At 65.2% G+C, this 56,148-nt stretch carries 54 protein-coding genes, 2 tRNA genes, 1 pseudogene and 1 riboswitch (2 of these 58 cut by a window edge); of the genes and pseudogenes, 28 read left to right on the top strand and 29 right to left on the bottom strand.

All coding sequences use genetic code 11. From position 1 onward, the window contains the following. A protein-coding gene (locus tag AC1DZV_RS10905) for a phosphoenolpyruvate carboxykinase (GTP) (protein ID WP_476949818.1) crosses the window boundary here: on the bottom strand, window positions 1-749 show its beginning. The gene continues 1,087 nt to the left of window position 1, outside the view; only the first 749 of its 1,836 coding nucleotides appear in the window; it begins with the start codon at window positions 747-749; its stop codon lies off the left edge, out of view. Window positions 750-1,026: 277 nt separating this feature from the next. Here AC1DZV_RS10905 and AC1DZV_RS10900 point away from each other — a divergent pair. After that, a tRNA-Arg gene (locus tag AC1DZV_RS10900) sits at window positions 1,027-1,100 on the top strand. A 148-nt stretch (window positions 1,101-1,248) separates the two neighbouring features. On the opposite strand, the gene AC1DZV_RS10895 is transcribed toward AC1DZV_RS10900, so the two are convergent. Continuing rightward, entirely contained in the window at window positions 1,249-1,977 is a 729-nt protein-coding gene (locus AC1DZV_RS10895; RefSeq protein ID WP_028275178.1) for a FadR/GntR family transcriptional regulator, read from the bottom strand. A gap of 165 nt (window positions 1,978-2,142) precedes the next feature. On the opposite strand from AC1DZV_RS10895, the gene AC1DZV_RS10890 reads away from it, so the two are divergent. The 5 genes from AC1DZV_RS10890 (at window position 2,143) to AC1DZV_RS10870 (ending at window position 7,866) form a co-directional block, all read left to right on the top strand. Next, a complete protein-coding gene (locus AC1DZV_RS10890; RefSeq protein ID WP_476949819.1) occupies window positions 2,143-3,666 on the top strand; it encodes a dihydrolipoyl dehydrogenase family protein in 1,524 nt (507 codons plus the stop codon). An 87-nt stretch (window positions 3,667-3,753) separates the two neighbouring features. After that, window positions 3,754-4,512 (top strand): ABC transporter ATP-binding protein, encoded by a 759-nt coding sequence (locus tag AC1DZV_RS10885; RefSeq protein WP_476949820.1) that lies wholly within the window; start codon window positions 3,754-3,756, stop codon window positions 4,510-4,512. After that, window positions 4,509-6,545 carry a YhgE/Pip family protein gene (locus AC1DZV_RS10880; RefSeq protein WP_476949821.1) on the top strand — a complete coding sequence of 679 codons (2,037 nt, stop codon included), beginning with the start codon at window positions 4,509-4,511 and terminating at the stop codon, window positions 6,543-6,545. The genes AC1DZV_RS10885 and AC1DZV_RS10880 overlap by 4 nt, the downstream gene beginning before the upstream one ends. Further along, window positions 6,542-7,177, top strand: a complete 636-nt coding sequence (locus tag AC1DZV_RS10875; protein WP_476949822.1) for a TetR/AcrR family transcriptional regulator — start codon at window positions 6,542-6,544, stop codon at window positions 7,175-7,177. The genes AC1DZV_RS10880 and AC1DZV_RS10875 overlap by 4 nt, the downstream gene beginning before the upstream one ends. Before the next feature lie 8 nt (window positions 7,178-7,185). After that, on the top strand, window positions 7,186-7,866 hold the full coding sequence (locus AC1DZV_RS10870) for a hypothetical protein (RefSeq protein ID WP_476949823.1): 681 nt from the start codon (window positions 7,186-7,188) through the stop codon (window positions 7,864-7,866). 91 nt (window positions 7,867-7,957) lie between these two features. Here AC1DZV_RS10870 and AC1DZV_RS10865 read toward each other — a convergent pair whose 3' ends face one another. The 5 genes from AC1DZV_RS10865 to AC1DZV_RS10845 form a co-directional block, all read right to left on the bottom strand. Further along, a complete protein-coding gene (locus AC1DZV_RS10865; RefSeq protein WP_476949824.1) occupies window positions 7,958-8,557 on the bottom strand; it encodes a hypothetical protein in 600 nt (199 codons plus the stop codon). 137 nt (window positions 8,558-8,694) lie between these two features. After that, a complete protein-coding gene (locus tag AC1DZV_RS10860) occupies window positions 8,695-9,222 on the bottom strand; it encodes a SixA phosphatase family protein (protein ID WP_018774262.1) in 528 nt (175 codons plus the stop codon). A 55-nt stretch (window positions 9,223-9,277) separates the two neighbouring features. Then, window positions 9,278-9,481 (bottom strand): dodecin family protein, encoded by a 204-nt coding sequence (locus AC1DZV_RS10855; RefSeq protein WP_018774263.1) that lies wholly within the window; start codon window positions 9,479-9,481, stop codon window positions 9,278-9,280. 225 nt (window positions 9,482-9,706) lie between these two features. Continuing rightward, window positions 9,707-10,570 carry a winged helix-turn-helix domain-containing protein gene (locus AC1DZV_RS10850; RefSeq protein WP_243181814.1) on the bottom strand — a complete coding sequence of 288 codons (864 nt, stop codon included), beginning with the start codon at window positions 10,568-10,570 and terminating at the stop codon, window positions 9,707-9,709. Window positions 10,571-11,117: 547 nt separating this feature from the next. Continuing rightward, complete coding sequence (locus AC1DZV_RS10845) at window positions 11,118-12,089, bottom strand: hypothetical protein (RefSeq protein ID WP_476949825.1); 972 nt, start codon at window positions 12,087-12,089, stop codon at window positions 11,118-11,120. Between the two features lie 242 nt (window positions 12,090-12,331). On the opposite strand from AC1DZV_RS10845, the gene AC1DZV_RS10840 reads away from it, so the two are divergent. From AC1DZV_RS10840 to AC1DZV_RS10815, 6 genes are all read left to right on the top strand, one after another. Further along, window positions 12,332-13,072, top strand: coding sequence for a response regulator transcription factor (locus AC1DZV_RS10840; protein ID WP_476949826.1), 741 nt, complete (start codon window positions 12,332-12,334; stop codon window positions 13,070-13,072). A gap of 21 nt (window positions 13,073-13,093) precedes the next feature. Beyond that, window positions 13,094-14,704: a sensor histidine kinase gene (locus AC1DZV_RS10835; RefSeq protein WP_476949990.1), complete on the top strand. Its 1,611-nt coding sequence runs from the start codon at window positions 13,094-13,096 to the stop codon at window positions 14,702-14,704. Window positions 14,705-14,888: 184 nt separating this feature from the next. Further along, window positions 14,889-15,048: riboswitch (cyclic di-AMP (ydaO/yuaA leader) on the top strand. After that, complete coding sequence (locus tag AC1DZV_RS10830) at window positions 15,048-15,986, top strand: aggregation-promoting factor C-terminal-like domain-containing protein (RefSeq protein WP_476953700.1); 939 nt, start codon at window positions 15,048-15,050, stop codon at window positions 15,984-15,986. Its footprint overlaps the riboswitch before it by 1 nt. Further along, on the top strand, window positions 15,983-17,413 hold the full coding sequence (locus AC1DZV_RS10825) for a bifunctional glycosyltransferase family 2/GtrA family protein (RefSeq protein ID WP_476949828.1): 1,431 nt from the start codon (window positions 15,983-15,985) through the stop codon (window positions 17,411-17,413). Before AC1DZV_RS10830 ends, AC1DZV_RS10825 begins: the two co-directional genes overlap by 4 nt. Next, a complete protein-coding gene (locus AC1DZV_RS10820) occupies window positions 17,410-19,470 on the top strand; it encodes a glycosyltransferase family 39 protein (RefSeq protein WP_476949829.1) in 2,061 nt (686 codons plus the stop codon). The genes AC1DZV_RS10825 and AC1DZV_RS10820 overlap by 4 nt, the downstream gene beginning before the upstream one ends. A 6-nt stretch (window positions 19,471-19,476) precedes the next feature. Beyond that, complete coding sequence (locus tag AC1DZV_RS10815; RefSeq protein WP_476949830.1) at window positions 19,477-21,546, top strand: ArnT family glycosyltransferase; 2,070 nt, start codon at window positions 19,477-19,479, stop codon at window positions 21,544-21,546. Between the two features lie 54 nt (window positions 21,547-21,600). Here AC1DZV_RS10815 and AC1DZV_RS10810 read toward each other — a convergent pair whose 3' ends face one another. From AC1DZV_RS10810 to AC1DZV_RS10795, 4 genes are all read right to left on the bottom strand, one after another. Next, window positions 21,601-22,281, bottom strand: coding sequence for an HAD-IA family hydrolase (locus AC1DZV_RS10810; RefSeq protein ID WP_476949831.1), 681 nt, complete (start codon window positions 22,279-22,281; stop codon window positions 21,601-21,603). 55 nt (window positions 22,282-22,336) lie between these two features. Next, window positions 22,337-22,714: a glyoxalase superfamily protein gene (locus AC1DZV_RS10805; RefSeq protein ID WP_026266579.1), complete on the bottom strand. Its 378-nt coding sequence runs from the start codon at window positions 22,712-22,714 to the stop codon at window positions 22,337-22,339. Window positions 22,715-22,785: 71 nt separating this feature from the next. Continuing rightward, window positions 22,786-23,421, bottom strand: a complete 636-nt coding sequence (gene upp / locus AC1DZV_RS10800) for a uracil phosphoribosyltransferase (RefSeq protein WP_018774274.1) — start codon at window positions 23,419-23,421, stop codon at window positions 22,786-22,788. Between the two features lie 12 nt (window positions 23,422-23,433). Continuing rightward, complete coding sequence (locus AC1DZV_RS10795; RefSeq protein ID WP_476949832.1) at window positions 23,434-24,300, bottom strand: phosphatase PAP2 family protein; 867 nt, start codon at window positions 24,298-24,300, stop codon at window positions 23,434-23,436. A gap of 90 nt (window positions 24,301-24,390) precedes the next feature. Between AC1DZV_RS10795 and AC1DZV_RS10790 the strand changes: the two genes are divergently transcribed. After that, window positions 24,391-24,891 (top strand): nucleoside deaminase, encoded by a 501-nt coding sequence (locus AC1DZV_RS10790; RefSeq protein WP_028277768.1) that lies wholly within the window; start codon window positions 24,391-24,393, stop codon window positions 24,889-24,891. 10 nt (window positions 24,892-24,901) lie between these two features. On the opposite strand, the gene AC1DZV_RS10785 is transcribed toward AC1DZV_RS10790, so the two are convergent. The 4 genes from AC1DZV_RS10785 to AC1DZV_RS10770 are packed head-to-tail and all read right to left on the bottom strand — an operon-like array spanning window position 24,902 to window position 28,977. Next, window positions 24,902-26,230 carry a DNA glycosylase AlkZ-like family protein gene (locus tag AC1DZV_RS10785; RefSeq protein ID WP_476949833.1) on the bottom strand — a complete coding sequence of 443 codons (1,329 nt, stop codon included), beginning with the start codon at window positions 26,228-26,230 and terminating at the stop codon, window positions 24,902-24,904. A 35-nt stretch (window positions 26,231-26,265) separates the two neighbouring features. Then, the gene (locus AC1DZV_RS10780; protein WP_476953699.1) at window positions 26,266-27,504 is read right to left on the bottom strand and encodes a glycosyltransferase; all 1,239 of its coding nucleotides are present in this window, start codon (window positions 27,502-27,504) and stop codon (window positions 26,266-26,268) included. A gap of 9 nt (window positions 27,505-27,513) precedes the next feature. Then, a complete protein-coding gene (locus tag AC1DZV_RS10775; RefSeq protein ID WP_243182173.1) occupies window positions 27,514-27,912 on the bottom strand; it encodes a 6-pyruvoyl trahydropterin synthase family protein in 399 nt (132 codons plus the stop codon). 3 nt (window positions 27,913-27,915) lie between these two features. Next, complete coding sequence (locus AC1DZV_RS10770; protein WP_476949835.1) at window positions 27,916-28,977, bottom strand: zinc-dependent alcohol dehydrogenase; 1,062 nt, start codon at window positions 28,975-28,977, stop codon at window positions 27,916-27,918. A gap of 127 nt (window positions 28,978-29,104) precedes the next feature. Between AC1DZV_RS10770 and AC1DZV_RS10765 the strand changes: the two genes are divergently transcribed. Then, window positions 29,105-29,194 (top strand) — tRNA-Ser (locus tag AC1DZV_RS10765). Between the two features lie 62 nt (window positions 29,195-29,256). Here the strand turns inward: AC1DZV_RS10765 and AC1DZV_RS10760 are convergent. Next, complete coding sequence (locus AC1DZV_RS10760; protein WP_476953698.1) at window positions 29,257-30,393, bottom strand: tyrosine-type recombinase/integrase; 1,137 nt, start codon at window positions 30,391-30,393, stop codon at window positions 29,257-29,259. 8 nt (window positions 30,394-30,401) lie between these two features. Continuing rightward, the gene (locus AC1DZV_RS10755) at window positions 30,402-30,908 is read right to left on the bottom strand and encodes a hypothetical protein (protein WP_476953697.1); all 507 of its coding nucleotides are present in this window, start codon (window positions 30,906-30,908) and stop codon (window positions 30,402-30,404) included. A gap of 127 nt (window positions 30,909-31,035) precedes the next feature. On the opposite strand from AC1DZV_RS10755, the gene AC1DZV_RS10750 reads away from it, so the two are divergent. From AC1DZV_RS10750 to AC1DZV_RS10715, 8 genes are all read left to right on the top strand, one after another. Further along, the gene (locus AC1DZV_RS10750) at window positions 31,036-31,236 is read left to right on the top strand and encodes a helix-turn-helix transcriptional regulator (protein WP_476953696.1); all 201 of its coding nucleotides are present in this window, start codon (window positions 31,036-31,038) and stop codon (window positions 31,234-31,236) included. A 64-nt stretch (window positions 31,237-31,300) separates the two neighbouring features. Further along, a complete protein-coding gene (locus tag AC1DZV_RS10745; protein ID WP_476953695.1) occupies window positions 31,301-31,891 on the top strand; it encodes a bifunctional DNA primase/polymerase in 591 nt (196 codons plus the stop codon). Beyond that, window positions 31,891-33,726 (top strand): DNA primase family protein, encoded by a 1,836-nt coding sequence (locus tag AC1DZV_RS10740; RefSeq protein ID WP_476953694.1) that lies wholly within the window; start codon window positions 31,891-31,893, stop codon window positions 33,724-33,726. Before AC1DZV_RS10745 ends, AC1DZV_RS10740 begins: the two co-directional genes overlap by 1 nt. 115 nt (window positions 33,727-33,841) lie before the next feature. Further along, entirely contained in the window at window positions 33,842-34,228 is a 387-nt protein-coding gene (locus AC1DZV_RS10735; RefSeq protein ID WP_476953693.1) for a hypothetical protein, read from the top strand. Window positions 34,229-34,378: 150 nt separating this feature from the next. After that, window positions 34,379-34,642, top strand: coding sequence for a hypothetical protein (locus tag AC1DZV_RS10730; protein ID WP_476953692.1), 264 nt, complete (start codon window positions 34,379-34,381; stop codon window positions 34,640-34,642). 451 nt (window positions 34,643-35,093) lie between these two features. Beyond that, entirely contained in the window at window positions 35,094-35,831 is a 738-nt protein-coding gene (locus tag AC1DZV_RS10725) for an 8-oxoguanine DNA glycosylase OGG fold protein (RefSeq protein WP_476953691.1), read from the top strand. 60 nt (window positions 35,832-35,891) lie between these two features. After that, window positions 35,892-36,974, top strand: coding sequence for an HNH endonuclease (locus tag AC1DZV_RS10720; protein WP_476953690.1), 1,083 nt, complete (start codon window positions 35,892-35,894; stop codon window positions 36,972-36,974). 128 nt (window positions 36,975-37,102) lie between these two features. Then, complete coding sequence (locus AC1DZV_RS10715) at window positions 37,103-38,338, top strand: AlbA family DNA-binding domain-containing protein (RefSeq protein WP_476953689.1); 1,236 nt, start codon at window positions 37,103-37,105, stop codon at window positions 38,336-38,338. A gap of 229 nt (window positions 38,339-38,567) precedes the next feature. On the opposite strand, the gene AC1DZV_RS10710 is transcribed toward AC1DZV_RS10715, so the two are convergent. The 5 genes from AC1DZV_RS10710 to AC1DZV_RS10690 all read right to left on the bottom strand — a co-directional run bounded on the left by AC1DZV_RS10710 (window position 38,568) and on the right by AC1DZV_RS10690 (window position 46,614). Beyond that, entirely contained in the window at window positions 38,568-41,549 is a 2,982-nt protein-coding gene (locus tag AC1DZV_RS10710) for a type I restriction endonuclease subunit R (protein WP_476953688.1), read from the bottom strand. Then, on the bottom strand, window positions 41,491-42,549 hold the full coding sequence (locus tag AC1DZV_RS10705) for a restriction endonuclease subunit S (protein ID WP_476953708.1): 1,059 nt from the start codon (window positions 42,547-42,549) through the stop codon (window positions 41,491-41,493). Before AC1DZV_RS10705 ends, AC1DZV_RS10710 begins: the two co-directional genes overlap by 59 nt. Before the next feature lie 125 nt (window positions 42,550-42,674). Further along, window positions 42,675-44,204, bottom strand: a complete 1,530-nt coding sequence (locus AC1DZV_RS10700) for a type I restriction-modification system subunit M (RefSeq protein ID WP_476953687.1) — start codon at window positions 44,202-44,204, stop codon at window positions 42,675-42,677. Next, window positions 44,201-45,748 (bottom strand): type I restriction-modification system subunit M, encoded by a 1,548-nt coding sequence (locus AC1DZV_RS10695; RefSeq protein WP_476953686.1) that lies wholly within the window; start codon window positions 45,746-45,748, stop codon window positions 44,201-44,203. The genes AC1DZV_RS10700 and AC1DZV_RS10695 overlap by 4 nt, the downstream gene beginning before the upstream one ends. Before the next feature lie 446 nt (window positions 45,749-46,194). Then, window positions 46,195-46,614: a hypothetical protein gene (locus AC1DZV_RS10690; RefSeq protein WP_476953685.1), complete on the bottom strand. Its 420-nt coding sequence runs from the start codon at window positions 46,612-46,614 to the stop codon at window positions 46,195-46,197. 712 nt (window positions 46,615-47,326) lie between these two features. Here AC1DZV_RS10690 and AC1DZV_RS10685 point away from each other — a divergent pair. From AC1DZV_RS10685 to AC1DZV_RS10675, 3 genes are all read left to right on the top strand, one after another. Further along, window positions 47,327-47,746, top strand: coding sequence for a phage major capsid protein (locus tag AC1DZV_RS10685; RefSeq protein ID WP_476953707.1), 420 nt, complete (start codon window positions 47,327-47,329; stop codon window positions 47,744-47,746). Between the two features lie 198 nt (window positions 47,747-47,944). Beyond that, the gene (locus AC1DZV_RS10680) at window positions 47,945-48,265 is read left to right on the top strand and encodes a type II toxin-antitoxin system TacA family antitoxin (RefSeq protein WP_476953684.1); all 321 of its coding nucleotides are present in this window, start codon (window positions 47,945-47,947) and stop codon (window positions 48,263-48,265) included. Continuing rightward, window positions 48,255-48,785: a GNAT family N-acetyltransferase gene (locus AC1DZV_RS10675; RefSeq protein ID WP_476953683.1), complete on the top strand. Its 531-nt coding sequence runs from the start codon at window positions 48,255-48,257 to the stop codon at window positions 48,783-48,785. Before AC1DZV_RS10680 ends, AC1DZV_RS10675 begins: the two co-directional genes overlap by 11 nt. Here AC1DZV_RS10675 and AC1DZV_RS10670 read toward each other — a convergent pair. Both AC1DZV_RS10670 and AC1DZV_RS10665 read right to left on the bottom strand, forming a co-directional pair. Further along, window positions 48,782-50,050, bottom strand: coding sequence for a tetratricopeptide repeat protein (locus AC1DZV_RS10670; RefSeq protein ID WP_476953682.1), 1,269 nt, complete (start codon window positions 50,048-50,050; stop codon window positions 48,782-48,784). The genes AC1DZV_RS10675 and AC1DZV_RS10670 overlap by 4 nt on opposite strands. 306 nt (window positions 50,051-50,356) lie before the next feature. Beyond that, window positions 50,357-50,902, bottom strand: a pseudogene (locus AC1DZV_RS10665) (type II secretion system F family protein); the annotation flags it as partial. An 811-nt stretch (window positions 50,903-51,713) separates the two neighbouring features. Here AC1DZV_RS10665 and AC1DZV_RS10660 point away from each other — a divergent pair. After that, complete coding sequence (locus tag AC1DZV_RS10660) at window positions 51,714-51,965, top strand: hypothetical protein (protein ID WP_090582464.1); 252 nt, start codon at window positions 51,714-51,716, stop codon at window positions 51,963-51,965. A gap of 463 nt (window positions 51,966-52,428) precedes the next feature. Continuing rightward, on the top strand, window positions 52,429-52,896 hold the full coding sequence (locus tag AC1DZV_RS10655) for a hypothetical protein (protein ID WP_476953681.1): 468 nt from the start codon (window positions 52,429-52,431) through the stop codon (window positions 52,894-52,896). 86 nt (window positions 52,897-52,982) lie between these two features. On the opposite strand, the gene AC1DZV_RS10650 is transcribed toward AC1DZV_RS10655, so the two are convergent. Further along, complete coding sequence (locus AC1DZV_RS10650) at window positions 52,983-53,759, bottom strand: type 1 glutamine amidotransferase domain-containing protein (RefSeq protein ID WP_476850637.1); 777 nt, start codon at window positions 53,757-53,759, stop codon at window positions 52,983-52,985. Window positions 53,760-53,890: 131 nt separating this feature from the next. On the opposite strand from AC1DZV_RS10650, the gene AC1DZV_RS10645 reads away from it, so the two are divergent. After that, window positions 53,891-54,259, top strand: coding sequence for a hypothetical protein (locus tag AC1DZV_RS10645; RefSeq protein WP_476949839.1), 369 nt, complete (start codon window positions 53,891-53,893; stop codon window positions 54,257-54,259). 33 nt (window positions 54,260-54,292) lie between these two features. Here AC1DZV_RS10645 and AC1DZV_RS10640 read toward each other — a convergent pair whose 3' ends face one another. From AC1DZV_RS10640 to AC1DZV_RS10625, 4 genes are all read right to left on the bottom strand, one after another. Continuing rightward, window positions 54,293-54,478: a hypothetical protein gene (locus AC1DZV_RS10640; RefSeq protein ID WP_476949840.1), complete on the bottom strand. Its 186-nt coding sequence runs from the start codon at window positions 54,476-54,478 to the stop codon at window positions 54,293-54,295. Between the two features lie 128 nt (window positions 54,479-54,606). Further along, a complete protein-coding gene (locus AC1DZV_RS10635) occupies window positions 54,607-54,885 on the bottom strand; it encodes a hypothetical protein (RefSeq protein WP_476949841.1) in 279 nt (92 codons plus the stop codon). A gap of 144 nt (window positions 54,886-55,029) precedes the next feature. After that, a complete protein-coding gene (locus AC1DZV_RS10630; protein ID WP_476949842.1) occupies window positions 55,030-55,671 on the bottom strand; it encodes a LutC/YkgG family protein in 642 nt (213 codons plus the stop codon). Further along, window positions 55,668-56,148: the 3' end of a LutB/LldF family L-lactate oxidation iron-sulfur protein gene (locus AC1DZV_RS10625; protein ID WP_476949843.1), read on the bottom strand. It continues 1,100 nt past the right edge of the window; only the last 481 of its 1,581 coding nucleotides appear in the window; the start codon falls outside the window, past its right edge — the gene reads right to left on this strand; it ends in the stop codon at window positions 55,668-55,670. Before AC1DZV_RS10625 ends, AC1DZV_RS10630 begins: the two co-directional genes overlap by 4 nt.

Raw genomic sequence — 56,148 nt, 5'->3', positions numbered from 1 at the left:
TCGGCAAGCCAGCCTTCGTCGCGGGCCATCACCGAGGCGATGCGCAGGGCGTAGCACTTCTTGCCGAGCAGGGCGTTGCCGCCGTAGCCGGAGCCGAAGGACCAGATGGAGCGCTCCTCCGGGAAGTGGACAATCCACTTGTCCGGGTTGCAGGGCCACGGGACATCGGCCTGGCCGGGGGCCAGCGGGGCGCCCAGGGAGTGCAGTGCGGGGACGAAGAACGCGTTGGTAGCGGTGATCTTGTCCAGGACCTTGGTGCCGATGGTGGCCATAATGCGCATGGAGGCCACAACGTAGGCACTGTCGGTGATTTCGACGCCGAACTTGGGGTCCTCGGCGTCCAGGTGGCCCATCACGAAGGGGATCACGTACATGGTGCGGCCGCGCATGGAGCCGGCGAACAGGCCGCGCAGCTTTTCCTTCATCTGCGCCGGGGCCATCCAGTTGTTGGTGAAGCCGGCGTCGTGCTCCTTCTCGGAGCAGATGAAGGTCTGCTCTTCGACCCGGGCCACGTCGGCGGGGTCGGAGAAGGCCGCGAACGACTTGGGGAAGAGGTCCTCGTTGAGGCGGGTCAGGGTGCCGGCGGCAACGAGCTCGTCCGTCAGCCGGGTGTTTTCCGCTTCCGACCCGTCAACCCAGTAGATCCGGTCCGGCTGGGTCAGTTGAGCTACCTCTTCTACCCATGCCAGTAGACCGGCATGTGTGGTGGGTGCTTTTTCAAGCAACGGCAGTCGCGCCAGATCTCCCATTACGGTTCCCTTCCTCGGGTTCAGTGGTGTGTCCTAAATGCTAGGGCTCGGCAGGGGGCCCATTTCGGGCCCGGACGTGGGATGACCGGGGCGGAGCAATTCAAAAACCGCGGAAATTCAAGGAACTGGCCGGCCATCATCCCTCCTTTTTGTGACTAAGGTCACGTAGACCGGTCTAGTCGGCTAGATTACACCCGTTTCGATTTGTAACTGGGCCCGGGCTCGCGTAAAGTAATTCGAGGTTCGGGGAGCGAGAAGTTCTCCAAGAGCCGAGAATGCGCCCATAGCTCAGCTGGATAGAGCGTCTGTCTACGGAACAGAAGGTCAGGGGTTCGAATCCCTTTGGGCGCACAGATGAAGATCCGCCCCGGTTCGCCGGGGCGGATCTTTTGCTTTAACCGCCTACTGCCCTAGGCGCCAGGGCGCCGGGCCGGCTGCCTTAGGCGGCGGGCTGGGCGCCGGCGGCAGCCGTTGGGCCGGAGCGGCCCGGCCGCAGGGCTCAGGCCGTGGTCCGGACGATGATGGTGCGGATGTCGTCGAAATGCGTGCTGAGCCGCTCGGAGGCGAGGGCCTTGTCCGCCGTTGCGACCGCCTCATAGATCCCCCGGTGCACTGCGGCCGTTGCCTGCAGGTCGACGGCGTACGGTCCGCCGAGTTCGAGGTGGATCCGGCGGTAGACCTTCCAGAAGACGTCCATCAGGCTGATCAGCAGGTCGTTGTTCAGCGGCTCGAAAAGCCTGCGGTGGAACTCCGCGTCGGCCTCGATGAAGGGCTCCCCCGCGTCGGCCAGCGCTTCCATGCGGTTCACGGACTCCTCCACGGCGGCCAGCTGTTCTGCGCTGATCCGGTCCATGGCGGCGCCGACCAGGCCGGATTCGAGTGCTTGCCGGACCTCCACGAGCTGCAGGGCTTCCTCGCCCTGATGGCGCAGCGACAGCCGGGCGCGGAAAGTGAGCCCATCGGTCAGGGCCTCGAAATTGCTCGGCGCCACGAACATGCCGAATCCGTGGCGGATCTCAATGACGCCCAGCGCCTGGAGCGCCTTCAAGGACTCCCGCAGGGTGTTGCGGCCGACGCCGAGTGCCGCCGTCAGCTCGTTTTCGGTCGGCAGCGGGTCGCCGGGAACCAGGTCGCGTTCCAGGATCAGCTCCAGGATGTCCGACTGGAGCGCCCGGAGCCGGGCCTGGGCGCTGAACCTTGCCAGCGGTATGGCCGGGCCTGTTGTCATGTTGCGTGCGGCCATGGCCGCCTCCTCCCCCAAGTATGGTCCCAACAGTATCGACCGTCCCCCGTCCTGCAAAGGGTTCGGCCCGGCACATTACGCCGGAAGCCCGCATCGCCGGAGCCCGGAGCTCCCCCGGATCCGGCCATGGCCCCGGCGTAGGCTGGTGCCATGACGGCACAGATTGAGCGGGAATTCGATGTCATTGTGATCGGCGCCGGGGCCGTGGGCGAGAATGTGGCGGACCGTGTGGTCCGCGGCGGCCTGACAGCAGTGCTCATCGAGGCGGAGCTGGTCGGCGGCGAGTGCTCGTACTGGGCCTGCATGCCTTCGAAGGCGCTCCTGCGGCCGGGCACTGCGCTGCATGGCGCGCAGACGGTCCCCGGCGCCCAGGAAGCGGTCACCCGCACCCTGGATCCGGCAGCCGTGCTGAAGCGCCGGGATTACTTCACCTCTAACTGGCAGGACGACAGCCAGGTCAAGTGGGTGGAGGACACAGGCATCGAACTGATCCGCGGCCACGGCTGGATCACCGCCCCGCGGCACGTCGAGGTGGCCGGGCTGGACGGCAACAGCTACGCACTCACGGCCCGGCACGCCGTGGTGGTCGCCACGGGCTCCGCCCCGAACCAGCCGCCGGTCGAGGGGCTTCACGACGTCGAGTACTGGACCACCAGGGAGGCGACCTCAGCCCGCGCGGTTCCCCCGCGGCTTGCGGTCCTCGGCGGCGGCGTTGCCGGCGTCGAACTCGCCCAGGCCTATGCCCGCCTTGGTTCGTCCGTGACGCTCGTGGCCCGCGGCGGGCTCCTGGGCGTTTTCCCGGAGCAGGCCGCAGACCTGGTCGCTGCCGGCCTGCGCGCCGATGGCGTGGACCTCCGCCTGCACACCGGTACGCGGAGCGTGCATGAGAACGACGACGGCTCCCTTACCGTAATGCTCGACGGCGGCCCCAAGAGCAGCCCCAAGGACGGCCCGGGCGCCGGTCCCGCTGACGGCACGGCCCATGGCGCCACGATCACGGCGGACAAGCTGCTCGTCTCCACCGGCCGGCACCCCGCCCTTGAAGGACTCGGCCTGGACAGCGTCGGCCTCCCGGCACCCGAGGGCGGGACCCTGCGGCTCACCACCGATTCCACCGGACTAGTCCACCACGCCACCGAGAACGATGCGTCCGGCAACCCGTGGCTCTACGCGGCCGGCGACGCCGCCGGACGGGCCATGCTGACGCACCAGGGCAAGTACGGTGCCCGGGCCACCGGAGACGCCATTGCCGCCCGGGCCAAGGGCGAACTCACCGGCGAGCCGGCACCGTGGAGCCGCTTTGCCCAGACGGCCTCCGAGCATGCGGTGCCGAACGTGGTGTTTACCGATCCGGAACTGGCGAACGTCGGCCGGACCATGGCGCAGGCGGAGAAGGACGGCTTCCGGGCCTCCGCCGTGGAACTCCCCATCCAGGTGGCCGGCTCCTCGCTGCACGCCGAACACTATGAAGGGTGGGCGCAGCTGGTCATCGACGAGGACCGCAAGGTGCTGCTGGGCGCCACGTTCGCCGGCCCGGATGTCGCTGAACTCCTGCACGCAGCCACCATTGCGGTGGTGGGGGAAGTCCCGCTGGACCGGCTGTGGCACGCCGTGCCCTCCTATCCAACCATCAGCGAAGTCTGGCTTCGCCTGCTCGAAAGCTATGGCCTGTGATCCGTTGATCACAAGCGGCTAGTCTATTTGAACTGACCAGTCAGTTCGGTTAGCCTTGAAGCAGACTAGACCCTGCGAAAGGCTTACATGCTCTCCGTGCAACAGCTCCGTGTGAACGGGCGCCGGAATGACCTGCTCCCACCCACGTCCCTTGAGGTACGTGCCGGGGAGCTGCTCTTGGTTGAAGGCGACGGCCAGGACCAGCGAACAGCCCTCGCCCTCACACTCAGCGGCCGGATGAAGCCCTCCGGGGGAGTGCTCAGCTGGGACGGAAATTCCAAGATTAAGCGCCTCCGGTTGGCCAGCGCACTCGTGGACTCCCCCGGTGTCAACGAGCCCGAACAGCATCTCAGCGTGGGCGACCTCGTCACCGAGGACCTCGCGCTCATCCCCCGGCGCTATCGCGGTGCTCTGCTGAGCAAACCCTGGCTCAAGGTCAACCGCTTCGAGGACATTGCCGGCCTCTGGACCGAACAGATTCCGGCCCGGCGACGCGTCGAACTGCTCACCGCCCTTGCCCTGGCCAACCCCGGAACAGATCTGCTGGTGGTCGATTCTCCGGACAGGCACAGCGCAGATCCCGCGGACTGGCTTCCCAGGCTGGAAGATCTGGCGCACGACGGCGGCCGGCCGCTCGCCGTCGTCGCCACCGTCGCGGCACTGCCGGACGGCTGGACCGGGCCCTCCGCCGCAATCGGGAACGCCGTTGAGGCTGCCGCCGCAACGGTTTCCATCGTTGACGCATCCGCGGACCCCTCCCAGCCTGATGCGCAGACGACAGAAGGCCATCCCGCGAAACACCGGAACCCTGAACCCATCCCGTTCGAAACCGAGGCCTTAAAGTGACTGTTCTGCGGCTGGCCCGCTCCGAGCTCAAGCGCATGACTGGCGGGCTCCTGCCCAAACTGACCATCCTGGCGCTGACCATGGTGCCTTTGCTGTACGGCGCGGTGTACCTCTACGCCAACTGGGATCCGTACGGGAACCTGGACCAGATCGACGCCGCCTTGGTAGTCGAGGACACCGGCGCGTCCGCCAGCAACGGGACCCGGCTCGAGGCCGGGAAAAAGGTCGCCGACAGCCTCGTGGACGGCCACGTCTTCAACTGGCAGAAAGTCACCACCGCCGCGGAAGCGGACCAGGGCGTGAGCAGCGGCAAGTACGCGTTCGCGCTCAAGATTCCCAAGGACTTCTCGGCCAACCTGGTCTCCCCGGGCAGCTTTGACGCCGCGAACCAAGCCATGCTGAATGTCACCACCAACGATGCCAACAACTACGTCCTCAGCAACATCGTGGACAAGCTGACCGCTGCCGTGCATTCGACGGTTGCCAAGGAGGTGGGCGAGGAGACAGCGAACCAGCTCCTGACGGGCTTCGGCACAATCCATACTCAGATAGTCCAGGCCGCCGACGGGGCCGGAAAACTCTCCGACGGCATTGCAAGACTCCGGGACGGGGCAGTCAGTTTGCATTCCGGAACGAGCCAGCTGAACGGCGGAGTCGCAGAACTCGCCGCCGGTCAAATGAAGCTGCGCGATGGCGCCAACCAGCTCAATTCCGGCGCCGGCCAGCTCAGCGCCGGCCTGACGCAGCTGAAGGACAGGACGGCCACACTCCCTGCCGACTCGCAGAAACTCGCGGACGGCGCCGCGCAAGTCGCGGCGGGAAACGCGGCATTGAACACGAAAGTCCAGGACGTCGTCGGGCAACTCAGTGCTGCTGACAAGGGCCTCCGGGACCGTGTGGTGCAATCCAACAGCCGTCTGATTGCCGCCGGGATCATCACCCCCGACCAGGCCGGCAAAATCCTGGCCGATTTCGATACCGCCGCAGCCTCAAGCCCGGTGGCCGATGCGAAGTCCAGAATCCAAACGGATGCAGCCCAGATCCAGCAGCTTGCCGACGGGTCCGCCGCCGTAAGTTCCGGGGCGGCCAAACTTGCGGGAGCAACGCCGGCCCTGACTGATGCCATCTCAAAGGCTTCAGCCGGCGCCACCCAGCTCTCAGCTGGCTCGGCCGCGCTGGCCGCGGGCGAGCAAAGCGCTGTCGACGGCACTGCCAGGCTCGCAGATGGCGCCCGTCAGCTCGACGACGGGGCGGGCCAGCTGGAGGATGGCGCCCGCACGGCCTCGGATGGCGCCGCCACCCTGGCCTCAGAGCTGGACAAGGGTGCCGGGAAGATCCCCAATCCCGATGACGCCCAGAAGAACAGCCTGTCAAAGGTGATCGCGGACCCTGTTGCCGTCAGCGACGTCTCTCAGGCCAAGGCAGCGTCGTACGGTGCCGGCCTGGCGCCATTCTTCCTGACCCTGGCCCTGTGGATCGGCGTATTCATGCTGGTCCAGGCCATGCGGCCCATCACGCAACGCGCGCTGGCGTCCAACGCCCCGTCATGGAAGATCGCCGTCGGCGGCTGGCTGCCGTTCTTTGCCGTTTCAGTCATCCAGGCCACGCTGCTCACCCTCGTGGTGGACCTGGGCCTGGGCCTCAAGCCTGCCCACCCGGTGCTGATGTGGTTGTTCATGTTGGCGGCCGCCATGGCCTTCAGTGCCATCATCCAGGGCGTCGTGGCCCTGTTGGGAACTCCCGGGAAATTCGTGGTGCTTATCCTGCTGGTCCTGCAGCTGGTTTCCTCCGGCGGAACCTTCCCGTGGCAAACCACCCCGCAGCCGCTGCACTTTGTCCACGAGGCGCTGCCTATGGGTTATGTGGTGGCCGGCATGCGGCACCTGATCTACGGCGCAGACCTTTCCTTGATCGTGCCCACGGTGGTTGGCCTCCTTGGGTACACTGTGCTCGGGGCGGCGCTTTCCACGCTGGCCGTTCACAAGCACAAGTTCTGGACCCTGAAGTCCCTAAAACCGGAGATCGCCGTATGAGCACAGTGGGGACCGGAGAGAAGAAGCTCCGTCCCGCCCGCACGAACGCCACGAAGCAGAAACTGTTCGAGGCGTCCATGGAACTGATCGGGGAGCGCGGCGCGGCGGGCGTGACGGTGGACGAGATCGCCACGGCAGCCGGGGTGTCCAAGGGCACGGTGTATTACAACTTTGGCAGCAAGTCGGACCTGATCGCCCAGCTGCTGCGCCACGGCGTGGACATCCTGCTGGCGCGGTTGCTGAGTGTCCGCGACGGCTCCGCCGACCCCCTCGCCGCCATGGAGGAGATGATCGGCCAGGCCATGGACTTCATGGCCGAGTACCCGTCCTTCGCGCGGCTTTGGGTCAGCGAAAGCTGGCGCACCCCCAGCGAATGGCAGGACACCTTCGCCGAGCTCCGCGGGCGCCTGCTCGCGGTGATCGGCTCTGCCATCGACGGCGTCGCCGCCGTCTACCCCGTGGATTCCGCCGTTTCCCGGGGCAGCCTGGAAACGGCAATCTTTGGGGCCTGCTTCGTGGTGGGCCTGGACCGCCAGACGTACAACCCGGAGCGCACCAGGGAGCAGAGTGTGGCCGCAATCATGGCCTCCATGCGCGGCTACGTCGTGAAGCAGCCGCCAGCTCGGGCATGATTGTTCACATGCGTCACATGGGTACCAACGGGAAAGTCGCCATCGGAGCGTTTCTCACTGCCCTGGCACTTCTGGTCCTGACCGGAATCACCCTGCAAGAGTGGGTGCTGGTGTGGTTCGTCGGGGCTGCCGCGACGGCCTATGTGGCCTGCGTGGCGGAGGTGGTGGTCCGGCGCCGGCACAAGACTTTGGCCGCGAGCGGGGTCGGCAGCATCCTCTTCATCGCGTTCGGGGTCGCTTTCCTGCGTCAGTGGGGGCTGGCCTTCAACCCCGATCCCGAGGCCCTGTCCACGCGCGTCGATTCCGAGCATCCGGATTTGTACTTCTATCTGGCCATGGCCGCCGGAGCCGTCACCTTACTGTTGCTGTTCGCCGGCACCGTCCTGCCCGGCAGGAGCCACGGCCGGCGTTCCCCGGGCCGTGCTCCGCGACGCCGCCCGTCGCCCGCCGCGCGGGGAGCGGGGGCCAGGTCTGCGAATCCGAGGCCTTCCGCACCGCGGCCGACGCCGAGAGGAACCGCCGCGCGCCCGGCGGCTCCGCGGGCGGCTGCTCCGCGGGCGGCTGCTCCGCGGGCCACTGCCCGTCCCGCGGCCAAGTCACCGGCGAAGACACCGGTCAAGCCAGCAACGAAGACCCCGGCCAAGTCGCCTGCCCCCAAATCACCAGCCCGGGCCTCGGCCCGCCGCTGAGTCCCGCGCATCACCACCCGGCGAAAGGCTCAGCACAGGCGGAGAGGTTCAGCACAGGATCTTCCGCCTGGAGCCAGCTCAGGAGTTCCGCTCAGAGGTTTCGAGGCTTGTCTTCCCGTGGGGTGGCATCCGGGCCCGGGTCCGTGTCGGTCCGGGTTACGTCCTCGCGGCTGCGCTGGTCGGCTGGCACTTGCTGGCCGGACGCTGGCTCGCCGGACGCTTGTTCGCCGGAAGACACTTGCTGGCCGGACGTTTGCTGGCCGGGGACCTGGCTGCCCGTTGCGGGTTCGGCGGCGGCCCTCTCGGCGCGCAAATCCCCGCGGGTCGGCATCTGCCCGCTCTCGCCGCCGCGTTCAGATGTGACTACGTCAGGGTCCACTTCGTCGGCTTTGCGCAGTTGCTCCTGCGCGCCGGAGCGGACGCTTTCGGCCTCTTCCTGGCGCTTGCGGGCTTCCTGCCGCAATCGCTCGGCCTCGAGGTCGGCCTCCTGCGCGTCGGCCTCGGCACGGGCCGCCTTGGCGTCGCGTTCCCGCGCAGCGAATTCGTCGGCCTTGGCCTGTTCACGCATCTCGGCCGCACGGTTCCGGTCCGCGGCCACCTTGCGTTTGCGGCTGACCATGACCGCCACCGCTACGATCGCGAGCACCACGACGATGCCGACAATAATTCCTATGAGCTGCCCTGAATCCACGTTGATCACCTTTTCTCCGGGTTGCAACAGATGCCCCAAAACCACTGGAAAAAACCACATGACTAAACAGCATCAGTAAACCGCAGATCGGCGCCGGTTGCTATGGATTCCGCAGCCCTCACCGGGCGGACCTGCGGCTATTTAGCGCGGGGGACCTTGAAGTGGGTCAGCTTGGCGTCCTGCCCGTCCAGTTCGGCCCACGACTTTTCCGTTTCCAGGATGGTCAGCCCGCTGGTCGGATAGCGTGTGGCAGCGTCCATGTAGGCATCGTGGTCGGAGTCGCGCGACGCCAGATGCATCGCAAGGTCCTGCACCCCGGGCATGTGGGAAATCACCATGAGGGTGGTGACGGTGTCAGGGACGTGGTTGATGACGGCCAGCATGCGCAAGGCGGAGGCGGCGTACAGCCCATCCTCGAGCTTGGGCGTTGGCGCCTTGTCTCCGAGGGCGTGGCACACCCACGTGCAGGTCTGGCGGGTCCGCAAAGCGCTGGAGCAGAGGATGAAATCGGGGACCACGCCGTGCTTGAGCAGCCACTTTCCGGCGACTGGGGCGTCCTTGTGGCCGCGTTCTTCGAGCGGCCTTTCGTGGTCGGCAACCCCGCCGGGCCAATCGGACTTGGCGTGCCGCATGATCACCAGCCGTTTGATGTGATGCGCGCTCATGCCCCAATCCTAGTGCGGCGGCTGGCCCACGGGCGCGCATCCCACCAGCGTCCGCTCAGTCTTCAAGGACAAAGGTCACTTCCAGCACGACGTGCCAGGCAACGACGGCGCCGTCGCTGATTTCGACCTTCTGTTCCTTCACCCATGCCCCCGTGACATTGCGAAGCGTCTTATTGGCCCGGTCGATGCCCTCCTTGATGGCGGCATCGAACGAGGTCTTGGAGTTCGCGCTCAGGGTAGTAATCCGTGCAACAGACATGTCTTCCTCCCAATAGTCGGCTCAACGGTCCGAGACTACGCCGGACCCCCGAAAGGCAACAGAGTCCAACCAAAACCACCAGCAGCGGCGGCGAAGGCCCGTCAGCCAGCCCACCCAATGCGCCCGTCGGGGAATGTGGCTGCCGGCGGAAAGCCACTGAAGCTTCCGGAAACGCGAAAGCGCCCGCCCCCTAAGCAGGGACGGGCGCTTTGCGTAAAGCTGAGGCTAGATCGAGTATTCCGGAGCGGCCCAGACAACCACTTCGGGGTGCTCGTAGAACCGGTAACCCTGGCCGCGCACGGTGCGCACGGTGTTGGCGAGGCGGCCGAGCTTGGAACGCAGGCGGCGGATGTGGACGTCGATGGTCCGCTCGTTCGGGACCTCTTCGGCGTTCCGCCACAGGCCTTCGAGGAGCTCGTCGCGGCCAACGGTGCGGGTGCCGTTCTCCACGAGGTAGTTCAGGAGTTCGAATTCCTTGAACGTGAGGTTCAGGGATTCGCCGTCGAGGTGCACTTCACGGCGGGCGAGGTCGATCAGCACCCCGGAAGGCCGCGGATCCTGCGGCTGCTGCAGGCGGGCGGTCTCGGTGCGCTGGCGGGCCCCCGCGGTGGGGTCACCGAAGGTCGAGCGGACGACGTCGAGGGCGGAACCCGGGGCACTGGCCGGCGCGACGGCGACGGCGGCATAGCTTTCGGCACCGGCCACGAGCGACTGTGCGTAGGCCCGGATTTCCTGGGCAAGCTTGGCGATGGATGTGCCGGCTGCAGCCGCGGTTTCCTCGTCGATGCCCATGTACAGCACGAAGCCGCGGGCGACGTTGTCGCTGGGGGCCGGACGGACCGGGCTGCCGGCACCCGGGGCGATCACCGGGGTGGGTGCCGTGGCGGGGGCGGGGGGGACGGCACGGAGCTGGCCGTAGGAGTCAGGGTTGTAGCCCTGCGCTGCATATCCGGGGGCGGGGAAGCTGCCCGCGGATCCGGCGGGGGCGAAAGCGGAGCGCCCGCCGAAGCCCTGGCGGATCCCTGAGGCCTGGCCGGCCTTGCTGGCGTTACGGACGGAGATGTGGACGTATCCGGATGCAACTGACATGGAATGCTTACCTCAATGTGAATGGCCGTCATCGCGGCTCGAATGCTTCTTTCCCCGCAATGAAATTGGGGAGGGGCGCCCGACTCTGGGCTTGGGGGCGAATGCCTAGAAACCTTTAGGGGTGTAAAAGTTAGGCGTGCATTCGACAACAGCGCATCTCGGTACCAGCGGGTGTGCTGATCCAGGAAGCTGCGGCTGCAGGTGCTGTTGAGTTCTTGTTCACAATTGAAGTGTGCAACGTAACAATGTAAACGTGCAAGTAACAATGGACCCCAGGTTCCACATAGTGAGACAGATCGAGGATTTGTAGCGCAAGTCACAATTCTGTAGCGGCAATAAAATAACAAGTGTTTTACTGACCGGAAGGTCAGCAGGTACCCTTTCTCGAATATTATTCGGTCCACGGCGGCTACATCAGGCAAATCGTTCACAGCACGGCAAGTTGGGCCAAACCGCGCCTGCGCACCGCTGCCTGCGAGGCGGTCCACGGAGTGGGCAGCCGGAATCGCCGCCGGCCAGGCACGGTGGCGATGCCGGCCGCGGCGGCTCAGTTCAACTGGCCGGTGGCCGTCGCCGCGACCAGCATGACGGAGGCCGCCGTGTAGCCGGAACCGTCCTTGGCCGCCACGATCCGCACCGTCCCGCCAGCGACAATGTCCGCGACGCTCAGCTGCGTGCCCGTGCCGCCGGCCTGCTGGCGCCGCTGTTGCAGATTACTCACCACCACGTCGCTGCCCAGCGCATAGCTGCGCGTGAAACCGTCGCTGCTCTTGACCGTCACGGAGGACGAGCTGACCTCGCTCACTGTGCCCAACTGCTCGGCCATCGTGGTGTACGCGCTTCCTTGCAGCACCACGTATTCGGCGTGCACTGCCGCGGAAAGCCCGCTGCCCATGCCACCGGCAGCGAAGTCGCCGGGACCGCCCGGCCCCGGCATGCCGCCGCCCGCGAAACCACCTTGCGCGGAACCGTCTTGCGCTGAACCGGGCACGCCCGGGGCGACACCCTGGCCGCCGGGTCCGCCGGCTGCCGCCCCGCCGGGCGCACCGGTGGCTGCCGTTGCGCTTGAGGTGAGGGCATAGACGCCGGCCCCGGCGCCGACGGCCAGGACTGCGGCGGCCCCGGCGACGGCGAGCCCCCGCTTGAGGGTCCAGGGCTTCGCCGCCGAGGCCGTCTTGGCGGAAGTTCCCGGCGCGCCCCAGCCTGTGGCTGCGGCGGGGACAGGTTCCTGCCGGGGCATGCCCCAGGCAGGTTCCGAGGCCGGAACCTTCCAAACCGGAGGCGCGCCCCAGCCGCCGGCAGCGCCTGCTTCAGGCCGCCCGCCGTCGGCGTGCCCGGCGCCGGCGTGTCCGGTGTGGTCTGTTCCGCCGTCGGTGTGTCCGGCGCTGTACTGCCAGGCAGTACGGGGTGTGGCTACGGGCGCGGGCGCCATTGGCGCGCCGGTGGTGGGCGTGGGGGCGGGTACAGGGGCTGACTCGGGGGCTGGTCCGGAACCGGCTCCGGGATGCTGACCGCTCATGGTGTTTCTCCTTTAGGGTGCGGACCGGTGTTCACCCCAGCGTGGTGAGCGATCCTGTGCTTGGGCTGTGCGGGCCGACAGCCCGGCCTGTGACGTTGGCGCCGGACGGGAAAGGGGTTTGAACATGGCCGGTGCGGCCAACAAGGTCCCGCAACGGCATCCAGCTCGCTAGGCTGGGATTCACAGGTGCCGCACAGGGTCCCCAAAGCCCCGCCTAACCGGCAGATCGGAGAGTTGTCCCCATGGCCACTTCGCACTCCATGACCAACAACCTTCCCCAGCTCACGCATCCGGACGGCTCCCCCATCCGCGCCCTCGTGGTGGATGACGAGCCCAGCCTCTCCGAGCTCATGAGCATGGGACTGCGGATGGCCGGCTGGTCCGTGGCCGTGGCCGAGGACGGGCCTGGAGCCGTCCGGCTGGCCAAGGATTTCCGCCCCGACGTGCTGGTGCTAGACGTGATGTTGCCCGGGTTCGACGGCGTCGAACTGCTGAACAGGATCCGCGCGTTCGCGCCGGAGGTGCCGGCGCTGTTCCTCACCGCCAAGGATGCCGTCCAGGACCGCATCACCGGACTGGCGGCCGGCGGCGATGACTACGTCACCAAGCCGTTCAGCATGGAAGAGGTGCTGCTGCGCCTGCACCGGCTGGTCCAGCGCTCCGGAGTGGCCGCCATGGACACCGCCGAACTCGTGGTGGGAGACCTCGTGCTCAACGTCGACACCCGCGAAGTCACCCGGGCCGGTGAGGAAATGCACCTGACCGCCACGCAGTTCGAGCTGCTGCGCTACCTCATGGAAAACCCGAAACGGGTCATCAGCAAGGCCCAGATCCTGGACCGTGTCTGGGACTACGACTTCGGCGGGCAGGCGAACATCGTGGAACTGTACATTTCCTACCTCCGCAAGAAGGTCGACGCCAACCACGCTCCCATGATCCACACGGTGCGCGGAGCCGGGTACGTCCTGAAACCGGCGGACTGATCCGTGCCCTCACTTTCCGGCATGACCCGCGTCCCCGGACGCGACTGGCGCAACCCGTCCACGTGGCATTTGCGCACCCGGCTGGTCCTGGTAGCCATGGCGCTGCTCGTGGCCATCTGCGGCGCTGTGGGCTTGTTCAGCTACGCCTCCATGGACCTCTTCCTCACCCGGCAACTCGACACCCAGCTGGACCAGGCCTCGCACCGTTCGAGCGAATTCGGCCGGCCCTCCTCGGACGATTCGGGCAGGCGTCCCGACCCCCTCGAAGCCCGGGGACAGGGCGTCGGGACGCTGAACGCACGGATAGTGGACGGCGAAGTCAGCAGGGCCGGATTCCTGGCCGGGGACGGCGCGGTCAAGAGCCTCTCCCCCGCCGACAACAACGTTCTCCTGGCCCTCACCCCGAGCGGCGTGTCCGTGGACCGCAACCTTTCGGCCGGCGCCTACCGGCTCACAGCCGCGCGCACACCGTACGGCGACGTGATCGTGACCGGACTCCCGCTGGCAGAAAAACAAAACACCCTGGCCTCCCTGGTCTGGACCATGGTGGTGGTGTCCGCAGGGGGACTCGTGCTGATCGGGCTCGCCGGCACAGCCCTGATCCGGCGGACCATGAAGCCGCTGGAACAGCTCTCCGAGGTCGCCACCAAGGTCTCCCGTCTCCCGCTGGACGCCGGCGAGGTGGCGCTCGGGGTCCGCGTCCCGACGTCGGCGGCCCATCCCGGAACGGAAGTGGGCAGCGTGGGCTACGCGCTGAACAAGATGCTGGACAACGTCTCCAACGCTCTCGAGGCGCGGCAGGAGAGCGAGATGAAGGTCCGGCAGTTCGTCGCCGACGCCTCGCACGAACTCCGCACCCCGCTGACGGCCATCCGCGGCTACACAGAGCTGATGCGGATGACCGAGCATTTCACCCCCGACGGCGAGAGGTCCCTCGCCCGTGTGCAAAGCCAGTCCGAGCGGATGACCACGCTCGTGGAGGACCTGCTGCTGCTGGCGCGCCTGGACGAGGGGCAGCCGCTCAAGATCTCCGACGTCGACCTCACCCAACTGGCCATCGAGACGGTCAGCGATGAGAAAGTCATGGCCCCGGACCGCATCTGGCAGCTGGAACTTCCGGACGAGCCCGTGGTGGTGCGCGGTGATGCGACCCAGCTTCACCAGGTCCTCGCCAACCTGCTATCCAATGCGCGCAAGCACACTGAACCCGGGACCAAGGTGGTCACGGGCGTTATGCGCTCGGCTGACGGCAGTGCCGTGGTCACCGTGACAGACAACGGCAGCGGCATCGCCCCGGAATTTATCGGCCGGGTCTTCGCCCGCTTCGCCCGGGCCGACGCCTCGCGCACCAATCCGGCGTCGAATCCCGCAGCCGTCCCCGCCGATTCTGCCGTCGCGACGGCGAGGGTAGGGTCCGGGGCCCCCGCACGCTCGTCCTCCGGCGCCGTTTCCGGCAGCCGCGGAGGTCACGGCACGGCGACCGCCGCGCCGACGTCCGAGGGCACCAGCGGGTTGGGCCTGTCCATCGTCCAGTCGATCGTGGAGGCCCACGGAGGAACAGTCGAGGTCACGTCCCGGCCGGGCCGCACGGAGTTCGCCGTGCGGCTGCCCGCCGCGCCGCCGCCGGCTTAACCGGAACGGCCGCCGTCGGCGCAAACGGCCCGGACCGGCCGGCCCGCGAACCCGGCGCAACCCGACACCCCGGCACTGTGACTCCTGTTACCAAAATGTGACTTAAGCGGCCAGGTCCTGTAGCGTCGTTAGCGTGCGCCGCCATCGGTGCCGCATATCCGGACGGACGCCAAACTCTGCCGCTTCCCGGATTCCGCTGGACCAGGCAGAGGCGGGGGACCCAGAGTTCCCGGGCATTCTGCTTTCATGCGCCCTCGGGGTGAAGCCGACACGTGATGTTCCGTGCRGCCGGATGACCTCATCCGAACCCGACAGCTAACTCCGCCGGCGTTGAGAGGCCACCATGACTGAATTCCAGGTACAAACACGCCCTGACGGCGGTTCGCATTCCCGCTCAGTTGGCGCAGCCAAGTCGCGCCACCGCGCCGAACCGGTCAAGCAGGCATCCGCCCTGTCGCGGTTCGCCGCCGGGCTCGGTGTAACCGGCCGCCGTGCCGCCGTCGTCACCGCCGCGTGCGCACTGCTACTGGGTGGCGGTGCCGCCAGCCAAGCGGCAGAGCCCGGCGCCCACACGGCGAATGTTGCGAGCCAGACGGCCACGATCGCCGACCCGCTGGCCAAGCTCAACTTCGAGCGGGTCCAGGTGGCTGGCCCGGGCGCTCCAGCGGAAAAGAACGTGGCTCCCCAGATCTCGGAGGTTAAGGCAGCCGAAGCGCTGATCCACGCCCCCGCTGCTGCCGCGCCGGCAGCCTCGGCAGCACCTGCTCCGGCCCCCGCGGCAGCCCCCGCACCTGCTCGGGTTCCCGCGGCAGCTCCCGCTCCGGCACCCGCTCCGGCACCGGCAGCCGCTCCGGCCCCCGCACCGGTCGCAATCGACGACCCCGCCGGCGCGCAGGCCTACGCCGCGTCCCAGCTGGGCCGCTATGGCTGGGCACCTGGCCAGATGCAGTGCCTGCACAAGCTGTGGACCAAGGAGTCCGACTGGAAGACCACCGCCACGAACGCCAGCAGCGGCGCCTACGGCGTGGTCCAGTCCCTGCCCGCCTCGAAGATGGCGAGCGCCGGCGCCGATTACATGACTAACTACCGGACCCAGATCAACTGGGGCCTGAACTACGTCAAGTCGCGCTACGGTTCCCCCTGCGGTGCCCTGAACTTCCACTACGCGGGGGCCTCCTTGCGTCTCCACTGCGGGACCGGCCCGGCGGGCCAGAATTCCACAGTCCCCGCACAGCTTGACCCTAAAGCCCTCATATGGGCCGCCGGGAAAGTTGAGCCATGACATTCACAGACCAGGCCACAGGAACCCTGCCCCGCTCCACGGCGACGCCGGCTGGCCCGGCGACCCCCGAGGCACCCTCGGGGCTTGCGCTGGCCGACGCACCGGTCCCGGGCCCGATCGCCGGGGCGCTGACCGGCACCGGCGGCCGGCGCACGGCCATTGATACGCGCGCCAGCACGCCCCTGCTGGACGTCACCATCCCGGTCTTCAACGAGGAACGGGACCTCGAGGCCTGCCTGCGCCGGCTCCACGCGTACCTGCTCGGCGCCTTCCCGCATTCCTTCCGGATCACCGTGGCGGACAACGCCAGCACCGATGGAACGCTCAAGGCCGCGGAACGGGTAGCCCGCGAGCTGCGCGAAGTGACGGTGGTCCATATGGCGGAAAAGGGCCGCGGAAACGCACTTCGCAGGGTGTGGCTGGCCTCGCCGTCGCCGGTCCTGGCGTACATGGATGTGGATCTTTCCACTGATCTGGCGGCCCTCGGCCCGCTCCTAGCCCCGCTCATTTCCGGGCACTCCGACCTGGCGATCGGGACGCGGCTGACCCGCAACTCCCGCGTGGTCCGCGGACCCAAACGGGAATTCATCTCGCGCAGCTACAACTTACTGCTCCAGGCCCTCATGGGCGCCCAATTCAGTGACGCGCAGTGCGGCTTCAAGGCGATCCGGGCGGACGTGGCCCGGCAGCTGCTTCCCCACACGCTGGACAACGCCTGGTTCTTCGACACCGAGCTGCTGGTCCTGGCAGAAAAGTGCGGCCTGCGCGTCCACGAAGTCCCGGTGGACTGGACCGACGACCCGGATTCCAGCGTGGACATCGTCCAGACGGCCCTCGCGGACTTGCGCGGCATGGCACGGTTGAGCCGGGACCTGGTCTCGGGCCGGATCCCGGTTCCCGACCTGCGCGCGGCCCTGGCCCGTGGACCGCTGCCGGCCGCCTCGCGGGCCCAGGAACAAAGCCCCGGCGGAAGCCTCTTCGGACAGCTCGTCCGCTTCGGCAGCATCGGGGTGGCCTCCACCCTGGCCTACCTGGCGATCTTCCTGCTCTGCCGCGGGTTCGTGGACCCGCAGCTGGCAAACTTCCTCGCGTTGCTCACCACCGCCGTGGCCAACACTGCGGCCAACCGGCGCTTCACGTTCGGCATCCAGGGCAGCAGCCAGGCGGCTCGCCACCATTTTGAGGGGCTGCTGGTCTTCGGCATCGGGCTGGCCCTGACCTCGGGCGCACTCGCCCTCGTTCACGCCGCATCGGGAGCGGCACCGGACCGCTGGCTTGAACTGCTCACGGTCACCGCCGCCAACCTGGCCGCCACGGCCGTGAAGTTCCTGCTCTTCCGGCTGGTTGTTTTCCGCCACAGGCCCGCCGCTGCCGTTCCGGCGCCCCCGATCCTTCCCTCCCCCGCACAGAAAAGGCCAAGTAAATGACGGCAACCATCAGCCCCACCGCCGGAGCCCAGGGCGGTTCCCCGGCCGGCAGGCCGCCGGCCGCCGAGGAACAGCAACACCCGGTTCCCGGAGACGGCGGGACCGCGACCCATCTGCCCGCGTCCCCGGCGCCGGCCGCCCAAGGCCGCCGGGGCCGGCTGCTGTTCGGACCGCAGCCCCGCTGGGTGCGGCCCTCGGCAGCGCTGCTCCTGGTGATCACCGCGGCGTTGTACCTATGGAATCTGGAGGCCACCGGCTACGCCAACTCCTTCTATGCCGCGGCGATCCAGGCCGGGACCAAGGACTGGACCGCGCTGCTCTTCGGCTCCCTCGACGCCGGCAATGCCATCACGGTGGACAAACCCCCGGCCGCACTCTGGATCCCCGCCCTCGCGGGACGGATCTTTGGTTTCTCGGCCCTGAGCATGCTCATCCCCCAGGCGCTCATGGGAGTGGCCGCCGTCGGGCTTCTCTACCTGACCATCAAGCGGGTGTCCGGGCCGGCCGCGGGCCTGCTCGCCGGCGGCGCCCTGGCGCTGACCCCGGTAGCCGCCCTCATGTTCCGGTTCAACAACCCGGACGCGATGCTCACCCTGTGCCTGCTGCTGGCGGCCTACCTCACCACCCGCGCCATCGAGAAGGCCGGCTGGAAGTGGCTCGCCGCGGCCGGCGCGGTCATCGGCCTGGCCTTTCTGAGCAAGATGCTGCAGGGCTTCCTGATCGTTCCCGGGCTGGCCCTGGCCTACCTGTGGGCGGCGCCCGCCACCCTCGGCCGCCGGCTCCTGCACCTGCTGGCCGCCGCCGCCGGGATCGCCGTCGTGGCCGGAAGCTACGTTGTCCTGTTCCAGCTGACCCCGGCCTCGGTCCGGCCGTACATGGCAGGGTCGGAGACCAACAGCTTCCTGGAACTCACGTTCGGCTACAACGGCCTGGGCCGGATCACCGGGTCAGGCGGGGGCATGCCCGCCGGAGGAAACCTGGGAGGCAACCCCGGCGGCCCGGGAGGCAACGGAAACGTCGGCTTCGGCGGCGCGGCCGGGATCACCCGGATGTTCGGGACCAGCTTCGGCGGCGAGGTGTCCTGGCTGCTGCCGGCGGCCCTGATCCTGCTGGCCGCCGGCCTGTGGTTCACCCGGCGCGAGGCCAGGACCTCGAAAACCCGTGCGGCGCTCCTGCTGTGGGGCGGCTGGCTGGTCATCACGGCGGGAATCTTCAGCTTCATGAGCGGCACCGTGCATCCGTACTACGCCGTGGCGCTGGCCCCCGCCATCGCCGCGCTGGCGGGCATCGGTTCCCTGGAACTGTGGCGGGGCCGGGCCTACTTGCCGGCCCGGGTTGTCCTGGCCGTGACGGTGCTGGCCACCTCGGTCTGGTCCGCCGTGCTCCTGGGCCGCGACCCGTCCTGGCTTCCGGGGCTCCGGGTGATCATCGTGGTCCTGGGCGTGCTCGCCGCCGCGGCCCTGCTCCTGCGGGCGGACGGTATGGCGGCTCTCCCGGCGCGGTTCCGCAAGGCCGCCACGGCTGGCGTCGTGGTCCTCTGCCTGCTTGCCGGCGGGCTCGGAAGCACCGCGTGGACACTGGCGACCGTCGCCCAGCCGCATTCCGGTTCGATCCCCATGTCCGGCCCCACCGCGTCCGCGATGGGCGGCGGCTTCGGGGCGGCAGGCAGGACAGGCAGTGACGGCATGGGCGGCGGTGACGGCATGGGCGGCGGCCCGGGCGGGGAAACGTCCTCGGCGGAGTTGACCGCGCTGCTGAAGTCCTCCGGCGCCAAGTGGTCCGCGATTGTCTCCGGCGCCACCCAGGCCGCGGGCCTGGAACTCGCCACCGGCACCAGCGTGATCGCGCTCGGCGGCTGGAACGGCGGCGACCCCTACCCGACGCTCGCACAGTTCCAGGCGATGGTGGACCGCGGCGAGATCGGCTACTTCATTTCCGGCGGCATGGGCGGCATGGGCGGGGGCCGCGGAGGCAACTCCGAGGTCGCCACCTGGGTCGCGGCAAACTACCAGGCCCAGACCGTGGGCAACGCCACCGTCTACAAACTGGGAGCGTAGACCGCCATGACTGACACCCTGAGCCCCCACTCCGACACGGCGCCGGCCCGCACGCCGGGGCGGCCGCGGCCGCAAGCCCGGGACCGCCGTCGGCGACTGGAGCCCCCGGCTGCTGGCGGCACGCGCGCCCTCCGTGGCGCCCGGGCCCTGCGGATGCGGCTGGAACTGGCAGGGCTGCTGCTGGCCACGGCCGTGCTGTACCTGTGGAACCTCGGCGCCTCCGGCTGGGCAAACGCGTTCTACTCCGCGGCGGCCCAGGCCGGGTCGCAGGATTGGGCGGCCTGGTTCTTTGGCTCCTCCGACGCCGCCAACGCCATCACCGTGGACAAGCCGCCGGCGTCGCTGTGGGTGATGGGCTTGTCGGTGCGGATCTTCGGGCTGAGCTCCTGGAGCGTCCTGGTGCCGCAGGCGCTCATGGGGGTCGGCACGGTCTGGCTGGTCTATCTGGCCGTCCGCCGGGCCGCGGCCCCCGCCACGGCCGACGTCGGCCTGGCCCACCGCGCGGGGCTACTCGCTGGTGCGGTCATGGCGCTGACACCGGTGGCCGTCCTGATGTTCCGGTTCAACAACCCCGACGCCCTGCTGGTGTTATTGATGACCGCGGCCGCCTACGCCGTCTTGCGCTCCATCCAGGACGCGCGCGTGCGCTGGCTGCTGTTCGCCGGGGTGCTGCTGGGCTTCGGGTTCCTCACCAAGCAGCTCCAGGTCCTGCTGGTTGTCCCCGGTTTCGCCGTGGCCTACCTGCTCGCGGCGCCGGCAGCGGCGGGCAGGCGCATTCTTCACCTGCTCGGTGCGGGCGCGGCGATGGCTGTCGCCGCCGGCTGGTGGCTGGCCGCGGTCGAACTCATTCCGGCGGCGGACCGCCCGTACATCGGCGGCTCGCAGAACAACTCCATCATGGAACTGACCCTGGGCTACAACGGCCTGGGCCGGCTGAACGGGGATGAAACCGGGAGTGTGGGCGGCAGCAACGGCTGGGGCACGCCCGGGCTGTTCCGGCTCTTCAACAGCGAGTTCGGCGGCCAGATCGCCTGGCTGCTGCCCTCGGTGCTGCTGCTCGGAGCGGGGCTGTTCTGGCTGGGCCGCCGCGCGCCGCGCACCGACCCGGTACGGGCCTCGGTGATCATCTGGGGTTCCTGGGTTGCCGTTACCGGGCTGACGTTCAGCTTCATGGCCGGGATCATCCACCCGTACTACATGGTGGCGCTGGCGCCCGGGATCGCCGGGCTCGCCGGGCTCGGCGGCGTCCTGCTCTGGCAGCGGCGGAACCAGCCCGTGGCCGCCGCCGTCCTCGCGGTGGCGATCGTGGCGGCCGGGGCCATGGCCGCCGAACTGCTGGTCCGCACCGCGGCGTACATGCCGTGGCTGCGCTGGGTGACGCTCCTGGGTGCGCTCGCCGCCGCCGGCCTGGTGCTGGCCGCCGCGGCGCCGGGGGTAAAGGGGACGGGGATGGTGGCGTCCAGGACGGTGGCGCGGACGACGGCGGCGCTCGCCGTCGCCGCGGCCCTCGCCGGTCCGCTGGCCTACTCGCTGTCCACCGCGGCCACGGCCTACAGCGGCTCGATTGTCGGCGCCGGCCCGGCCGTGTCCGGACGGGGCGGGGCCGGGATACCGCCGGCCCTCGGCGGCGCGGCAGAAGGCGGCTTCGGCGGTGCCACGATGGCGAACGGCACAGGCACAGGCGCCGGGACGGGCCGCGGACAAGGGGCGGGCGGAATGGGCGGCCTGCTCGGGGCCAGCACGCCGTCGGCGGCGCTCGTGGCCGCGCTGCAGACAGATGCCGGGACCTACACGTGGGCCGCCGCCGTCGTCGGATCCAACAACGCCGCCGGCTACCAGCTGGCGACGCGGCTCCCGGTGATGGCCGTGGGCGGGTTCAACGGCACGGACCCCGCACCGACCCTGGCGCAGTTCCAGCAATACGTGGCCGACGGCAAGATCCACTACTTCATTGCCGGGCGCATGATGCAGGGCGAAAGCGGAGCCAACGACGCCGCGCAGATTGCCGCGTGGGTGCAGGACAACTTCACCGCCCGGACCGTGGGCGGGACCAGCGTGTACCTGCTGGCCGGGTAGGCGGGCGACGCCGTCGGGTCCGGGCCGGGCGGCGGCGGGGCTAAAAGGTGGGGGCTAGAAGGTGAAGGACAGGGTGCGCAGGCCGGCGCCGGTGACGTGGGTGGTCACGGCCACCCCGGAGTAGTCGGGAATGTGCAGCACACCGTCCGGCAGTTCGCCGGTATTGGGCCCTACCGCCACGGTCCGGGCGCCGGCGGCGATGCCCGCGGCAATGCCTGCCGGGGCGTCCTCGAACACCACCGCATCGGCCGGGACGACACCCAGCAGGGACGCCGCCCGGAGGTATCCCTCAGGGTGGGGCTTGCCCCGCATGATGTCCTCCGATGTGACTGAGACGGCCGGGACGCCGATCCCCGCGGCTGCCATCCGGACCCCGGCCAGGTCCCGTGACGCGCTCGTCACCAGCGCCACGGCATCCGGCGGCAGGCTCGACAGCAGCTCCGGCGCACCGGGCACCGGAACAATGCCCAGGGTCTCGGCCAGCTCCATCCGGCCGAGCTCGGCCGCGAGGGCCCGGATGTCGGAGCCGGCCGGGGCAAACCTGCGGACCGTGTCCATGGCCTGGACGCCATGGGAGGAGCGCAGGATCTCGCCGATGTCCAGGCCGTAGCGGGCCGCAAACGTGGTCCACACCTGCTCCACGATGCTGGTGGAATCCACCAGCGTGCCGTCCATGTCGAACAGGACGGCACGGGCGGTCAGGGTGGTGGTGCCGGAACGGGATGGAGAGCTCATGCCTCCATCCTGCCGCATGGCCCAGGGTCAGCCGGCCGCGCGGAGCCTGCCGGGATCAGCCGTTGGGCCGGTGCGGGATGTACTGCACCGCCCACTTGTTGCCGTCGGGGTCGGCGAAGTGGACAAAGTGCCCCCAGTCCTGGACGTCGACGTCGCTGACGTCCACGCCGTTGTCCTTGAGCTGCTTGTGCGCGGCCTGGATGTCGCTGACCACAAGCTGCAGGCTGGGCGCGGTACCGGGCGGGGCGTCGTTGAGGCCCTCGCCGATGGCAATCGAGCAGCCGGAGCCCGGTGGCGTCAGCTGGACGAACCGGAGGCCCTCCATGGGCCGTTCGTCGTAGTCGGCGTTGAAGCCCACCTTGTTGACGTAGAAATCCTTGGCCCGGTCCACATCGGACACCGGCACAAACACGAGTTCAAGTTTCCAATCCATGCCGCACAGGCTAGCGCGGTCCGCGGCTGCGCGGAAGGGACCCTCCGTGTTGCGCCTCGGCGGCGCCGCTCCTAGCCGGCGATGCCGTACAGGCGGTCTCCGGCGTCGCCCAGGCCGGGCACGATGTAGGACTTCTCGTTGAGCTTCTCGTCGATCGAGGCCAGCACGATCGTCACGTTGGCCTCTGACAGCTCTTCCTCCAGCTTGGCCAGGCCCTCCGGGGCGGCAAGCAGGCAGATGCAGGTGACGTCGGAGGCGCCGCGCTTGAAGAGGAACTTGATGGCCTCGCGCAGGGTCCCGCCGGTGGCCAGCATGGGATCGAGGACGAAGATCTGCCGGTCCGTGAGGTCCTCGGGGAGGCGCTCGGCGTAGGTGATGATGTCCAGGGTCTCTTCGTCGCGGGCCATGCCCAGGAAGCCGACCTCGGCCGTGGGGACCAGCTTGGTCATGCCCTCGAGCATGCCCAGCCCGGCCCGGAGGATCGGGACCACCAGCGGGGTCGGCTTGGTGAAGGCGGTGCCGACGGTGGTGCTGACGGGCGTCTCGATGGTCACCGGTTCGGTGCGGACGTCACGCGTGGCTTCGTACGCGAGGAGCGTGACAAGCTCCTCGGTGAGCTGGCGGAAGACCGGGGACGGGGTGTTCTTGTCCCGCAGAACGGTGAGCTTATGGGCGACCAGCGGGTGGTCCACAACGAGAGTGCGCATGGGTCAAAACTATCACCCGGATGCTGAGGACCGTCCCGCGGTGCCCGGAGTATCGGCGTCCTTCGTATCGGCCGTTTTAGTGCCGACGGCATTGCCGCCGGCACTGCCGTCGGCGGTGCCGTCATGAAGGTGGGCGGGGTGGTCGAAGGTCGGCGCGGCGCCGGCGTGTTCCCGGTGCCGGAGCACGTGGAAGAGCCGGTGGGCCAGGATCACGATCCCCACCCAGGCCAGCCCGATGACCCACCCGATGATCACGTCGGTCATCCAGTGATGGCCCAGGTAGACCCGGCTGAGGCCCATCGCGACGATGAAGATCACACCCGCGGTGATCAGGCCGATCCGGGCGCTGGTCCGCTTGATCTGCAGGCAGGCCAGGTACACCACGAGTGCGATCACCACCGTGGTGTTCAGCGTGTGGCCGCTCGGGAAGGACGGCGAGTTCTCGTAGGGCGGCACAGCGTCGGCATGGTCGGGGCGGGTACGGCCGATCAGTTTCTTGCCCACGGACGTGGCCGTGACCGAGACGGCGGCGGCACCGCCGATCAGGATCAGCGGCCGCCAGGTCCGGGAGGTGTAGATGAGCACTGCCGTGAGGATGCTTGCCAGGATGGGCATCCCGATGCCGCCGCCGATGTTGGTGAACCCCGTGACAAAGGCGTCGAGGCCGGGGCTGCGCAACTGCTCCATGAACGCCAGCGTCGGTTTGTCCAGGTTCGCGAGGCCGGCGTCGTCCACCACGTTGTCGTAGACTTCTGCGCTCACCAGGGCCAGGATCACCACCACCACGCCGCCGATCAGCATGGTGATCCACAGGGCCGCGTAGGGCACCACCCATTTGCCCCAGCGGTGCGCCAGCCAGTTCTCTGTTCCGGTGGTCACGGCCGTCTCCCGACTACTTGACAACGTTAATTACATGGGCCGCACAGCCGAGCTGCACAGCATGCTTAGGGTCGAAACTATCATTGACCCATGACTGCCCCGGAGCCCCGCCATGCCCAATGGATGAGCCTTGCCCTGGCGGAGGCCCGGAATGCCCTGGCCACCGCGGACGTGCCGATCGGCGCCGTCGTGATCGGACCGGACGGTTCCGTGCTGGGCGCCGGGCGAAACGAACGGGAGGCCCTGGGGGACCCGACGGCCCACGCCGAGATGGTCGCCATCCGGGAGGCCGCCGCGAGGTTGCGGGCGCACCGGGCACTGGAGGGCAAGGGCGACGACGGATGGCGGCTTGAGGACTGCACTCTGGTGGTGACCCTGGAACCCTGCGCGATGTGCGCTGGAGCGATCGTCCTCGCCAGGATTCCGCGGGTGGTGTTCGGTGCCTGGGACGAGAAGGCCGGCGCCGCGGGTTCCGTGTTCGACATCCTTCGCGAGCGCCGGCTCAACCACTGGGTGGAAGTGGTTGCGGGCGTCCGTGAGCAGGAGTGCGCAGCACTGCTGCGGGACTTCTTCGCCGGGCACCGCGCCTGATCCGTTCCGGCTAGCCGGCGCCGCCGGCAGATGACGCGGCGGCCGGTGAGGCTGAGGCTACAGCGGAAGCCGCGAGCCCATCGATCCGCTTCTGCCGGGAGGCCGGAGAGTCCAGGCTGAAGGCCCGGAAATCACCGAGGTCCTCGCGGATCCAGGCTTCCACCTCGGCGATCCGCTGCGTCACCGCGGGCGTGGGGCCGTGGAACAGCCAGGGCACGATCCGTTCCTGGGCCGGATCGTACTGCCAGAGTCCGATGATCCGGCCGCGGTCCAGGATCGGGTGGTCCGGGAGATCCGCCTGCAGCGCGAGCGACCCCAGCGCCGGCTTGTGCAGGTCCTCCTCGGCCAGCAGGTCCGCCGCATTGCGGCGCAGCAGGAACAGGGAATCCGTTCCTGCCAGCAGCTGGATCTGTTCCCCCGCCGGCTCCTCGAAGGCGGCGAGGCCGCCGAGGTCCTCGGGCAGCATCCACAGTGGGTCCCCGCCGGCAGCGTGTGGCCCGGCCGGTGCTGTGGACAGGGCGGTGGGCACCTCGACGGCCCCGGCGGCGGCGAGCGCCGCCTTGCTTTGCGCCACGGTGAACCCCGTGAACCATTGCGATTGTTTGAAGGTGGCTCCGCCGGTCCAGCCCAGGTAGCGGCGGATCAGTTCGGTGCGCGCATCCTCGTCGTCAAGATCGCTGGGCGGCAGGCCCCAGGGCTGGTAGGCGTAGCGCTGCTGGTCCAGGCGCCCGTTCGCCGGGACCCGGCGGATCCTGCCGTCGGACTGCAGGATCCCCAGGGCGGTGGGCAGAGTGGTGGTGGCGCCCTTTTTCTTGCCTTCCTCGCCAAGGTTCCGCACTGAATCGCCGAGCTCGTCCTTGAGCTGCCGGGGATCCATGGGCCCCTCCGCCTCGGCGAGCGTGTGTAGCACCTGCTCTTCCAGAAGCGTGATCTCGCCGCGGTCCACGCCGAGCCGGCCGACCACCTTGAACGCGGACTCGGCCGCGTCCCGGCCCAGCTGAAGCGCCCAGGCGAAGTCTTCCCGGCCCAGGACGTAGGTGCAGCCGCGGGCGACCGGGAGTTCCAGGATCCGGTGGGCGAGGACGTCGGCGTCCACCTGTTCGCGGCGGATGCCGGCGCGGGCAAAGAGCGTGAGGTAGGGGTTGGCGCCGCCCACGGACCGGGCCCAGCCTGCCCGGGCGAGGACCTGCTCCGCCGTGCAGCCGGCCAACCAGCCGTCCAGGCCCTGCCGGTGCCAGGACCATGCCCGGAGCCGCTCCGGGGTCAAGCTCTGCGGCTCCGGCAGGTTGACGGGCTTTTCTACCGACGGCGATTGTGTGGCGACAGGGTGGGTGCTCATGGGCTCATTCTCCAACAGCTTCTCTGTCAGCGGTATCAAGAAGCCGTATCAACCCCCGCCGTCTGGTTTCTGAGCCGTCCCGTTTCACCGGGTTCCGCGGGGTCCGTGGGTGCTGTCGGTTCCGTCGGTTCCGTCGACAGGAAGCCCAGAACGGTCCGGGCGGTGGCGTCCCAGCCGGGCAGCCAGCCCCGGGCGGCCGCTGCCGCCTCCCGCCAGCGGTCCCTGAGGCCGGGGTCCTCCAGCCAGCGGCGGAGCAGGTCCGCCAGCGGGGCGGGGTCCGTTCCGAGCCCGACGGCGGCGCCCGGCAACCCGGGCACCGGAGTCCCGGGCGGAGTGTCCGGCACCGGAAAGGCCGCCGGCGGCCCGGGCAGGGTGCCGGCGGCGAGCGCCTCGACGGCTCCGGTGCCCTCGCGCACCACCACGGGAATGCCGCGGGCCAGCGATTCGGTGACCACCAGGCCGTAGGTTTCGGCCCGGGAAATCAGCAGGCTCAGATCGGCCGCATCCCATTCAGCATCCAGTGCCGGGCCCCGGAGCTCGCCCGGGATGCGGACCCTCCCGGCCAGGCCCAGGCGTTCCACGGAGGTCCGGAGCTGCGCGGCGTAGGCCGGATCGGCGGTGTCAGAGCCGATGAGGGACGCCGTCCAGGGCACAGCCGCGAGCCGGGCGAGCGCGTCCAGCAGGAGCGACTGGTCCTTGTTCGGCAGCAGGGCCGCCACGGCGATGACGTGCGGCGCGCCGGCGGACAGGCTGCCGGCCGCGAGCGGCGCGGGGGCGGTCCCGGGCAGGGCCACCCGGAGGCCGTCGAGGCCGTGGCGGGCGCGGATGCCCGCCGCGGCCGAACCGCTCGTGCAGATGACGCCGGCAGCCGCCCGCAGGGCCCTGCGTTCGCGCTCCGGGTGGTCCGGCAGGGGCATGTGCAGCAGGATCCAGACCCGGACCCCGGCCGCAGCGGCCGCTTCCAGCTCCTCGGGCGCACCGCAGGCGAGGAGGCTGTCGACCACCGTCACTGTGCCCGAGGTTGCGGCACCGGCAGTTGCGGGGCCGCCGCCCCCGGCCGGATCGCCGTCGGGCCCCGCATGCAGCAGCGTAGCCAGGCGCCGCCGGTCCCCCGCGCTGCCTCCCGGCCAGTCGCCGTCGAGCGGGCAGGTTTCCACCGCGGCACCGAGGGCCGCCAGTTCGGCGGCGAGCGCCGCGTTGTAGACGTTGCCGCCGGAGTTGTGCCGGACGTTGCCGGGCACCACAAGACGGACACGAGGGCTGGCCGGCGGCATCTGCGCCGCCTAGCTGGCGTCGAAGTCCAGCGAGTAGCTGGCCCAGGCATCGGGGGTCTCGCGCAGGGTGACGTCCAGCCCGGCGAGGTCGCGCCCGTCGTTGCCGACGCGGATCTGGGTGGCGACGGCGTCGGCGATGTACCGGGCGAGGGCTTCGGTGGTGCTCAGCTTGCCGGAGAAGTCCGGGTGCTCGTCGAGGTTCTTGTAGTTCAGCTCGTCCAGGATCTCGTCCACCGCGTCCCCTGCCGCGCCGATGTCCAGCACGATCGCGTCGTCATTGAGCTCACGACGGCGGAAGGTCACCTCCGTGACGAAGGTGGCCCCGTGCAGGCCCTGGGCCGGGCCGAAGACTTCGCGCGGAAGGCTGTGGGCGATCATGAAGTTGCGGCGGACGGTCAGACTAAACACGGGCTACCTCGTGGCTTCGGTGGGCTGGTCGGTGGATTTGAACTCTGTGGGCTGGTCGGCGGATTGAGCGTCCCAGGACGGGTATTCGATGACGTGGCACAGGGCGTCCAGGTTGCCGTCGGCGAGGCGCTGGACGACGCCGGGGAGCTCTGCGAACGTCGAGGAGCCGGTCAGGAAGACATCGAAGACCGGATCCTGCAGCAGGGACACGGCGAGCGCGAGGCGCTCGGCGTTGGTGCGGCGGTGCCGGCGGGCGCGGGCCACCATCCCCACCTGGCTGGCGCGGATGGATAGGCGGCGGGCGTGGAAGTCCTCCCCCAGTGGGAGGGAGATTTTCCGGTCGGCGTACCAGGACATTTCGATGATGTCGCCGTCGTCGCCCACCAGCTGCAGGCTTCGTTGCAGCCCTTCCTGCGAGGCCGAGCAGTGGATCACGATGTCGCAGTCCGGGAGGGCGTCGTCGGGGTGGCTGAAGTCGACGCCGAGTGCGTCCGCGAACGCTCTTTTGGCGGGGTCGACGTCGATCAGTTGCAGCCGCGCGAGCGGAAAACCGGCCAGGAGCTTGGCCACCATACCGCCGACCAGTCCGGCCCCAATCACGGCAACCCTGTCGCCCAAGCGAGGTCCGGCCTCCCAGAGGCCGTTGATCGCGGTTTCCACGGTGCCGGTGAGCACCGCGCGGCGGGCGGGGACGCCGTCGGGGATCATGGTGAGTGATTCGACCGGGACGATGAAGCGGTCCTGATGCGGGTAGAGGCAGAAGACGGTCCTCCCGGCCCAGCCCTCCGGTCCGTCCTCGACCACGCCCACGGTGAGGTAGCCGAACTTCACCGGGTACGGGAAGTCCCCCTCCTGGTTGGGGGCGGCCATCGCGTTGGCGACGCACTCCGGTACACTCGCGCGGTGGACCACCAGCTCGGTGCCCTTGCTGATGCCCGAATACAGGGTCCGGACCAATGCCTCCCCGGGGCCGGGGGCAGGCAGGTCCTCGCTGCGGAGCTCGCCTTGTTCCGGGCCGACGGTCCAATAGGCGGTGGCCGTGGCGTGCTGTTCAGAAGTCGTCATTGTGCTTACGAATCTAGTGCCCGGGCTGTTCGCGGGGAAGGGTGGCGGGTTCCGGCGAGTCGGTGTGCGGGTGCTGTTGGGGCCCGTTTTGTGGATGGGCGCCTTGCTCCGGTACCCTAGTCAGGTTGGTGACGTGTCCGAGCGGCCGAAGGTGCAACACTCGAAATGTTGTTTGGTGTAAAAGCCAACGTGGGTTCAAATCCCACCGTCACCGCCAATAAGAAAGGCCCTGCTCCCCTTGCAAACAAAGGGAAGCAGGGCCTTTTGCTTTGCCCCGGATCAGGGTTTTGAGCACATTTTGAGCACACCTGACTGTGAAACGGCCTGATCCAGTGCGTCTGAAACTGAGTCCAGGTCACCGTCAAACAGGTCCGCGTACGTGTCCAGCGTCATGGCCGCCGAGCTGTGTCCCAGCATCTTTTGAACCACTTTCACGTTCGCGCCGGACGACACGGCGAAGCTCGCGGCCGAGTGTCGGAGGTCGTGCGGCGTGATCCGGGGAATGCCTGTCCGCTTCACGGCACTGCCAAACCAGCTCATGTTGTCCTCATGCACCCGGGCCAGCCGCAAATGGTGCCCGTTCTCGCCAGGAAACACCAGATCATCCCGTCCCTTGCCCTCGCAGGCCCGAGCCAGGTGCTCCCCCAGGAACCGAGGGAAGGGCACAGTGCGCTTCTTGTGGTTCTTCGGAGTGCCCACCTCGATCACGGAGCCCACCTGCACAGCGTTTTCCTCGATCATCAGCCGACGGCGCAGCATGTCCAGGTGCTTCACCCTCAGCGCGGTGGCTTCACCCCACCGGATGCCGCAGTAGGCAAGCACCAGGACCAAGCCCGGGTACTTGCTCGCTGCGGCCAGGGCGTGCACCTGCTCATGGCTGAGGTAGACGTGAGGTTTCTTTACCTTCCGGGGCAGTGAGACGCCCCGGGACGGGTTGCTGAGTGTCCGCCTGTCGCTCACGGCGTCATCCAGGATCGAGGCCAGCACTCCGTAGGCCCGAATAACCAGCGTCGCCCCTTTGGGCTTCCGGGCAGGCGTCGCGTCGGGATCTCCGGTGGTCATTTCGGAGACCCACTGCTGAACGGCGGTTTTCCGCACCTCGGCCACCGCGACGCTCCCCCACCTCGGCAGCACATGGATCCTCAAGGCCGATTCCACCGGACGATAGGACGACGGTTTCAAGTGCGTCTGCCGGGCCAGCCACTCTGCACCCAGCGGGCCTATGAGCGCCCTGGCTGCTGTGGCGTCTACGAACTCGCCGCGCGCCTTGGATACTTCGACGGAGGCGAGGAACAATTCAGCGTCCCTCTTGGACGTGAATCCGCGCTTCATGGTTTGCCCACGGTCCGGTTTGCGGTAGCGGACCGCGTACCGGCGTTGCCCGTTGCCCAACCTGTACGCCTCAACTGTTGCCATGGCTACACCTACCAGGTCCTGTCTGCTGCGGTAAGAAACCCTGCGTCCTCAGCCTGCCGCGCCCAGCGCTGCAACGTCTTCTTGTGGACACCCATCACAGACGCCAACCTATGCAGCGGAATCCTTGTCAGTTTCGCCGTCCGGTAGAGGTGGGCGATCGCTTTCAGCTTCTCCTCGCCGGTGGGCGGATAGGCGCTGTCGGGAAGAAACGGTTCCATGGCTTGGGCCATGGCCACCGTCCAACCTGCTCCTGCCGGAACGGGCGGAAAGGCCTCAGCTTCCATCACCGCATCCCGGACAAGTCCATGGATGTCCATGCCGTGCAGCATGCTCCGGGTGAGACCTTGTCCTGCGGGCGGAGTCAAGACAAGCTCCGTGGCGGCATAGCGCCCATTGATGACCTCGGCTTTGACCTTCCACCCCGGTTCAGTGTCGCTCGCTGGGTGTTCAGAATATTTGGCTTCGGATTGCAGCAGGTCCCGGGAATCCCCGCGTTCTGGTTCTGATTCACGCATGACCCCATCCTATCGCACCCCTCCTGCAGTTCGTGGACAATTGCATGAGTACCCCTTTGGCAATTGGGGAGTCCGTGTGGTTGACTGGCACTTGACCCCGGGTTCAGAAGGGGAGCAGAAGGAGATCATGATGGTAGAAAAACTCGCAACGGCAGACGAAGTCGCCGATTTTCTTGGTTACACCAAGGCGGGACTTGCCCAGATGCGCTACCGCGGGACCGGTCCCAAGTTCGTCAAGCTCGGTGGCATCCAGGTTCGCTACCGCTGGGCCGAAGTGGAAGCCTGGATCGACAGGCAGACCCGGGACCGCACCGGTGTGCCGGCATGACGGCACACATCGCCGAGAACGTTCGGGCGCTGCACTGGCCCATTTCGCTTCGGAGGATCCTGTCGTGACAGCCGACCTCACACCTTTAGAGCGCAAGTACATTGCGGCTGCGTCCGCTGGTGATATCGCTGAAACGCAGCGACTGGAAATCCTTGTCGACCAGGCTGCGACGGAACTTGAGGAGCGCCTGAGCGAGGCTTCTTCGCTGGCCGCCTTCGCCCTCGAGTATGCAGCCCAGGGGCTGCCCGTGTTCCCCTGCATTCCCGGCGCGAAACGCCCAGCCACCAAACATGGCTTCCACGACGCCAGTGCCGACGCCGACCAAATCCGATCCTGGTGGGATCGGTGGCCCGCCGCCAACATCGGATTGCCCACGGGGGCCCAGTTTGACTGCATCGATGTGGACGGCCGTGTCGGCCATGAATCTCTGGCATTGCTCACGGCTTTGCCTGAAATCATCGGCCAGACCCTGACGCCGCGAGGCACACATTTGTACATTCATCCGACCGGACGCGGGAACAGAGCCGCTCTTGTGCCGGGGATCGATTACCGGGGTGCAGGCGGGTATGTCGTGGCGCCTCCCTCTCGGCTTAGCGACGGCGGCGTCTATCGCTGGTACGAACAGCTCAAGCTCCCAGAACACGGAGAGAAATAGTGGACTTTCTAGATCTGCTCGACGAGAAAAAGAAAACAACACGGGCCGCTCTTGCCCCGGCGGCCACGACGCCGGGACTCATGGGAGGAATCACTCCGTACGCGCGGAAGGCACTGGACAGCGAATCTGAAATGGTGGCGACCGCGCCCAACGGGACCCGGAACGACACGCTGAACAGGGCAGCATTCTCTTTGGGGCAGCTCGTCGGAGGTGGACTGCTTCCGGCCGAACTGGTCCAGCTGGAACTCAAACGTGCGGCACGCGCCGCTGGGCTGCCGGACGGCGAAATCATTGCCACGCTGGGCTCCGGCCTCGGCTCTGGCCAGCAGCAGCCCCGCACCGCCCCCGCCGCCGCTGCTGGACCCAAACCGGCGCCGACCGCAGTAGTCGACTGGATCCTCCCGGAACTGCGCACCACCGGACCAGATGACGATCCGACCAGGACGCTCAACGACGACCTGCGCGGTGCCGGGGAGAGCCGCCAACAGGTTCACAGCGGACAGGTACGAATGGCCCACCGCTTGGCGAAGGCATATGCGGACAAGCTCATTCACGTCCACGCCGTCGGCTGGATGCACTGGGACGGACGCTGCTGGCGGGAAGACCGGGCGGGGCACACCATCCGGGCAGTCGTGGACGTCCTTCGTCGCTCACTCGCCGAATCCCTCGACCAACCAGATCTTCGCCAGGATGTTCGAAAATGCGAAACAGCGAACGGCATAACCGGTGTCCTCAAAATAGCAGCGGCCCTGCCCGGGCTCGCCGCAACCGCCGACCAGCTCGATGCCGACCCATACCTTCTCAACGTTGCCAACGGAACGCTGGACCTCCGCACCATGGAGCTCCACCCTCACAACCCGGCCAATCGCATGACGCACATCGCCGCCGCCGCATGGGACCCCGCTGCCAACGGCCCCACCTGGTCATCCTTCCTCGGCCGTGTGTTGCCCGACGAAGACACCCGCAGCTTCCTGCAACGCTACGCAGGGCTCGCACTTGCCGGGAAAGTTCTTGAACACCGCCTGGCCATCCTCACCGGCCGCGGCCGCAACGGTAAGGGAGTCTTCTACCAGGCCCTCAATAACGCCCTAGGCGACTATGCAGGCACGGCAGAACCGGACCTCTTTATGCATCGAGAAGGGGCCCACCCCACCGGAGAAATGGACCTCCGCGGGCGTCGCCTCGTAACCGTCTCGGAATCCGAGAAAGACCGGCGCCTCGCCGAAGCCACCATGAAGCGGCTAACCGGCGGTGACACAATCCGGGCTCGCCGTCTCTACCAGGACTTCACAGAGTTCGCTCCCTCCCACACAGTCCTGTTCATCACCAACCACCTGCCCAAAGTCAGTGGAGACGATCCCGCGATCTGGGCCCGGATTCGCGTTGTCCCGTTCAGCATCGTCATCCCCAGCACAGAACAAGACCCGCACTTGCCCGAAAAGCTCCAGCTCGAAATGGATGCGATTCTCGCCTGGGCAGTGGCCGGGTGGCAGGACTACCAGGCGAACGGGCTGGCCGAACCCGCCTCAGTCGTTGCCGCCACGGCCAACTACCACCGCGATGCCGACGCGCTCGGACGCTTCATTGACGAGGAATGTGACACCGGCCCCGGCTACTCCGCACTTATCGAGTCCCTGCACCAGGCCTGGACAAGATGGGCCGCAGGCGAAGGCCTCCAGCCGATGAGCAAGCGGGCCTTCGGAGCAGCCCTCGAGCAACGCGGCCACGAGGCCAGGAAAGGCACCGGCGGAGTCCGCGTCCGCTCAGGAATCCAGCTCAAGCCCGCCATCGGACCAGGATTGGGCGGAACCTCCGACAGGCAGGAGTGGCGGTAGTGGCAAATCCACTCTTTCTCTCTACACGGGCGGGCGTAGAGGAAGTTACTTCCTCTTTGCCCCTTGCGCCACTAGTCAAACCGATGCCCCGAAAACCAAGGAAACCAAGGAAACCATGAAAACAACAGCACTCACCTCACACTCAGGCATCACCATGCTGCAGATCGATGGCATCCAGATCACCAAAGACATGGCAAAACAGCTCGACGAACTCCGCTTCGAGCACTGGGAGAACTTCGAGCCCTTCGGCCGCATACGCACCGGGAGCTGGCGTGGCAATCCTGGCATCGAATTGATCGGCAGGGACAAGACCAACGGCGCCCTCGTCCGTATGTGGCACGAAACACATCCGCTCTGGGTCAATAGCGTGACGGTCGTAGGCGAGGACGGCATCACCCGAAGGCTGCCGATCACTGACGGCAAAGACGAAACACGCAACTGGCTGAACGACTCGTACGCCAAACTGCCGCTGATCATCCTCCCCAAGGACCACCGGCCATGACTGTAAGGCACCGGTCTGCGCATGCGACTCCGCGTGCTGCCAGGGAGGTCGAAATCGCTACAGGTTTCGAGCCCCGGGACTGTTCACCACGTAGCCTCCTCCCCCCGTCCGAATCTTTTGCCATGCGGGTCCAGATCTTTGGAGAACGAAATGCACACACATCTTGACGCGGTTGACGCGGCGGCCGCGAGCGGCCGGGGCATCCTGCAGCCCTCCCACCAACCTCTGGTGGAGCTGGTCCGGGCCCTGGCCCGCCAAGTCGATACCAGCGGAACCGACGGGCCGTCCGCGCGTCTGGGGGCCGCCTACCTGTCGGCACTAAAGGACCTAAGTCGGGCCCTTAACACCGTGCAGGCGCAGCCGCAGGCGAACAGGGTGGATGCGCTGCTCGCCAGGCGGAGCGCGAGTGGTTAGCCCCCGGGCCCCGATGGCCACCCGACGCTTGTAACCTCATGCAATCCCTGGTGCTGCCTTCCGTAAGCGCACCGGTTCGCACTCAGTCCTAATCCGTACACGCTCAGGAATCCCGTGGCGACAGATTTGTCGCCCGAGTTGGCAAGGATGTTCGGGACAGGCGCGTGGACCCCGCCGTGAAAAGGCGCCACGTAGGGCACATCCCCGCCCGCAATTCGTCCAGCCTGTCGACGCGGCCGTTAAATCGGCCTCACATGCTCCGCAAAGGCGTCGCGGCGCTCCTGCTCCCAGAACGGGTTGCTGAGCTTCGCCGGGGTGACCATCTCTCCCGCGAGTCGACCTTACTGTCAATGTCCAACAACCTACTCGCGTTGGCGCCTGCGGTTCCAAGCTACAAGGACACTGCAGTCCGCGACGACGAAACGCTACGTTATCGCTTAGGGTGACCGGTATGAGCCAACCATCCGCTCCAGAACCAGCACCCGCCGCGCTGAAGGCCTGGGTGGCGCAATATTCTCGTGGGGAGGCGATCGATGACCACGGTTTCAACTTGGACCTTCGATGGTGGAACGATCGCATCGCGGACTTGCCAGGGAGTCCGGTGGCCAGCGTCGATGGCGAAAGGGAGCACGGGTTCATTAGCCGGGGTGACCTCTTCTCCCTGGCGCCTGCAGCCCAAGAAGATAAATCGGGGAAGAGCGCTCTACGCTTGTTCTGGCACGCCTTGGCCTGGGGGACGGGAAGCAACCACCGCAACTCACCACGACGAATCGCCTCAGTGGAAGCGAATCCTCCCGCCGCGGCAGTGTTGCTCCACGAGGCGGCCGGCTTGGCGACGGCTGACCCACGCTCGGCGTTCCTGCTGCTGAAGCCACGGGGTAATGCGATCGGCTCTCTCGGACCAAACTTTTTCACCAAGTTCTTGTATTTCGCAGGCGCTGGCGCCCTTGATCACCCCTGCCTCATTGTCGACAACCGTGTGCTTCGCAGCCTGCATCGGGAAACTCGGCGACCTGTGTTCGATCCGGATTCGACGAACTACGGGCCCGGCGTCTACGAGGCAGCCCTTGGTCTTATGTACGCCTGGGCGCAAGAATTGTCGCATCCCGGACGGACTGTGGGAGCAGACGAGATCGAGCGCTGGGCCTTTGCCGACGGAAAGCAGTCTGCCCCAACAACTGACGAGTAACCTGACAGACAGACTTGGCCTCCGTTTCCGTTCGACCTCCTTCTCGGAAGGATTTCACGCATGGCCCTGAAGGATCTAATCGACCCGCATGCAGTTCTTCGCGCAATTGAGGAGTACAACCAACTTGGACGAATTGCGTTCCTGAAGACACACGGCTTCGGCCCCGCGGATGAATATATCTTGGCGTACGGCAGCCGCTACTACGATTCCAAGGCGATCGCAGGCGTTGCCCACCTTTTCCAAACTGGTGAGCTTCTGCCCAACTCGGAGTTTCAGGGCGGTTTGCGTGGCGCCGTGCCCCGCCTAAGAGCCATGGGCTTTGAGGTTCTTTCTCAGCGGCGCGGATCGTTTGTGCTGTTGTGGAATCCCACGCTATGGCACTGGGACGAACAACGCCGACTGGCGATCCAGCAGTGCATTTTGGCCGGCGGGACTGGATCCGAACCATGGTCCACGGGAGGCCGCACGAAGGACATTCGGAAGGGTGACCGTGTTTTCCTCTTACTCGTGGGTCAAAAGGAGCGCGGGCTCGTCGCATCCGGGCACGCCGCCAGCCACATCTACTTCGACAAGCATTGGGCCGCCAATCGCCGGGACCCGGCACCGCATATCTCCGTTGCCTGGGACAGGCTCCTCGACCCACCCGAGATCCTTCCTTGGGGTGCCATCCAACAGGCGGTACCTGGATTTCCAGAGCGCTACCAAGGCGGAGGCGCTAGGCTCGACAGCCTCCAAACCCTCGCACTCAACGCCCTATGGTACGAACACACAAACAAGGTTTCACTAGCGTCCCTTGGCGATCCGTCACATCCTGAAGTAGCAGCCAGCTACTCCTACGGCATCGTCAAACGCCGTAACCACCAACAGCAATTCCGTGACCTGCTCCTCGCGGCATACGAACCCGAGTGCGCCGTCTGCCGCTTTGACGAAGTAGAGATCCTCGAAGCCGCGCACGTAATCCCCGACAGCCAAGGGGGACCTTCCACTGTCGAGAACGGCCGCCTAATGTGCCCCAACCACCACCGCGCACACGATGCAGGGTTATTTCAACTCCAAGGCGACCGGCCGATATGGGCCGCTGCGGAGACCGAATTTCTGGCGCCGGTTCGCCCCCAGACAAAGGACAAGGAGCCACGGCCCTGACGCACGACTCGCCGGCCGCCACTTCCTAGCGCGAACTTTTCCCGGAGCGAGGACGTAACGGCGTGCGTAACCCTTAGTGCCGTGCCCTCCCCGCCAAAAGGTTTGGCTTTGTTCACTAGGATGAGGTCATGTATACGGCGCTGCACCGGGCATTGGGCATTGAACCTTGCCCGCTCACGATGGATCTGGTACGCAGGGCTGTCGCTGATCGGGTTGCCGAACGGGAGGACCTCGATTGGAAGCGGGTCCTGCCGAAGCACCCCGGGCGGTGGGTTGAGGAGTTCGCCAAGGACGTCGCTGCTATGGCCAACGTCGGCGGCGGGATGATCGTCTACGGAGTCGCCGAAGAAGGATCCGAGGCCGCTGAAATATGCGATGTTGGTGAAATAACAGACGGTACTCTCCGAGAATTGCGGGGGGCTGCATACTCGGGGATCACCCCGCCAGTCCTTGGTTTCCAGCCTGTCGTCATAGCCGAAGACGGGGTGAGTCTTCTTGCGCTTCTGATTCCTCCATCTGATGATTCCCCGCACCTTGTGTTCCGACAGGATCTGTTCGGGGCCCCGCTGAGGTTGGGTACACGCACTGGATGGATGAGCGAACGCCTGATCGAATCCGCCTATCGCCAGAGGTTCGCCGAGCGTGATCGACGCTCGGCTGGCCTGGATGATTTGTTTGATGAATCTGCTGGGCCGTTTCGGCAGGCCCCCCGTGTTTGGATGGTCGCCGTTGCCAAGCCCGAGGTGACTGGGCGCCTCAGACGGATTGAATCGGACAGCGCGCGCCGAATATTTTCGGACGCTAGCCAGAACACACCGATACCTCTGACAGGTATGTCGCCGCTGGGCCACCTGCAACGTTGGATGCGCGACCCGATCCTTGGCCTTCGACGCTGGACCGTGCAGACCAATCATTTCGACAACGACCGGATCTATGGGTGCCGAATGTCGATTCACTTTGATGGCTCTGTCACCGTCGCGATGGCTGTGGCAGGCGACCGGGGGACGGATAACCGGAGCGAGGTCCAGATCCGAGACGTTGAAGCTGTCCTAGTCGATCTTGCAGGTTTGACGCTCACTGCTTCCCGGGAACTGTCGATAGTGGGCGGATACGCCATTAAGGCGTCGCTCTTCCGGGATGGGTCTGATCCGATTTCTCTGTTGGAGCCCGTATCCGATCCAAGGTTCGGCGGATTCCATGAGCCGGCACCGCGTCCTCTAGCTGGCTGCGTACCCGTCGCGGGAATGATTCCGACAGATCAAGGGCCCGAGTCAGTACTCGACGGATTGCGGGAAGTTGCCCTGGATCTGTTCAGCCAGGCGGGCTCCGAGACGATTCAGTTGCTCAAGCTGCCAGATCGCTAGGAAAGGCAGCCACAGGAGTGGGTCGGCCACAGCAAGACTTCCCCCGCCAGAGCGCTGACGCTAATTCGGGATCATCGCGCCTGCGGCGCAGATCGTCCCATCCTGCTCGATCCTCAAACGGAATTGCCGAACAATTCCAGAAGACCGTACTCACCACTACTGAAATCTGCTCGCGGTCCAGGCACCTGACTCCTTAGGGGTTGAGCAAGGGCTTCGTTGCCGAACGCTCTCAGTAGTACTCGCGGATATAGTCATAGGCGCGGTCGTAGGTTTCCTGATCCCGGATCTTGTACTTCACATAGAGAGTCTGGCGAAGAGCCTGACGCACAGAGCGATCGCCGTCTCGAGTGTCCTGCCACCCATCGAATCGTACGGCCCTAACTACCTCATCTACGTCGGAAACAACCCGCTCCACAAGTATTGGGGTCTCTGAATCCTTGAGGGAATCAAACAGCTCCGTCAGTGCCGCCTTACCGCGTTCCTCCCGCGGCACCTCGGCCACGGCCTTTTCCGCTGCAACGGTGTCCCGGGCCAGCTCGAAGAGTTCCTTGAGGAAGTCGAGGCTGGCTTGTTGCCCGTGGGCATACTTATCGCGCAGTTCGTTCAGCCGCTGGCCAAGTGCTACGAACGTCGGGTTGGTGAGGTGTTTGGCGATTCGGGCCGTGATCTGTTTTTCGAGTTCTTGGACTTTCTTGTCCCGGTCCCCGCCGGTGGACAGATCCTCAATGACGACGGCGTCCAGCACAATCGTTTCCAGGTCGCTTCGCGGCACCTCAACAGTGACGTTCTCGTTGATCAATTCCAAGGTCTTGGCACCGAGCGAATGCCATACTAGACGGCCCGTGTAGTCGGACGGCTTGATGGATTCGTATACGTCCGACAGCCACTTGTAGTCGGTCTCGTACGCGTTGAGCACCGGGTCAGGGCTGATGGCTTCCCAGAGCTGACCGAGGTAGCTGTAGGGCAAGGCGAATGCGTCTCGGCTTGCATCGTCAGGCAGCTGCGTCTGGGCCTGGATTAGTCCCTCGTAACCGCCGACTGTGCGGTCGACACCGGGGAAGAACACGAGCGCCGCAGCCATGGCGGCGGGGAGCTTCTCGCGCAGCTCGGCGATGTTAGTGATAACCCGCTGCACGGAGGTGTCGTCAAACAATAGGGACTTAGCGACATCATCGAAGATGCCTAGGTAATCCACAATCAGGCCGTGAGTCTTGCCTGGGTGTGTACGGTTCGTGCGACAGATGGCCTGTAGCAGGGTGTGGTCCCGTAGGGGCCTGTCTAGGTACTGTGCCTGCAGGATGGGTGCATCAAACCCGGTCAGGAGCTTGGCGGTGACGATGATGATTTGCAGCGGGTCCGCCGGATCGCGGAAGCGGTTCAGGAGCTTGCCTTCCGCATCCCGCTCCAAGGTGAAGCGGTCCTTCCACTCCTGCGGATCGCGGGCATCCATGCTCATGACGACGGCGGAGGCTTCCGGCCCCAGATGGGTGTCTAGTGCTTCCTTGTAGGCGACGCAGGCAGCTTTGTCGTAGACCACCACCTGGGCCTTGAAACCGTTCGGGGCGACCTTCTCGGTGAAGTGCGCCGCGATGTCTGCGGTGACCTTTAGTACCCGGTCCGAGGCTTTGATCAGGTGCTCCAGGGACGCGGCCTTCTTGGACAGGGTGATGCGTTGAGCCTCCGAGAGGTCGTTGCGCGCGGCCAGTTCGGCGAAGCCCGTGTCAATTGCTTCCTGATCCACCCGCATCTCGGTTAGTCGTGGCTCGAAGTGCAACGGGAGGGTTGCCCCGTCGCGGATGGAATCGTGGAAGGAGTAACGCGAGAGGTAGCCGCCCTTGTCCTCTTCTGAGCCAAAGGCCCAGAAGGTGTTCCGGTCCCGCTTGTTGATCGGAGTACCGGTGAGCCCAAACAGGAAAGCATTGGGCAACGCTTCACGCATTTTCCGGCCGAGATCACCCTCTTGGCTACGGTGGGCTTCGTCCACCATGGCGATGATGTTGCCGCGGTCGTCCAGCACACCGGGCGCTTCGCCGAATTTGTGGATGGTTGTGATGATGACTTTCCGTGCCCCGTCTCGCAACAGCTGCTGCAGTTCAGCGCGACTATCTGTGGAAACCAGGTTGGGCACGTCCGCGGCATTGAAGGTGGCCGTGATCTGGGTGTCCAAGTCGATACGGTCCACGACGATTAAGACGGTAGGACTGGCCAGATCGAGGGCTGCCCGGAGTTTCTGGGCGGTGAAGACCATTAGTAGTGATTTGCCTGAGCCTTGGAAGTGCCAGATGAGGCCCTTGCGGATCTTGCCCAGGAGAACGCGGTCGATGATGGCGTTGGCGCCTTGGAATTGCTGGTAGCGGGCGATGATTTTGATCTTGCGGTGCTTGCTGTCCGTTGCGTAAACCGTGAAGAACCGGAGGTAATCCAAAATGACCGCAGGCGCCAGGAGGCCGTCGACGGACTCCTTGACGTGTGCCAGTCCGACGACGGGCGTTTGGTCCGTTTCGCTAGGTTCCTCACGCCAAGGTCCCCAGAGATTCACTGGCATGCCCACCGACCCGTAACGGAAGTCCCTTCCCTCGGTGCCGAAGGAGAGGACGTTTGGCACGAAAAAAGCCGGGACATTCTTCTCGTAGTCATCGTTGATCTGGGCGGCAGCGTCAATCCATGTGCAGGCCGGCCGTACGGGCGACTTGGCTTCGCCGATGACCAGTGGAATGCCGTTGCACCAGATGACCACGTCAAAGCGACGCTCGATCCGGCCCTGAATAAAGGTAACTTCGGTTGAGACCATCCAATAGTTGGCTGAAACGTCCGTATTGGCGAGGTCGATCAGTTGCACAGTGGTGTGCGCGCCGGCAGGGCCGAATGGCATGGAACGGTCGCCTTTGAGCCAGGTGGCGAACTCCTCATTGGCCTTCAACAACCCGCCCTGCCTCGCGGACAAGATAATCGCGCGGAGCTGGTGTATGACCTCGTCCGCGCGTTCAGGTCGCGCGGCAATTTCGGGGTTAAGTCGGATCAGAGCCTCACGGACCTGGGCCTCAAGAAGAACGCTGCCCGTTGCGCGGGGGAGCGATGAGCCGGGGACGAACTGAATATCGACGCCGGACGAAACGAGATCACGGATAAAATCGCGGACGCTGTTGGCTTCACTAAAAGTCATGAGGCCCATCCAAGAGCTGACTGCGGACTGATGCTTGAAGATTTCCAAGGGCCCGGACCTCTCGGGCAACCGTCGTTGAAGTATCCGCCCATATGCCGGACTCGTTAAGAAGTTTTGTTTGGTCTGCCGGGCTTGGCCAAGGGAAAGGATAGGACGCTATATGTCGCCAGTGCATGTGCTTAACTTTCGATCCTTCGCTACGTTGAGCCACCCAACTGGCGAACCTACCTGTCCTCAACCCCAAGAGTATCCACTCTCGATCCACACCTTCGTTTAGGCGCAATCTGCCCAGTCGTTGGTTCAACATGGCACGATCCGTGACTTGGCAGACTCGTCCGAGGAATCGGTCTTCGAGGGACTGAGCAGTCATGTTGATCACGAGATCCCGAGGTTTCAGCACATAGTCGGGGTGCTTTGTAGCCCACTCTTCAGGTATGCGGACCGTATTTGAGGACCACTTAGTCAGCCCGTCAGGACGCATATCCCCGGGACGCAACAATGGAACGCCGAGATCGGCGTATAGGTCACTTGAGAATGGGCGCCCATGCTGGAGAGAAAGCAAGTCCTCCAGAGGCATCACCGGGCACTCCTCCAATCGTGCGTTGAGCCAGGTTTCGCGGCTTTGGGCGATAGTGCTTGTAACGGACGAAAGCTTCCTGCTGTGGCGTTCTAGAGCCCAGCAAAGATCTGCGATGCTCCTCTGCTGGTCAATGGGTGGCAGCGCGAATTCATACCTTGTTATGTCTGAGAAATTCACATACGGGTTGACGGATCCTTTGGACTCGGCGATCGCGAAAGAATGGAAGGCTTCAGATGTCATCACCCATGGCAGGAAGCCCGGCAAGAGTTGATTTTCATCCTTGGACGAAAGGACAAACGTGGTGTTAGAGCAAACTCCGTCGAAGTCAGCAACGGCCACCTTCCGAAGGTATGTCCGCCGCGAGCCGTAGAGGACTTGTCCGGGCCGGAACCGGCGATGAAATGCGGGCCCGAGATATCCGTCATCCACGCCCCCCCAGCGATGGATCCGAAGATCATCAGAATCCATGTGTTCACCGGCGACGACACGAGAGACAGTGCCGTCTGCCGGATCCACCTTTTCTTTGGACTGTTCAACAACGTCGCCGAATTTCACGCGTTTCCACACACTACGGTCTAGTTCCAGAGCCAATTTCATCGGCCGGCTTCCCCTCTCAGCAGTTCAAGAACATTGCTCACTGCATCATTCGCGGCGGATCCGGCCTGTCGCCATGCGTCCACTGCCGTCGCGACGCCAGGCACGCCCGTGTCGCCGTCCGCCGCGTGATTTGCAGCTGGAGAGACGTAGGTCGGAATCGCTAGGCTGTATGCCTTCGAGGCGATTTCATCCAGCGTTGCCACAGAAGCAAAGCCCGGAGCCGCGGAGAAGGCTTCGTAGGCCGCAAGGATCTTCTGCTGGTCAGATTCCCTCAGAAACGACTGCGCCTGCTTGCGGGCAAATTCATGGACCGCATTGATAAACAGCACACGGCCTTGATGCTCTGTTGGCTTTTGGGCGCGGAGTGTGACTACTACAGCTTCCATTGGTGAGTTGTAGAACAGCCCCGCCCCAAGACCCAGGACGCACTCGACAAGGTCTGATTTGACTAGGGCTTCACGGAGGGCTGCCTCTTCTTTACGGAACAGCACGCCGTGCGGAAAAAGAACGGCAGCGCGGCCGCTGTTCGAATCCAAGCTGGCGGCAATGTGCTGGAAGAATGCATAGTCCGCGCGGCCCTGCGGCGGGACTCCCCACACATTTCGGCCATAGGGATCGCCCGCAAAGGCATCGCGGTTCCAGGACTTGATGGAATACGGCGGGTTCGCCAGAACCACGTCAAACTGCTGCAATTGCCCGCTCGCGTTGAGGAAGGCTGGTGTAGCCAAAGTGTCCCCATGCGCGATTAGCCCATCGTTGATCCCATGCAAGAACAGGTTCATCCGTGCAATGGCGGATGTTCCATAGTTGAGTTCCTGTCCGTAGAGCCGCAGATTGCGCCACTCCTTGCCCTGACGCCTGAGCTCGGCAGCTGTGGAGATGAGCATGCCACCAGTGCCGCAGGTAGGGTCGTAGACGGACTCGCCGGGCTCCGGCTGGAGCATCAGGGTCATGAGCCGGACCAAGGTTCGGTTGGTGTAGAACTCCTGCGCCGTATGGCCGGAGTCGTCAGCAAACTTCTTGATGAGGAACTCGTAACCGCGGCCGAGCTCGTCCTCCGGCAAATTGGCCACCGACAGAATCTTTGTTGAAAAGTGCTCCAGGAGATCGTTCAGGGTGGCGTCCGGCAGGAAGTCTTTATTACCCCAGTCGCCGTCGCCAAAGACACCATGCAGAGTATCGGGGTTCGCGGCTTCGATGCCGCGCATAGCCTGGAGGATCGCGGTACCCTTGTTGCGCGTTACTGCTCGAATCTGGTCCCAATGGGCGCCGTCAGGAATGACGAACAGGTGGTTCTCAGGGAGGTCCGCCAACGTGTCGTCGCCGTAAATTGACAAGGCCTTGGTGCGTTCCTCGTCGTAGACATCGGAGAGCCGCTTGAGGAACACCAACGGGAAGATGTACTGCTTGTAGTCGCCGGCATCGATCAGCCCGCGCAGCAATATCGCAGCACCCCATAGGTACGATTCCAGCTCGCGCTGGCTGAGGAGAGCCGTAGCAGGCCCTGTTTCTGTCTTCGTGCTCACGCGTTCAATCCCCACTTAGCAAGTTCGGTCGCCAAGGCAGCACGGGTTTCGGCCGCGGTCTGCTGCACTGCCGCTAGGTCAGCTACGGCCTTTTCCAGGCTCAGCCCATCCGCTCTCTCCTCTGGTGCAACATACAGCGAAATGTTCAGGTTGAAGGCGTTGGCCTCTATGGCAGCCAAATCCGCAATCTGTGCAAAGCCGGGCTGTTCAGCAAACTGCTGGTACGCCTCCAGCAACAATTCTGCGTGCTGGTCCTCCAGTGTGTTCTGGTTGCGGCCCTTGCGGAACAAGGACTCACCGCTGACGAATAGCACCCTGCCCTTGGTTGCGGGGGGTTTCTTCTGGCGCAGTATCAATACACAAGCCGCCAGCGCGGTGCCGTAGAACAAGTTTGGCGCCAAACCAATAACGGCTTCAACTTTGTCCTGCCGAAGAATGAATTCGCGGATCCTGCCCTCCGCACCTTGGCGGAAGAGTGCGCCTTGGGGGAGGACCACAGCTACGCGCCCCGTATTATTCGTGGCGGATGCGACCATGTGTTGCACCCATGCCCAGTCTGCGTATCCCTTAGGCGGAACCCCGCCCAGAGCATTGCGGCCCCAACGGTCCGACGCCCACGCCTCCTCACCCCAGCTCTTCAGCGAAAACGGCGGGTTTGCAATCACGCATTCGAAGGTCGCCAACCGGTCGCTGTTGAAGAACGCGGGATCCCGCAGGGTATCTCCTCGGAGGATTTGAAAGTCCTCCACGCCATGGAGCAGAAGGTTCATTCGGGCAATCCCGGAGGTGGCCAGGACTTTCTCCTGGCCGTAGAGCTTGCCCCAGAGCAGCTGGGGGCGACCCCCGGCGGCCTTGACGTGCTGGATCACTTCGATGAGCATGCCACCGGTACCGCAGGCTGGGTCATAGACCGTCTCACCCTCTTGTGGGTCCAGGATGTTCACCAGCAATCGGACGACTGAGCGAGGCGTGTAATACTCCCCAGCTTTTTTGTTGGAGGCATCCGCGAAGCGTTTGATCAGATACTCGTAGGCCTGCCCGAAGACATCCGGGGAAACAGCGTCGTTGGTCAGCGACTTGGCCGAGAAATGCTCAATCAGATCATTTATGCGCGAATCAGGGAGCTTCTGCTTGTTGGTCCAAGCGGCATTGCCAAAAATGCCGTAGAGAGTGTCAGGGTTGGCATTTTCGATAGCCCGGAATGCGGTTACAAGCGCTTGGCCCACATTCTCCGTGTGAGCGCGCACATCATCCCACAGGTAGTCCTGGGGGATCGCAAAGCGGTGGTTTTCCGCAAACGAGGCGAACTCATGGTCACCACCGGAGTCGGCCAGTGCGTGACCGTACTCTTCGAGGTATACATCGCTGATCCGCTTGAAGAAGAGCAAGGGGAATATGTAGGCCTTGAAGTCAGCTTGATCGATCGATCCTCGCAGAAGGTCCGCAGCGGCGGCGAGGTGATTCTCCAACATCGACAGCGATAGGGGCTCGGCTGCCGCCGGAATCATTGCCCATGCGGCTGCACGGGCCTCTTCTTCGGTCAATGTCGGCCTTCCAGGTCTAAATGGCGTCGGTCAAGGGGCCCTATGTCCGACTCTGCGATGAGCTTATAGGCAACCGGAAAATGCCGACCACTTAGACTACCGCGACGCCACAACTGGCCGAACCAGCTGGGCAACGGCGGTGCGGCGTTGTCCGACCTAGTGACAGCCATCGTTGGGCGTAACGCGGGCTCACCCGCTCCGACCCGCAATGAACCCTGACCTCGAGTCTTGGTTTGCGCAGATGGGGGCTGAGGAACCATTCGGGCAGAGGGGTCGGTCGGCAGCCCCATCTGAGGACAGCGCACTATTGGCGCAACGGCGCGAACGGCTCCTCCCGCCTGGGCGGGCCATCTTGTCGCAGATACCGGGATGACTGAACGCTTGAAGGAGAAGGTGGGCCGAGGCCTCCACAGGCGCTCGTCACAACCGGGACCAGAACAAATTCCTTACATGCCTAGCCGCCTGCCCAGACTCTCCACCTGGGCCTCCGTGCGCAGCAAGATCCCCTGTACCTTTTCCCCGGAGGGAGTCCGCCAGGGACGATCTTCCATATCCACGCCGCGAGTGTCGTTACGGATGGCCGCCGCCATCACCGCGTTCATGTTGTATGCCAACCTCGGCCCGTAGACAATCTCCATCCACTCCGGCTCCAGTCCCGTCTCTCCTGCAACAACGCCCTTTCCATCCAGCCATTTGGGCGGGTTGTCAGGGGCTACATCTACGTCCTCGCAGAAGAGATCCATTTGCGCGAGGATCGGGGCGTCCCGGTCGTCAGGCCCCATCGGGTCATCTGCCACAGTGCGGGCAAAAATAGTCAGCAACAGGTCACCGTCCTCGTCGGGTTCCGGCACCCTCATTAGTTGCATTTCATAAGTTCCTACGTGCCAGCGACTTGTCACCGATCCCTACTTTCCAATCGCAGAATACGAGGCGCGGCCGATGGGCGTTTCTAGCCACTCCTTATGCACATCGCGGGGCGCTCCTCGGGAAACAAACGGGCCAGGCGCCTTACCTGAGACGAATCGACGCGGATGCTGCTCAAGTGCCGGCAGCCCCTTCGACGCATGATCCCCAAGGAATATTGAGCCTATTAATTGGCGTAGATGCTTGCACGAGTAGTTACTACCCTATTTCTGGGCCGAGACGACGCTCGGCGGAGCCAGCACGGGACGGGCCCCCACGCAACCGCTCACGGCGACAACCAAAGCCGCGGAGAACGCTGCGGCACCGAGCAGACGAAAACGCGTCCGCCACCAAGCAGCCACGACACCCATGACATCGTTGTACGCTCAAACGTGTCTAGTGGATAGGCTTGGCTCCTAAAGTCCCTCCACAGACAGCCTGCCGACCCGGCGGTTTGGGAAGTCGCGACAATCGCACGCCTGACGAACCCGATCCAGTCGCAGTGGCTTGCGGACTATGCCGGGCTGCAGACGTTCCGTAGTCAGGAACTGGCCTACGGGCTGAACGCCGCCGTGGCCGACTTCGTACTCAATGGCGGGCAGAGCGAGAACGGGAACGCACAGACCGGCATCCTGAAGACCGCGGGCGTGTCCACGGCCGTTCACGACCAACAAGCTGCTGACCATCCGCAAAGCCCTCGGGCAGCTGGAGGCGGCAGGTGTGACGGCTACAGGCACCCTGATGCACTCGGCCGACTGGGAGGCTGTGGAGACGTTCATGGACTCCACGGGGCGGTTCCTGCTGCCGCAGACGCCGGGCCAGAATGCCGCCCGGACGCTATGGAACACCCCGGTCACCCTTTCATCGGGCGTACCTGCCAACACGGCCTTCGTGGGCGACCTGCGGACTGTCGTGGTCCCGTTTCGTTCCGGCATGCAGCTCACCTGGAGCGAGGAGACCGTGAATACCGGCACGCATGCATCGCCGGTCTGGAACGACAGTTTCCGGAAGAACCAGCTGGTGTTCCGCGCTGAGGTCCACATGGGCATCTCAGTGCTGTCCGCTCCGTCGCTGCGCAAGGCGACGCTGGCCTAATTAGACTCCGTGCCGGCTGGACTCCCCCTGGTTCACACCAGCCGGCACGGGACGGGACGGAGCTGAGAGTGCCGCTCCGCAACCGCGGCGCAGACCTTACGTGATCACCGCCCAGGTACTCATTGAGACATAGGACACATTTTTTTGACGAGATCTCTCCGCGTGTGTACATTTGACGTACAAGAGAGAGGCCACAAGATGTCTTCCCAGGAAATAAACTCAGCCACAGAACCAAACTCGGACGCAGACCGAAATGCGAGAGACGCGCGAATTAACCTAAGAGTTTCAAGAAATCAGGCCGCACTCATCCGCAGAGCCGCGGATGCCCAGGACAAGAGTCTCACTGAATTTGTAGTCACCAGCGCATCAGTTGCCGCCGAGCAGGTCTTAGCGGACAGGCGCTGGTTCCAATTAGATGACTCCGCTTGGGAGTCCTTCGAAGCATTGCTAGATCGCCCCGCGGTCTTCAAGCCCCGCTTGAGCGAAGTGATGAATGCTAAGGATCCCTTTGTCGACTGAAAATGCAGCCTTCAAGCGTCCCCGAAAGCTAACCAACACTGACGATCTCGCGGGCTTCACCTGCGGCAACGAAGAGTTGGACATATGGCTGACGAAGTACGCCTTCGTCAGCCATCAATCGGGGATGGCAAGGGTATTTGTCAGCACGGTAGACAGCGAAGACGATGAGGTAGCCGGCTTCTATGCACTGGCGACTGGTGGCGTTGAACACGACCTCGCTCCGCAACGCGTTACCAAAGGTGTGCCTCGGCACCCAGTGCCGGTCACGGTGCTAACCCGGATGGGTGTGGCCACAAAACACAAACGAAACCGTCTGGGCTACGCCCTACTCCGAGACGCCCTGATAAGGGTCAACGCTGCCGCGGATGAAATCGGCATCCGCGCGCTGCTAATTCATGCGAAGAACGAAGAAGCTCGAGCGTTCTACATGAGCTTCGCGGAGTTCGAACCTTCGCCTACAGATCCACTTCACCTTTTTCTATTGATGAAGGACCTCCGGAAGGCCCTTGGCACCAACTAGTCGTCCTTGACCGTACTGGACTCACCGCGAAAGTAACCTCTGCGCGTCCGCCAAGCCTCAGCCAGCGGTTCATCCCCCAGGCTGGAAGCAGCGAAGATAGCCAAATCGCATATGTAAACTGCGAGTCCGGACTCGTACACGGTCGGCTCGTCCACCACCGGTAGGGCCCACAGCCATGCGACGTGAGTCCTCTCCAGTCCGAACGTCAGTGCCTCGCCGCAGGCCTCAAGCGCGCCGTTCATGTCATCAAGAATGAAGTATGCAGCTGCCGTGTTCGCAAAATTGAGAAGGTTATTCTGACCGAGGGCTCGCGCCTCAGCCAATGCCTCTATGGCCTTCCGGGGCTCGTCTGGCATGAGACAGAACCCCAGGTTGTTCGCTAGGTTTGCATCCTTGGGGTCGAGTGTTCGAGCGGCCGTAAAGATGACTGCGGCGATATCACGCCGTTGCGCACGAATAGCTTCAAGAGCCCGCTCGACCAATACAGACTGAGCCTGGGGATCCGTCAGCCGACCATGAACAGTTCGGCTCGAAATCTCATGACAGATTTTTTCCGCCGTGATATCTCGCTCCAGGAGAAGTTCGCTCGGCAAATACTGTGGACGCCACTGCTCAAGCACGTAACGATACTCCAGGGCAAGCGCTTCGTCCGTCCACTCAGTTAGGTACGTATTCGTGAAGCGTTCGACAAACCAAAGGAACTCCCCGTAGTCGGTTCCTGATTGCTGCTCAGCAGGTTCCGGCATCTCAGCCGGCGGCGCCCAGCACAGAACTTCCGAAATTTCAGTTTCAGCCACCCAGGGCTGCAACCGCTCTCTGAATGACGTCGACATCCTCAACTCATGCTCAACCGGATCCCGCTCCTCAAGCACCCCCCGGCGCAGTCTCTGCCATTCGGCAAGGTGGCGCCGATCACTGGACGAAGAGGCGTCGCCCTCAAATTCGTTAATTGCCAGGATGCTGTCGAGAGTCAGAAGCAGCAGGCTTCCGAAACCATGCTGGAGCAGTCTCGCAGGATCAACCCCTCGTTGCCCTAAATAGGCGAACGCGCTCGTCCCGTCAACGTGCCTTGCAAGAGTGAAAGTGCCGTCATAGTGAAATGGCTGAGTTCCCAACACCCGCTTAAGAGTCATTAGCAGTGCAGTGGTGCTCCACTGCGAGGTCGGCGACGGATCCAAGCCCTGGGCGATCAGGAGGGCTTCGGACGCATCAAAATTTCGTTCGCGGAGGTCAGCCGTTGACGGTCGCAGCAGGTTAGTGACCACTGTCCTGCATTCGGTGTTGCAAGTCCGACCGCCCGGAAGAGTCCGGGCGAAGGGACAGTCCGGGTGCAGTCCCTTAGGGCAGGAATCTGCGTAGCGCGATAGAGCAACGACTGTGATGTCATGACCTGCTGAAATGATGAGCCCCCAATTCTAGACCTCTGGAGCAGTCCCCGACGGCGGCACCAGAATCTACATCTTACGACGTTTTGCAAACTGCGGATATGACGCACCAACCCTAGTATGGGCTTGGGCTGGATACTTGCGTCGTCAAGTAATTTAGTACAGCTAGCAGTGCACATTGTGCCCCATCATCCCGATTTCCTTCTTGCCCGCAGACTCCATCAGCTTCCGCTTTGCGGTGTCCCTGACATCCGAGTCCCGGCCCCTCAGCACGTCCGCGAGGGTGTTCCCCACTCCACGGCAACGATCAGTCCGTCAACGAGGGCGGACCAGCGGCCCAAGGTCCGTCCGCGCTGAGAACTCCTGCAGCGCTTCCACCAGGGGCTTCCCGGCGCGCGTTTCGCCCAAGACGCGAGTGAAATCCTTCGCCGGTTCTCCCCTGGCACTGCGGCAGACCCTGTCCAGCGCCTCGGTGGCGCTTTCGCCGTCGGCACCTACAGCCAGGGCCATGAGCTCCGCGATGCTGGGGAACTCGGCCATCATCTGGGATTCGCGCCTCTTGATATGGATACCCCAGCAGGTAGTCCCTCAGGAGGAATCGGGCCGCACCGGCGCCAAACGCAACCAGGACGGCGATGAACGGGCTGAACCGGCCGATCGCTCCGGGGAAGAGAAGTGCACCGCCGGCGAGGACGAATCTCCGAGAGCCCATAGGAGTTGCTCAGCCCGGAAACCAGAGTTGTCACGGTGCCGCGTTCCATCAAATGCGTTGCCAGCAGTTGGACCGTGAGCACATTTTGAACACATATGGATGGAAAAACACATGAATTGGCGTGGATTTGTGGCATCAAAAACCCCTAGATTCCGAAGATTCTGTCGCTATGCCTGTGCGGCAGAGAGGTTTCAAATCCCACCGTCACCGCCAATGAAAACCCCCGGGAAACCGGGGGTTTTCAGCATTCTCAGAACCTTCGTGGTGCATTTTTGGTGCATATTTCGAGGAATTGCGGCCGCGACGGGATGCCAATGCACGCGCGTGAGCCGTGGCCACGGTCCCGGCGGCGGCGCCAAGATCCTTCACCTCAGAGATGGAAGCTCCATCTGGGCCAGCCTCGTCACGGCGTCGGGAGTCACCCGGCCCCGTTCCTTCCAAGGCCACCTTCAACTGCGCGGCGAGAATGTTGCTGCGCACATGCAGGGCCATTTCTCTCCGTGACGCCGGATCCCTCCGGAGCTTCCCGCCCTCTCAGTCCGTTGCATTCATCATCTCCGAGAGGTCCACAACAGCCAAGGGCTTCGCGTCACCGAGGCGGACGATGGACCCGTTCTGAGCAGACGGAGGCCAACGGTCGCTGTAGGCCCGACATCAACGCCCACAACATAACGGTCATTATGTTGTGGATTGACTGCGCACTCTCGGGCGAAGAAGCGGCCAGCAGAGGATGGGCCCAGATCCCGCGAGCCTAACGTCGCCTTATACTCCCGGACTAGGTCCGAAGCGCCCCCCTTGTGCAATGGCGGAACGCAATGCAAGAGTGCGCCCATGAATGAATCCGCTGCTAAGGTCGCGCGCAAACTCAGCACAATTCCAGTTCGTGTGTCTCGCCAAATGACCGCCACCGAGTATCAGGTTCGCGTGGCCGAGGTCCTCAACCTTTTTGACATAGAAGCAGTGGGTGACGAAACGGGTGTGCATTACGGGGGCGAGGGCATTGCGCTGGAAGATCAGCCTCTACTCGCGGCCATTCGCGTACTCATTGGAAGGCGGTTCGGCGTCCCGGACGATCTACAGTAGCCCGACAGGAGGTGTCCTTCGGATCTAATGTCGCGTTAACTGGTCTTGGTCCGGACGCAGGGGTGGCATCGGTCATTTCAGCCGTCACACCGGTCCTGAATCAAACTGCCATTTTCACCTGGCCGGAGTTGTAGGGGTTCCACCAGGTTCACCCCCCACTTATACGGAGTTATAGGGCGTTATAGGGTATTCCCTAGAACCCCATAGAACTCCTTATAAATGGAAATATTGGTGCGGCGAACCGGCCGAGGTGCTCCACTCACCGCTGGCCACGCACATCCGCTATCGCCGCGCCAGTTAGGTCCGTGGGCGCTGCCGGCCACCGCTCGGCAGGACGGTCATTCACCCGGCTCGGGGCGGTAGGTGGCGAAGGCGAGACGGTCGGTGGACCAGCCCAGCGCGGTGGCGGGGTGGACTCCAGGTCTCACAACCAGAGAGGTACGCCGTGGGGAGCGGGACGAGAATGAGCAGAGGCCGCAAAATATGGCTCGGTGTGCTGGCAGTAACGGTTGCCTTTGTCACCGCACTCTTCCTCTGGTCATCGTGGAAGAGCGATCAGATCGTCGCTGAGCTCAAGACGATTGCCGACCGCCTCCAACCAGAGCCGGGATGGGAACCCTTGAGAACACAGAATCCGGTGGGCAGTGCGCTGTGCATCCCGCTCGATGGACCTTGCTCCCAGTACGCATACCGTTGGGACACTCACCGGAAGTACCTGGAGGGTGACCTGGAGCGGTACGTTCAGCAGGTGGGTTTGACGCCCCAGGAGTACAAGCCATGCGTACGGGAACAGAGGATCAATGCGGGCGGACTGGACTGCCGGGGTGTTGGAGTCATTGACGGCTGGAACGTACGCATCACGATCAGTGACTACGGTCGGGACGACGACACCAACATTGTGCAGGTCGTGGTCAACAAGTACGGCTACTGATCCTTGTTTTGTGTTCGCGGTTGCCGCATACCGGAGGCGGCCACCCCGTTGCCGGGGCAGCCGCCAGTTTCAGTGCGCTGTGGGCGTTAGTGCTCCGCTTCTGCGGCAGCCTTCTTGGCGTCTTTCTCGGCGTCCTTCTCGGCGCGCAGGGCCTCCGCGTCGTGCTGTTCCTCGGCTTTTTCCTGGTGGATGACCGCTGCGAAGAGCTTCTCCATCTCCTTGGCCACGCCGGCGGCTGAGGCCGGGTTCTGGCCGGTCACCAGCCGGTCGTCAACTACGACCTTCTCCTCGAAGACGTCAGCGGAGACGTGGGTGGCGCCTTGTTCCTCAAGCCGGTCGGCCAAGAAGAACGGGATGACCTTGTCCTTCCCCGCGGCAACCTCCTCGTCGTTGGTGAAGGCCGCCACCTTCCGGCCCTCGACGAGGCGAAGTCCGTTCTTCAATTCCACGTTCAGCAGGCCGGCCGGTCCGTGGCAGACCGCGCCGACCAAGCCGCCGGCGTTATAGACGCTGGCCACCAGATTCTGCAAGCCTTCGCTGTCCGGGAAGTCCCACATAGTGCCGTGGCCGCCCACGAGGTAGACGGCGTCGTACTGGTCGGGGTCAACGACGTCGACGCGGGCAGTGTTGTAGAGTCCGGCGCGCGTGGTCTCGTCCTCCGTGAAGGCGACCTGGATGGGATCTTCTGAGTCCACCTCGTCGCGCGGGGGCTGGCCGCCCTGGATGGAGGCGAAGTCGACGAAATGCCCGGAATCCTTGAAGACCTTCCAGGGATGTGCAGCCTCGGCCACGTTGTAGCCGGTCTTTTCTCCGGTATCGCCGATCTCGGAAACGCTGGTCAGTACCATGAGGATTTTCTTCATGAAGTGCTCCTTTCGTCCAACTTCCACCCTACGCCCAGCCCATTTCGGGCCCTCCTTCCCCGCCGTCTTTTGCCTGCCGGCAGGCCTGCCTGGCTCTTGACCATTGAGGCAACGCCCTAGAGCCTTGGGGCATGAGAACTCGATACCACTTGGGCCTCGCAGCCGCTGCAGGGTTGGCGCTCCTGTGCGGGTGCGCGATGCAGGGGGATCCGGCAAGTGGGACCCCGGCCAAGCCAACAACGATGGCCGCCTCAGGCTCGCCGTACAGTCTCTACACTCACTGCGGCATCCATGAAGCGCTCGTGCAGGGCACCTATTTCGTCGCAGACGAGGCGCTGGACGACGGCCACGGCAACCCGCCTGAAGGCTGGATGAACCCCTACCAGCCCGGCGCCATCACAGTGACCGGCCCAAAGGCCATCTTCCGCGATGACGCCGGCCACACGGTGACCTTCCATGCCCGCCCCGGCGCCACAGGTTTCCTCACCACCTGCTCCTAAAACGCAGGCACTGGCACCCGAAGCCAAAACGGACTAGTCGTCGCAGTTCTGCAGGACCCAGTTCTGAGCGCGCCAGATGACGTTGTAGAGGTTGTAGGGTGCGACATCAAAGGTGTCCCACTTCTGGCCGACGTGAGCGGTCCAGTCAGGAATGGCGCCACAGCAGACACGGTGTCCGAAGACATAGAACAGTGCATGTGGCAGAGCGCGCTTCATCATGGAATGCCTTTCCATTGTCGCCGGCCCCCGACTGGGGCTAGCGTAGCCGCGTGCTCATAGCGTCATCGTAGCGGACCTCGTCCTGGCTCCCCCAGAAACGCGCGGTTCCGTCGAGCGCTGCCAGCCGTTCACAGCTCCCCCTCGAGTTGCTCCATCTCCAGGCACGCGTCCTCGTAGGAAACGTCGCCGTTCCGGAATGCCCGCTCGAGTTCCTTGGCCCTGCGCCGTGAATGGGCCGTGCTCAGTGTTCCCGTGAGGCCAGCCTCAAGATAGTCGAACCTGGAGTGCGTGGGCTGCTGGTCGCGGGCGTGGTCGCTTGCCGGGACGTGCCGGCGGATTGTCGCGCGGAACCAGGCGCCAGGGTGCATGAGGCGATGCGCATAGGCTCTGGGGTCGACTAAGTACATGCTTCCATGGTTCATCTCCCTGCTGAGAAGAACATGAGTTTCCTCTGAGTGATCGGGACAATCGACTTTCCGGGGCCGTCACCGCCACCCTGGAGGCCCCGCTTCCTCGCGCCGGTAGGGTAAGCAGGCCCCGGCCTCCCGCCTCTACCCGCGGACGATCACGACGTCCAGGGTCCGGGGGCCGTGGACGCCTTCGACGCGTTCGAGTTCGATGTCGCTGGTGGCGCTCGGGCCGCTGATCCAAGTCTGCGGGCGGGTGCCGTCGAGCCGGCGGAGGGCCTCCGGCAGGATGGCGGTAATGTCCCCGGCCCGGACGATGCAGATGTGCCGGTCCGGGACGAGGCTGATGACCCGGCGCCCCTGGTCCGGTGCGGCATCGAGGATGATGGTGCCGGTTTCGGCGACGGCGACGGCGCTGCCGGTGACGACGGCGTCGATCCCGTCGAGCTCCTCGACGCTGAGCCGCTGCCCGGGGGCGTCGGTGACGCGGCGGCCGGAGCCGCCGTCGCGAGCGTCCGCCTCCACAAACAGGGACTCCGCGAGGCCGTGCGGCGCGGCGTAGCGGCCGGTGCCCTCGAGGAGGGCGGCGAGCCGCTGCGGCACCGCGGCGGCTTCCTCGATGAAGACGTTCGCCTTGTAGTCGAGGAGCCGGTCCGTCAGCAGTTCGATGAGCTCTTCCCCGCCCAGCCCGGAGGAGCGCCGGTAGTCGCGGGGCACCTCCGGTACCGCCGGGGCGTCCCGAAGGGCCGAGCGGATCCGGTCGAGTATTTCTGCGCGCGCGTTCACGGGGTCTCCTCTGTACCGGCTGATCCTGGGCCGGCGGACTCCGGGCCGGGGGCGTCAGCGCCGGCCGCCGGGGCTGCATCGGGTCCGGCGGCCCGGTGTTCCTTGTTCCACCATTGCCGGAAGGACTGCCCCGGCGGTGCCGGGATGTCCCGGCTCTGGGTCCAGCCGGCGGCGATGCCCGGCAGTTTGGTGATTTTCCGGTCCGGCCCAGCGGCGAGCCGGCCCAGCGGCAGCGCCTTCTCCATGAGGCCCAGGTTCTTTCCGGAGGACAGCCCCCAGGAGGCCGCCTTCATGCCGAGGTCCATCTGGCTAGGCATCGCCCTCTTCCTGCGGTTCTTGCCGCGCTTGCTGTCCACGTCCTCGCCGCGCAGGTGCACCAGGATGTCCGGAATGTTGATCTTCACCGGGCAGGCGTCGTAGCAGGCGCCACACAGGGACGAGGCGTAGGGCAGGGAATTGTTCTCCTCCGCCGTGATC

The sequence above is a fragment of the Arthrobacter sp. P1_D12 genome, from assembly GCF_056406175.1.
The sequence above is the reverse complement of the archived record's forward strand: the minus strand, read 5'-3'. Positions and strand labels throughout refer to the sequence as shown.

Coding starts and splice junctions, on each gene's coding strand:
- AC1DZV_RS10895 (WP_028275178.1), bottom strand. CDS start 1,977: ATGACAACAGGCCCGGCCATACCGCTGGCAAGGTTCAGCGCCCAGGCC.
- AC1DZV_RS10890 (WP_476949819.1), top strand. CDS start 2,143: ATGACGGCACAGATTGAGCGGGAATTCGATGTCATTGTGATCGGCGCC.
- AC1DZV_RS10885 (WP_476949820.1), top strand. CDS start 3,754: ATGCTCTCCGTGCAACAGCTCCGTGTGAACGGGCGCCGGAATGACCTG.
- AC1DZV_RS10875 (WP_476949822.1), top strand. CDS start 6,542: ATGAGCACAGTGGGGACCGGAGAGAAGAAGCTCCGTCCCGCCCGCACG.
- AC1DZV_RS10870 (WP_476949823.1), top strand. CDS start 7,186: ATGCGTCACATGGGTACCAACGGGAAAGTCGCCATCGGAGCGTTTCTC.
- AC1DZV_RS10860 (WP_018774262.1), bottom strand. CDS start 9,222: ATGAGCGCGCATCACATCAAACGGCTGGTGATCATGCGGCACGCCAAG.
- AC1DZV_RS10855 (WP_018774263.1), bottom strand. CDS start 9,481: ATGTCTGTTGCACGGATTACTACCCTGAGCGCGAACTCCAAGACCTCG.
- AC1DZV_RS10850 (WP_243181814.1), bottom strand. CDS start 10,570: ATGTCAGTTGCATCCGGATACGTCCACATCTCCGTCCGTAACGCCAGC.
- AC1DZV_RS10845 (WP_476949825.1), bottom strand. CDS start 12,089: ATGAGCGGTCAGCATCCCGGAGCCGGTTCCGGACCAGCCCCCGAGTCA.
- AC1DZV_RS10840 (WP_476949826.1), top strand. CDS start 12,332: ATGGCCACTTCGCACTCCATGACCAACAACCTTCCCCAGCTCACGCAT.
- AC1DZV_RS10835 (WP_476949990.1), top strand. CDS start 13,094: ATGACCCGCGTCCCCGGACGCGACTGGCGCAACCCGTCCACGTGGCAT.
- AC1DZV_RS10830 (WP_476953700.1), top strand. CDS start 15,048: ATGACTGAATTCCAGGTACAAACACGCCCTGACGGCGGTTCGCATTCC.
- AC1DZV_RS10825 (WP_476949828.1), top strand. CDS start 15,983: ATGACATTCACAGACCAGGCCACAGGAACCCTGCCCCGCTCCACGGCG.
- AC1DZV_RS10820 (WP_476949829.1), top strand. CDS start 17,410: ATGACGGCAACCATCAGCCCCACCGCCGGAGCCCAGGGCGGTTCCCCG.
- AC1DZV_RS10815 (WP_476949830.1), top strand. CDS start 19,477: ATGACTGACACCCTGAGCCCCCACTCCGACACGGCGCCGGCCCGCACG.
- AC1DZV_RS10810 (WP_476949831.1), bottom strand. CDS start 22,281: ATGAGCTCTCCATCCCGTTCCGGCACCACCACCCTGACCGCCCGTGCC.
- AC1DZV_RS10805 (WP_026266579.1), bottom strand. CDS start 22,714: ATGGATTGGAAACTTGAACTCGTGTTTGTGCCGGTGTCCGATGTGGAC.
- upp (WP_018774274.1), bottom strand. CDS start 23,421: ATGCGCACTCTCGTTGTGGACCACCCGCTGGTCGCCCATAAGCTCACC.
- AC1DZV_RS10790 (WP_028277768.1), top strand. CDS start 24,391: ATGACTGCCCCGGAGCCCCGCCATGCCCAATGGATGAGCCTTGCCCTG.
- AC1DZV_RS10785 (WP_476949833.1), bottom strand. CDS start 26,230: ATGAGCACCCACCCTGTCGCCACACAATCGCCGTCGGTAGAAAAGCCC.
- AC1DZV_RS10780 (WP_476953699.1), bottom strand. CDS start 27,504: ATGCCGCCGGCCAGCCCTCGTGTCCGTCTTGTGGTGCCCGGCAACGTC.
- AC1DZV_RS10770 (WP_476949835.1), bottom strand. CDS start 28,977: ATGACGACTTCTGAACAGCACGCCACGGCCACCGCCTATTGGACCGTC.
- AC1DZV_RS10760 (WP_476953698.1), bottom strand. CDS start 30,393: ATGGCAACAGTTGAGGCGTACAGGTTGGGCAACGGGCAACGCCGGTAC.
- AC1DZV_RS10755 (WP_476953697.1), bottom strand. CDS start 30,908: ATGCGTGAATCAGAACCAGAACGCGGGGATTCCCGGGACCTGCTGCAA.
- AC1DZV_RS10750 (WP_476953696.1), top strand. CDS start 31,036: ATGATGGTAGAAAAACTCGCAACGGCAGACGAAGTCGCCGATTTTCTT.
- AC1DZV_RS10735 (WP_476953693.1), top strand. CDS start 33,842: ATGAAAACAACAGCACTCACCTCACACTCAGGCATCACCATGCTGCAG.
- AC1DZV_RS10730 (WP_476953692.1), top strand. CDS start 34,379: ATGCACACACATCTTGACGCGGTTGACGCGGCGGCCGCGAGCGGCCGG.
- AC1DZV_RS10725 (WP_476953691.1), top strand. CDS start 35,094: ATGAGCCAACCATCCGCTCCAGAACCAGCACCCGCCGCGCTGAAGGCC.
- AC1DZV_RS10720 (WP_476953690.1), top strand. CDS start 35,892: ATGGCCCTGAAGGATCTAATCGACCCGCATGCAGTTCTTCGCGCAATT.
- AC1DZV_RS10715 (WP_476953689.1), top strand. CDS start 37,103: ATGTATACGGCGCTGCACCGGGCATTGGGCATTGAACCTTGCCCGCTC.
- AC1DZV_RS10705 (WP_476953708.1), bottom strand. CDS start 42,549: ATGGATTCTGATGATCTTCGGATCCATCGCTGGGGGGGCGTGGATGAC.
- AC1DZV_RS10690 (WP_476953685.1), bottom strand. CDS start 46,614: ATGCAACTAATGAGGGTGCCGGAACCCGACGAGGACGGTGACCTGTTG.
- AC1DZV_RS10680 (WP_476953684.1), top strand. CDS start 47,945: ATGTCTTCCCAGGAAATAAACTCAGCCACAGAACCAAACTCGGACGCA.
- AC1DZV_RS10660 (WP_090582464.1), top strand. CDS start 51,714: ATGAATGAATCCGCTGCTAAGGTCGCGCGCAAACTCAGCACAATTCCA.
- AC1DZV_RS10655 (WP_476953681.1), top strand. CDS start 52,429: ATGAGCAGAGGCCGCAAAATATGGCTCGGTGTGCTGGCAGTAACGGTT.
- AC1DZV_RS10650 (WP_476850637.1), bottom strand. CDS start 53,759: ATGAAGAAAATCCTCATGGTACTGACCAGCGTTTCCGAGATCGGCGAT.
- AC1DZV_RS10645 (WP_476949839.1), top strand. CDS start 53,891: ATGAGAACTCGATACCACTTGGGCCTCGCAGCCGCTGCAGGGTTGGCG.
- AC1DZV_RS10640 (WP_476949840.1), bottom strand. CDS start 54,478: ATGATGAAGCGCGCTCTGCCACATGCACTGTTCTATGTCTTCGGACAC.
- AC1DZV_RS10635 (WP_476949841.1), bottom strand. CDS start 54,885: ATGTACTTAGTCGACCCCAGAGCCTATGCGCATCGCCTCATGCACCCT.